This is a genomic window from Hydrogenophaga sp. Root209 (assembly GCF_001428625.1).
In the GTDB taxonomy this organism is placed as follows: domain Bacteria; phylum Pseudomonadota; class Gammaproteobacteria; order Burkholderiales; family Burkholderiaceae_C; genus Hydrogenophaga.
Genome location: NZ_LMIE01000001.1, coordinates 110,737 through 165,227 on the forward strand (window position 1 = coordinate 110,737; position 54,491 = coordinate 165,227).

Annotated in this window: 57 protein-coding genes (2 of these 57 only partly in view); 22 read left to right on the plus strand and 35 right to left on the minus strand. The window is 66.5% G+C overall.

All coding sequences use genetic code 11. The features are described from left to right. The 4 genes in view from ASE11_RS00570 to ASE11_RS00585 are tightly spaced (at most 26 nt apart) and all read right to left on the minus strand, a layout consistent with a single transcriptional unit that may run on beyond the window. Positions 1-247, minus strand: the start of a protein-coding gene (locus ASE11_RS00570; protein ID WP_056265537.1) for an ABC transporter ATP-binding protein. 494 nt of this gene lie to the left of the window's left edge; 247 of the gene's 741 nt are visible here — the first part of the coding sequence; it begins with the start codon at positions 245-247; the stop codon falls past the left edge of the window. Beyond that, a complete protein-coding gene (locus ASE11_RS00575; protein ID WP_056265541.1) occupies positions 244-1,242 on the minus strand; it encodes a branched-chain amino acid ABC transporter permease in 999 nt (332 codons plus the stop codon). Before ASE11_RS00575 ends, ASE11_RS00570 begins: the two co-directional genes overlap by 4 nt. Before the next feature lie 5 nt (positions 1,243-1,247). Beyond that, positions 1,248-2,105: a branched-chain amino acid ABC transporter permease gene (locus ASE11_RS00580; RefSeq protein ID WP_082585417.1), complete on the minus strand. Its 858-nt coding sequence runs from the start codon at positions 2,103-2,105 to the stop codon at positions 1,248-1,250. A gap of 26 nt (positions 2,106-2,131) precedes the next feature. Further along, on the minus strand, positions 2,132-3,310 hold the full coding sequence (locus ASE11_RS00585; RefSeq protein WP_156406181.1) for an ABC transporter substrate-binding protein: 1,179 nt from the start codon (positions 3,308-3,310) through the stop codon (positions 2,132-2,134). A 144-nt stretch (positions 3,311-3,454) separates the two neighbouring features. Here ASE11_RS00585 and ASE11_RS00590 point away from each other — a divergent pair, with 144 nt between their 5' ends. Further along, entirely contained in the window at positions 3,455-3,748 is a 294-nt protein-coding gene (locus ASE11_RS00590) for a hypothetical protein (protein WP_056264266.1), read from the plus strand. On the opposite strand, the gene ASE11_RS00595 is transcribed toward ASE11_RS00590, so the two are convergent. Then, a complete protein-coding gene (locus ASE11_RS00595) occupies positions 3,733-4,506 on the minus strand; it encodes a M48 family metalloprotease (RefSeq protein WP_056264271.1) in 774 nt (257 codons plus the stop codon). The genes ASE11_RS00590 and ASE11_RS00595 overlap by 16 nt on opposite strands. A 250-nt stretch (positions 4,507-4,756) precedes the next feature. Between ASE11_RS00595 and ASE11_RS00600 the strand changes: the two genes are divergently transcribed. Next, positions 4,757-6,343 (plus strand): gamma-glutamyltransferase family protein, encoded by a 1,587-nt coding sequence (locus ASE11_RS00600; RefSeq protein WP_056264275.1) that lies wholly within the window; start codon positions 4,757-4,759, stop codon positions 6,341-6,343. Positions 6,344-6,422: 79 nt separating this feature from the next. On the opposite strand, the gene ASE11_RS00605 is transcribed toward ASE11_RS00600, so the two are convergent. Beyond that, positions 6,423-7,073 carry a PEP-CTERM sorting domain-containing protein gene (locus tag ASE11_RS00605; protein WP_056264278.1) on the minus strand — a complete coding sequence of 217 codons (651 nt, stop codon included), beginning with the start codon at positions 7,071-7,073 and terminating at the stop codon, positions 6,423-6,425. Between the two features lie 242 nt (positions 7,074-7,315). Between ASE11_RS00605 and ASE11_RS00610 the strand changes: the two genes are divergently transcribed. After that, a complete protein-coding gene (locus ASE11_RS00610; RefSeq protein ID WP_056264281.1) occupies positions 7,316-7,555 on the plus strand; it encodes a cysteine-rich CWC family protein in 240 nt (79 codons plus the stop codon). On the opposite strand, the gene ASE11_RS00615 is transcribed toward ASE11_RS00610, so the two are convergent. Next, positions 7,552-8,658 carry an AI-2E family transporter gene (locus tag ASE11_RS00615; protein WP_056264285.1) on the minus strand — a complete coding sequence of 369 codons (1,107 nt, stop codon included), beginning with the start codon at positions 8,656-8,658 and terminating at the stop codon, positions 7,552-7,554. The genes ASE11_RS00610 and ASE11_RS00615 overlap by 4 nt on opposite strands. Positions 8,659-8,804: 146 nt before the next feature. Between ASE11_RS00615 and ASE11_RS00620 the strand changes: the two genes are divergently transcribed. The 5 genes from ASE11_RS00620 to ASE11_RS00640 all read left to right on the plus strand — a co-directional run bounded on the left by ASE11_RS00620 (position 8,805) and on the right by ASE11_RS00640 (position 13,855). Further along, on the plus strand, positions 8,805-10,310 hold the full coding sequence (locus ASE11_RS00620; protein WP_056264288.1) for an MFS transporter: 1,506 nt from the start codon (positions 8,805-8,807) through the stop codon (positions 10,308-10,310). A gap of 5 nt (positions 10,311-10,315) precedes the next feature. Next, the gene (locus ASE11_RS00625; RefSeq protein ID WP_056264292.1) at positions 10,316-11,080 is read left to right on the plus strand and encodes a class II glutamine amidotransferase; all 765 of its coding nucleotides are present in this window, start codon (positions 10,316-10,318) and stop codon (positions 11,078-11,080) included. A 104-nt stretch (positions 11,081-11,184) separates the two neighbouring features. Beyond that, positions 11,185-12,210 (plus strand): ABC transporter substrate-binding protein, encoded by a 1,026-nt coding sequence (locus ASE11_RS00630; protein WP_056264295.1) that lies wholly within the window; start codon positions 11,185-11,187, stop codon positions 12,208-12,210. 1 nt (position 12,211) lies between these two features. Beyond that, positions 12,212-13,024 carry an ABC transporter ATP-binding protein gene (locus tag ASE11_RS00635; protein ID WP_056264298.1) on the plus strand — a complete coding sequence of 271 codons (813 nt, stop codon included), beginning with the start codon at positions 12,212-12,214 and terminating at the stop codon, positions 13,022-13,024. Between the two features lie 90 nt (positions 13,025-13,114). Then, positions 13,115-13,855, plus strand: a complete 741-nt coding sequence (locus ASE11_RS00640; RefSeq protein WP_414842421.1) for an ABC transporter permease — start codon at positions 13,115-13,117, stop codon at positions 13,853-13,855. 27 nt (positions 13,856-13,882) lie between these two features. On the opposite strand, the gene ASE11_RS00645 is transcribed toward ASE11_RS00640, so the two are convergent. Next, a complete protein-coding gene (locus ASE11_RS00645) occupies positions 13,883-14,971 on the minus strand; it encodes an alpha/beta fold hydrolase (RefSeq protein WP_056264304.1) in 1,089 nt (362 codons plus the stop codon). A 157-nt stretch (positions 14,972-15,128) separates the two neighbouring features. On the opposite strand from ASE11_RS00645, the gene ASE11_RS00650 reads away from it, so the two are divergent. Beyond that, positions 15,129-16,118: a hypothetical protein gene (locus ASE11_RS00650; RefSeq protein WP_056264308.1), complete on the plus strand. Its 990-nt coding sequence runs from the start codon at positions 15,129-15,131 to the stop codon at positions 16,116-16,118. 7 nt (positions 16,119-16,125) lie between these two features. Here ASE11_RS00650 and ASE11_RS00655 read toward each other — a convergent pair whose 3' ends face one another. Then, the gene (locus ASE11_RS00655) at positions 16,126-16,617 is read right to left on the minus strand and encodes a VOC family protein (RefSeq protein ID WP_056264312.1); all 492 of its coding nucleotides are present in this window, start codon (positions 16,615-16,617) and stop codon (positions 16,126-16,128) included. A 145-nt stretch (positions 16,618-16,762) separates the two neighbouring features. Between ASE11_RS00655 and ASE11_RS00660 the strand changes: the two genes are divergently transcribed. Next, the gene (locus ASE11_RS00660; RefSeq protein ID WP_056264316.1) at positions 16,763-17,083 is read left to right on the plus strand and encodes an SMR family transporter; all 321 of its coding nucleotides are present in this window, start codon (positions 16,763-16,765) and stop codon (positions 17,081-17,083) included. A gap of 7 nt (positions 17,084-17,090) precedes the next feature. On the opposite strand, the gene ASE11_RS00665 is transcribed toward ASE11_RS00660, so the two are convergent. From ASE11_RS00665 to ASE11_RS00695, 7 genes are all read right to left on the minus strand, one after another. After that, positions 17,091-17,360, minus strand: a complete 270-nt coding sequence (locus tag ASE11_RS00665; protein WP_056264320.1) for a VF530 family DNA-binding protein — start codon at positions 17,358-17,360, stop codon at positions 17,091-17,093. Next, positions 17,357-18,301 (minus strand): glutathione synthase, encoded by a 945-nt coding sequence (gene gshB, locus ASE11_RS00670; protein ID WP_056264323.1) that lies wholly within the window; start codon positions 18,299-18,301, stop codon positions 17,357-17,359. Before gshB ends, ASE11_RS00665 begins: the two co-directional genes overlap by 4 nt. Next, on the minus strand, positions 18,298-19,485 hold the full coding sequence (locus ASE11_RS00675; protein ID WP_056264326.1) for a benzoate/H(+) symporter BenE family transporter: 1,188 nt from the start codon (positions 19,483-19,485) through the stop codon (positions 18,298-18,300). Before ASE11_RS00675 ends, gshB begins: the two co-directional genes overlap by 4 nt. A 152-nt stretch (positions 19,486-19,637) precedes the next feature. After that, positions 19,638-21,506 carry a potassium transporter Kup gene (locus ASE11_RS00680; protein ID WP_056264327.1) on the minus strand — a complete coding sequence of 623 codons (1,869 nt, stop codon included), beginning with the start codon at positions 21,504-21,506 and terminating at the stop codon, positions 19,638-19,640. A 131-nt stretch (positions 21,507-21,637) separates the two neighbouring features. Further along, the gene (gene gshA / locus ASE11_RS00685) at positions 21,638-22,930 is read right to left on the minus strand and encodes a glutamate--cysteine ligase (protein ID WP_056264329.1); all 1,293 of its coding nucleotides are present in this window, start codon (positions 22,928-22,930) and stop codon (positions 21,638-21,640) included. Positions 22,931-23,063: 133 nt separating this feature from the next. Then, positions 23,064-23,339, minus strand: coding sequence for a DUF2277 domain-containing protein (locus ASE11_RS00690; protein WP_056264331.1), 276 nt, complete (start codon positions 23,337-23,339; stop codon positions 23,064-23,066). Positions 23,340-23,363: 24 nt separating this feature from the next. Then, positions 23,364-24,644 (minus strand): glutamate-5-semialdehyde dehydrogenase, encoded by a 1,281-nt coding sequence (locus ASE11_RS00695; protein ID WP_056264335.1) that lies wholly within the window; start codon positions 24,642-24,644, stop codon positions 23,364-23,366. Positions 24,645-24,768: 124 nt separating this feature from the next. On the opposite strand from ASE11_RS00695, the gene ASE11_RS00700 reads away from it, so the two are divergent. Then, complete coding sequence (locus tag ASE11_RS00700; protein WP_056265552.1) at positions 24,769-25,095, plus strand: hypothetical protein; 327 nt, start codon at positions 24,769-24,771, stop codon at positions 25,093-25,095. A 3-nt stretch (positions 25,096-25,098) separates the two neighbouring features. Here ASE11_RS00700 and ASE11_RS00705 read toward each other — a convergent pair whose 3' ends face one another. The 3 genes from ASE11_RS00705 to ASE11_RS00715 all read right to left on the minus strand — a co-directional run bounded on the left by ASE11_RS00705 (position 25,099) and on the right by ASE11_RS00715 (position 27,502). Then, positions 25,099-25,995: an NAD(P)/FAD-dependent oxidoreductase gene (locus ASE11_RS00705; protein WP_056264338.1), complete on the minus strand. Its 897-nt coding sequence runs from the start codon at positions 25,993-25,995 to the stop codon at positions 25,099-25,101. Further along, entirely contained in the window at positions 25,982-26,467 is a 486-nt protein-coding gene (locus ASE11_RS00710) for an Rrf2 family transcriptional regulator (RefSeq protein WP_056264341.1), read from the minus strand. Before ASE11_RS00710 ends, ASE11_RS00705 begins: the two co-directional genes overlap by 14 nt. A gap of 144 nt (positions 26,468-26,611) precedes the next feature. Further along, complete coding sequence (locus tag ASE11_RS00715; protein WP_056264345.1) at positions 26,612-27,502, minus strand: class I SAM-dependent methyltransferase; 891 nt, start codon at positions 27,500-27,502, stop codon at positions 26,612-26,614. A gap of 129 nt (positions 27,503-27,631) precedes the next feature. Here ASE11_RS00715 and ASE11_RS00720 point away from each other — a divergent pair, with 129 nt between their 5' ends. From ASE11_RS00720 to ASE11_RS00755, 8 genes are all read left to right on the plus strand, one after another. Further along, complete coding sequence (locus ASE11_RS00720; protein ID WP_082585418.1) at positions 27,632-28,318, plus strand: winged helix-turn-helix transcriptional regulator; 687 nt, start codon at positions 27,632-27,634, stop codon at positions 28,316-28,318. Between the two features lie 570 nt (positions 28,319-28,888). Continuing rightward, positions 28,889-29,401: a hypothetical protein gene (locus tag ASE11_RS00725; RefSeq protein WP_056264348.1), complete on the plus strand. Its 513-nt coding sequence runs from the start codon at positions 28,889-28,891 to the stop codon at positions 29,399-29,401. A 1-nt stretch (position 29,402) separates the two neighbouring features. Beyond that, on the plus strand, positions 29,403-30,755 hold the full coding sequence (locus ASE11_RS00730; RefSeq protein WP_056264353.1) for a c-type cytochrome: 1,353 nt from the start codon (positions 29,403-29,405) through the stop codon (positions 30,753-30,755). Positions 30,756-30,775: 20 nt separating this feature from the next. Continuing rightward, positions 30,776-32,575, plus strand: coding sequence for a cbb3-type cytochrome c oxidase subunit I (locus ASE11_RS00735; protein WP_056264357.1), 1,800 nt, complete (start codon positions 30,776-30,778; stop codon positions 32,573-32,575). A 4-nt stretch (positions 32,576-32,579) separates the two neighbouring features. After that, a complete protein-coding gene (locus ASE11_RS00740; RefSeq protein ID WP_056264361.1) occupies positions 32,580-33,275 on the plus strand; it encodes a heme-copper oxidase subunit III in 696 nt (231 codons plus the stop codon). 13 nt (positions 33,276-33,288) lie between these two features. Continuing rightward, a complete protein-coding gene (locus ASE11_RS00745) occupies positions 33,289-33,993 on the plus strand; it encodes a heme-copper oxidase subunit III family protein (RefSeq protein WP_056264365.1) in 705 nt (234 codons plus the stop codon). Between the two features lie 16 nt (positions 33,994-34,009). Continuing rightward, the gene (locus ASE11_RS00750) at positions 34,010-34,399 is read left to right on the plus strand and encodes a cytochrome C oxidase subunit IV family protein (protein WP_056264369.1); all 390 of its coding nucleotides are present in this window, start codon (positions 34,010-34,012) and stop codon (positions 34,397-34,399) included. Positions 34,400-34,421: 22 nt separating this feature from the next. Next, positions 34,422-34,940 (plus strand): hypothetical protein, encoded by a 519-nt coding sequence (locus ASE11_RS00755; RefSeq protein WP_056265558.1) that lies wholly within the window; start codon positions 34,422-34,424, stop codon positions 34,938-34,940. A 326-nt stretch (positions 34,941-35,266) separates the two neighbouring features. Here ASE11_RS00755 and ASE11_RS00760 read toward each other — a convergent pair whose 3' ends face one another. From ASE11_RS00760 to ASE11_RS00785, 6 genes are all read right to left on the minus strand, one after another. Next, on the minus strand, positions 35,267-36,721 hold the full coding sequence (locus tag ASE11_RS00760; RefSeq protein ID WP_056264373.1) for an aldehyde dehydrogenase: 1,455 nt from the start codon (positions 36,719-36,721) through the stop codon (positions 35,267-35,269). A 136-nt stretch (positions 36,722-36,857) separates the two neighbouring features. Continuing rightward, positions 36,858-37,676 (minus strand): ABC transporter ATP-binding protein, encoded by an 819-nt coding sequence (locus ASE11_RS00765; protein ID WP_056264376.1) that lies wholly within the window; start codon positions 37,674-37,676, stop codon positions 36,858-36,860. Further along, positions 37,673-38,467 carry an ABC transporter ATP-binding protein gene (locus ASE11_RS00770; RefSeq protein ID WP_056264381.1) on the minus strand — a complete coding sequence of 265 codons (795 nt, stop codon included), beginning with the start codon at positions 38,465-38,467 and terminating at the stop codon, positions 37,673-37,675. Before ASE11_RS00770 ends, ASE11_RS00765 begins: the two co-directional genes overlap by 4 nt. Further along, positions 38,457-39,485: a branched-chain amino acid ABC transporter permease gene (locus tag ASE11_RS00775; protein ID WP_056264384.1), complete on the minus strand. Its 1,029-nt coding sequence runs from the start codon at positions 39,483-39,485 to the stop codon at positions 38,457-38,459. Before ASE11_RS00775 ends, ASE11_RS00770 begins: the two co-directional genes overlap by 11 nt. Then, a complete protein-coding gene (locus ASE11_RS00780; RefSeq protein ID WP_056264387.1) occupies positions 39,482-40,384 on the minus strand; it encodes a branched-chain amino acid ABC transporter permease in 903 nt (300 codons plus the stop codon). The genes ASE11_RS00775 and ASE11_RS00780 overlap by 4 nt, the downstream gene beginning before the upstream one ends. 139 nt (positions 40,385-40,523) lie before the next feature. After that, on the minus strand, positions 40,524-41,723 hold the full coding sequence (locus ASE11_RS00785; protein ID WP_056264391.1) for an amino acid ABC transporter substrate-binding protein: 1,200 nt from the start codon (positions 41,721-41,723) through the stop codon (positions 40,524-40,526). A gap of 194 nt (positions 41,724-41,917) precedes the next feature. Between ASE11_RS00785 and ASE11_RS00790 the strand changes: the two genes are divergently transcribed. Beyond that, on the plus strand, positions 41,918-42,877 hold the full coding sequence (locus ASE11_RS00790) for a helix-turn-helix domain-containing protein (protein WP_056264395.1): 960 nt from the start codon (positions 41,918-41,920) through the stop codon (positions 42,875-42,877). A gap of 4 nt (positions 42,878-42,881) precedes the next feature. Here ASE11_RS00790 and holA read toward each other — a convergent pair whose 3' ends face one another. The 7 genes from holA to ASE11_RS00825 form a co-directional block, all read right to left on the minus strand. Continuing rightward, entirely contained in the window at positions 42,882-43,934 is a 1,053-nt protein-coding gene (gene holA / locus ASE11_RS00795; RefSeq protein WP_056264400.1) for a DNA polymerase III subunit delta, read from the minus strand. Between the two features lie 7 nt (positions 43,935-43,941). Then, positions 43,942-44,484 (minus strand): LPS assembly lipoprotein LptE, encoded by a 543-nt coding sequence (gene lptE, locus ASE11_RS00800; RefSeq protein WP_056264404.1) that lies wholly within the window; start codon positions 44,482-44,484, stop codon positions 43,942-43,944. Positions 44,485-44,494: 10 nt separating this feature from the next. Further along, a complete protein-coding gene (gene leuS, locus ASE11_RS00805; protein ID WP_056264407.1) occupies positions 44,495-47,176 on the minus strand; it encodes a leucine--tRNA ligase in 2,682 nt (893 codons plus the stop codon). A 112-nt stretch (positions 47,177-47,288) separates the two neighbouring features. Continuing rightward, positions 47,289-47,720: an ExbD/TolR family protein gene (locus tag ASE11_RS00810; protein ID WP_056264411.1), complete on the minus strand. Its 432-nt coding sequence runs from the start codon at positions 47,718-47,720 to the stop codon at positions 47,289-47,291. Beyond that, positions 47,717-48,391 carry a MotA/TolQ/ExbB proton channel family protein gene (locus tag ASE11_RS00815; protein ID WP_235501155.1) on the minus strand — a complete coding sequence of 225 codons (675 nt, stop codon included), beginning with the start codon at positions 48,389-48,391 and terminating at the stop codon, positions 47,717-47,719. Before ASE11_RS00815 ends, ASE11_RS00810 begins: the two co-directional genes overlap by 4 nt. Further along, positions 48,388-49,206, minus strand: a complete 819-nt coding sequence (gene dapB / locus ASE11_RS00820; protein WP_056264417.1) for a 4-hydroxy-tetrahydrodipicolinate reductase — start codon at positions 49,204-49,206, stop codon at positions 48,388-48,390. The genes ASE11_RS00815 and dapB overlap by 4 nt, the downstream gene beginning before the upstream one ends. After that, positions 49,203-49,811: an outer membrane protein assembly factor BamE gene (locus ASE11_RS00825; protein ID WP_082585419.1), complete on the minus strand. Its 609-nt coding sequence runs from the start codon at positions 49,809-49,811 to the stop codon at positions 49,203-49,205. Before ASE11_RS00825 ends, dapB begins: the two co-directional genes overlap by 4 nt. 161 nt (positions 49,812-49,972) lie before the next feature. Here ASE11_RS00825 and fur point away from each other — a divergent pair, with 161 nt between their 5' ends. Further along, a complete protein-coding gene (gene fur, locus ASE11_RS00830) occupies positions 49,973-50,419 on the plus strand; it encodes a ferric iron uptake transcriptional regulator (RefSeq protein WP_056264421.1) in 447 nt (148 codons plus the stop codon). Positions 50,420-50,541: 122 nt separating this feature from the next. Here the strand turns inward: fur and hprK are convergent, their stop codons facing one another. The 3 genes from hprK to hpf all read right to left on the minus strand — a co-directional run bounded on the left by hprK (position 50,542) and on the right by hpf (position 52,557). Beyond that, on the minus strand, positions 50,542-51,492 hold the full coding sequence (gene hprK, locus ASE11_RS00835; RefSeq protein WP_056264424.1) for an HPr(Ser) kinase/phosphatase: 951 nt from the start codon (positions 51,490-51,492) through the stop codon (positions 50,542-50,544). Positions 51,493-51,613: 121 nt separating this feature from the next. Further along, positions 51,614-52,084, minus strand: coding sequence for a PTS sugar transporter subunit IIA (locus ASE11_RS00840; RefSeq protein WP_056264427.1), 471 nt, complete (start codon positions 52,082-52,084; stop codon positions 51,614-51,616). Positions 52,085-52,227: 143 nt separating this feature from the next. Further along, positions 52,228-52,557: a ribosome hibernation-promoting factor, HPF/YfiA family gene (hpf, locus tag ASE11_RS00845; RefSeq protein WP_056264433.1), complete on the minus strand. Its 330-nt coding sequence runs from the start codon at positions 52,555-52,557 to the stop codon at positions 52,228-52,230. A gap of 227 nt (positions 52,558-52,784) precedes the next feature. On the opposite strand from hpf, the gene ASE11_RS00850 reads away from it, so the two are divergent. Next, positions 52,785-54,491, plus strand: the 5' portion of a protein-coding gene (locus ASE11_RS00850; protein WP_162258007.1) for a hybrid sensor histidine kinase/response regulator. It continues 78 nt past the right edge of the window; 1,707 of the gene's 1,785 nt are visible here — the first part of the coding sequence; its start codon is at positions 52,785-52,787; its stop codon lies beyond the right edge, outside the window.

Consider the following 54,491-nt stretch of genomic DNA (forward strand, 5'->3'; position numbering starts at 1 on the left):
GCGCGAGCCCCGCACGCACGCGCTGGGCCTGGCCCAGGCGGGACACGTTCTCGCCACGCAGCCAGATCTCGCCGCTGTCGGCAGGGAGCACACCACTGATCTGGTTCACCAGCGTGGTCTTGCCGGCGCCGTTGGGACCGATGAGCGCCAGGCGGTCGCCCGGTGCGAGCTGGAACGAGACGTCGCGCGTCACATGGATGACACCAAAACGCTTGTCGAGGTGGCGCAGTTCAAGAAGACTGTTCACGACCTGCTCCCCCACCGCGCACGCAACGAGGCCATCGCCTTGGCAGGCGGCACCAGCACCACCAGCATCAACATGCCGCCCACCACAAACAGCCAGTGGTAGGGGTTGATGGAGGCCGCGGTGTGGTGAAGCATCAGGAAAACCGCCGCACCGACCAAGGCCCCACTCAGACGCCCGGCGCCACCCAGGATCAGCATGACCAGGGCCTCGGCAGACAGGGAGAACGACAGGCTGTCCAGCCCCACCACGGAAGTGACCTGCGCAGACAGCGCACCCGCCGCCCCGGCCAACGCGCCGGCGATGGCATACATGGCCCACAGACGGCGGTACACCGGCGTGCCCAAGGCGGCCATCCGGGCCCGGTTCTCATGGATGCCCCGCACGGCCAGTCCGAAGGGCGAGTCCACCAGGCGGCGAGCGACATAGAAGAAGACCACCAACACCGCCAGCGCGTAGAACGCGGCCAGCCGGCCTTCGAGATCGAACTGGAAGTGGCCCAGCAGCGGGCCCATCACGTAACCCGAGAGGCCGTCATCGCCGCCGGTGAGGTCGCGCGCCTTGTGCGCCAGCGACAGCACCATCTGGGCCACCGCCACGGTGAGCATGAGAAAGGTGAAGCCCTGGTAACGGAGCAGGAACGCACCGGTGGCGCCAGCCAGCACGGCACCCGCCAGGATGCCGACCGCCAGGCCCACCAGGGGGTCGGGCATGACACGCAGGGCGAAGGCCCCCGCGGCGTAGGCGCCGACGCCAAACATGGCGGCGTGGCCCAGGGTGGCCAGCCCCGCAATGCCCACCACCAGATCCAGCGACAGCACGAAGAGACCCATGATGAAGATGCGCGAGAGCAGGCCCAGCTGGTCGGGCAGCAGCAGACAGGCGGCCAGGCCCAAGGCCAGCGTCAGCAACGGCGCGCGCCAGGCCGGCGCGCAGCGCGGCGAGCCGTCGTCGCTTTCGCGCTGAGGCGTGAGCGAACGTGTCTTGAACAAGCTCATGGCGTTCATCGTTTCAACAATCCGTTGGGGCGCCATGCCAGGAAAAGGGCCATGGCGGCGAAGAAAAAGAGGCTGCCCCAGTCCGAGGCCAGGTACTTGCTCGCGGTTTCGATCAGGCCAAGCACGATGGCCGCGCACAGCGAGCCCGCGATGCTGCCCATGCCACCGACTGCCACGACCACCAGCACCAGCACCAGGTACTTCAAGGCGTAGTACGGCTCCAGTGGCATGACTTCCGCCCCGAGCACGCCACCCAGGCCAGCCAAGGCCGCGCCCGCGGCGAAGGTCAGGCACTGCACCAGGCGGATGGGAATGCCCAGCGACGAGGCGGTGCCCGCATGGTCCACCGCCGCCCGCAGCCAGATGCCGAAGCGCGTGCGCGTCACCGTCAAGGCCGCCAGCACAGCCACGGCGATGCCGACACCGATCACGAGCAGCCGCTGCGCCGGCAAGGTGCGGAAGCCCAAGTCCACGGAGCCCGACAGCGAGGGCGGCAACTGGATCATCTGCACCTGGGGGCCGACCAGTGCATTGGTCGACGCAATCAGTACAAAGGTCAAACCGATCGTGAAGAGCACCTGGTCGAGCTCCTTGCGCTGGTACAGGTGGCGCAGGATGACCGCCTCCAGAATGGCGCCCAGCAGCCCGGTCGCCAGCACCGCCAGCGGCACGGCGATCCAGAAGCTCCACTGGAGCTCCCGGGTCAGCAAGGCCGCGCAGTAGCCCCCCACCATGGCGAACGCGCCATGGCTCAGGTTCACGAAGCGCATGAGCCCCAGCGTGACCGACAGGCCGACGGCAATGACGAACAGCACCATGCCGTAGGCCAGCCCGTCGATCAGGATGTTGGAGAGCGTGATCACGTTGGTGCGTCCGTTGGCATCTGCGCTTACGGGGTCAGACCGAAGTCGACCTGCGGTCCGAAGCTCTGCACTTCCTTGTTGACCAGCACGTCACCCACTTTCTCCACCTTGCGCAGGTAGACGTTCTGGGTGATGTGGCGCGACTTGGCGTCGATGCGCACCGGGCCGCGCGGGCTTTCCCACTGCAGCTCGCGCGCCGCCGCCAGTGCCTTCGCGCCGTTCTTCTGGCCACCCGTGGCCTCGATCATCTTGTGGATCACGTACATGCCGTCCCAGGCACCCACGGACGCGTAGTTGGCCACCGCGGCCGGGTTCTGCTTCTTCAGCGCGGCGACGAAGGCCTTGTTCGTTGGCGAGTCGTGCGCGCCGGAGTAGTGGAATGCGGTGGTGAGGCCCACCGCCGCGTCACCGAATTTCTGCAGATCGAACTCGTCCGTTTCGGCGGTACCCAGGAACTGGATGCCGGCCTTGGCCAGACCGTTCTCGTTGTAGGCCTTGACGAAGCCCAGGTTCGGCGGACCACCGGGCAGGAAGGTGTAGACCGCCTGGGCGCCACTGGCTCGGATGCGCTGCGCGAACGGGCCGAAGTCCGTGGTGGCGATCGGCATGCGGATGGTTTCAACCACCGCACCGCCCTGCTTGGTGAACTCGCTCTTGAACGCCGCTTCCGCGTCCAGGCCCGGGCCGTAGTCGGTCACCGCCGTCACCACCCTCTGGATGCCCTGCTTGGCGGCCCACTGGGCCAGCGGCACCGTCACCTGCCACAGCGTGTAGCTGCTGCGGATGAAGTAATCCGACTTCTCGGTGATGGAGGACGTGGCCGCGTTGAAGATGACGGTGGGCGTCTGCGACTGCTGGATCAGCGGCGCGACCGCCAGCGCATTGGGCGTGAAGACAAAGCCACCCAGGTAGTCCACCTTGTCCTTGACGATCAGCTCCTGCGCCAGGACCCGCGTCTGCGCCGGGTTTGGGCCACCCGTGTCGCGGTAGATGAATTCCACGGACTTGCCCGCGAGCTTGCCGCCCTGGCTCGCCACATAGGCTTCCACACCCGACTTGAACAAGGTGCCGTAGTGTGCAAACGGACCGGAGAACGGGCCAATGATGCCCACCTTGATGGCCTGGTCCTGCGCGTGAACCGGCGCGGTGGACAGGACGGCGGCCGCCAGGGCCGTGCCGCAGAGAACGCGTCGTGAGATGGACATGTTTGTCTCCTGGTTGTTGCGCCACTCGAGGGGAAATGGCATCGGTATTGATGGGTGGAATTATGGTTGTATTGCCAACCAGTTGCAATACCAACCAAATGCGGGTTAACCCTGAACAGCGTGCGAACCGAATAAGCTCCCGCCATGCCCCTGAACTACTTGATCTTCGACACCAGCGACGACGGCGAAGGCACCGGCACCTGGGACGCCATGGCCAGCGTGCGGGCGTCGCAGCTACCCGAAGTGATGGAAGAAGTGCAGAGCGTGCTGGCCTGGGTCGAGCGACACAGCCCTGGACCACGCGGCCCGCTGGACGAAGGCGGCGCGTGGGACGCCGACCAACTCGTGCAAACCGAGGGCGACTGGACCACCGTGACGCTGACGATCACCGGGCCGTGGGCCTGGGGAGAGGCCCTGGTAGCTCACTTCACAGGTTGATGGGGCCGAGCTTGGTTGGCCGCATCCACCGCCGCCTGGGCCTGCGCCAGCCGCGTGCGCAGTTCCGGGTGCGTGGTGCCCATCAGCAGGTTCAGGGCCGACGGCGTGGTGCCGTGGATCTTGGCCAGCACGCTCACCATGGCCTGCGGGTTGCGCCCCACGCGGCGCAGGAGTTCGATGGCGCGCACGTCGGCGGCGTGTTCCTGCGCGTGCAATTGCTGCTGAGCCTGGCGGGCCAGGCTTGAGCGGGGATTGAACATTTCGAGTGCCATGCGGTCGCGGGCGTCTTCGAATCGCATCGCGGATTGCCCCAGGCGTTGCAGGTTGGCGCAGGCCTCCACCAGCGAGTCCCGGCCCTCGATGTGCGCGAGTTCGTGGGCCATCACCGCGGCCAGTTCATCATCAGACAGGTCTTCTTTTGCGCTCCACATGGCGCTGGTGAGGATGACCATGCCGTGGTCGGCGGCGTAGGCGTTGAGCTCCGCATCTTCGTAGGCCAGCAAGTGCACGGCCGGGCCCTGGCGCAGCTTGGGTGATGCGGCCACCAGGCTGGCGAGCATGGTGTGCAGCCGCCGGGGCGCGGCCACCACCTCGTGGCGCTCCATCAGTTCGGTGATCTGGATTTCGTCAAGCACGCGCAGCTCGTGTGCGCGGGTTGGATCTTGCACACAAGTGCCCTGGGCCGCCGATGCGGCGCCGACCAGCAGACCCGCCAAGGCGAGACCAACGGGCTGGAAAAAACGAACCATACTGTTCATACCGTTTCCTCAACCCGGTTGTACGCCTGTGAACGGGCGATGAACAGCGCAGGGGCACGGCGGGGGCATGCAGGCGACAGGCGGCATGGCGTGCCGGTGGCTTGGCCACCACCGGCAGGGTGCGAAACTTGCGCACTCGATCAACATGAAGCGACTGCGCAAGGTGTCCGCGACGTTTCTCGCACTCACGGCCGCGCGAATGCTTCATGACCTGCTGACCTGACCTCATGACCCACCTGGAGACTCCCGGATGATCCACACCCTCACCGCTCTGGGCGGCATGTTTGTCGCGCCGCACCACCTGGCCGCGCAGGCCGGGCGCGACGTGCTGCGCGATGGCGGCAACGCGGTCGAGGCCATGGTGGCCGCGGCCGCGGCCATTGCGGTGGTGTACCCGCACATGAACGCCATCGGCGGCGACGGCTTCTGGCTCATCCACGAACCCGGCAAGGAACCCGTGGCCATCTCTGCCTGCGGCCCGGCCGCCGCTCTGGCCGACCTGGATTTTTACGCCGGCCACGACGCCATCCCCTCGCGCGGCCCCAAGGCCGCCCTCACCGTGGCCGGCACCATCGGCGGCTGGGCCAAGGCACTCGACGTGGCGACCGCCTGGGGCCCCGCCCTGCCCTTGTCGCGCCTGCTGGCCGACGGCATTCGCCACGCGCACAACGGCATTGCCGTCACCGAAAGCCAGGCCGCGCTCACGCGCGAGAAGTTCGACGGTCTGAAAGATGCGCCCGGTTTTGCGCAGACCCACCTGGTCCATGGCCAGCCACCCGCCGTGGGCCACATCCTCAAGCAGGCCACGCTGGGCCGCACGCTGGAGCAACTGGCCGATCGCGGCCTGGACGACTTCTACCGTGGTGAACTCGCCGCACGCATCGGCGCCGAGCTCGAACGCGTGGGCAGCCCGTTGCGCGCCAGCGACCTCGCGGCCTACCAGGCGCAGATTGTCGAGCCGCTGTCGGTGCGGCTCAACGACAGCACGGTCTACAACCTGCCGCCGCCCACACAAGGCCTGTCGGCCTTGATGATCCTGGGCCTGTTCGAGCGCCTGGGCGTGACCGAGGGCGAAGGCTTCGCGCACGTGCACGGCCTGGTGGAAGCCACCAAACGCGCCTTCCGCGTGCGCGAGCGCGTGGTGACCGATCCGCAACGCCTGCCGGCCGATCCCAGGAGCTTTCTCAAGCCCGCGGCACTGGCCGAGCTGGCCGCCGAGATCGACCGCGGCAAGGCCCTGCCCTGGCCCGACGTGGCCGCGCCGGGCGACACGATCTGGATGGGCTGCATCGACGCGCAGGGCCGTGCGGTGAGCTTCATCCAGAGCGTGTACTGGGAGTTCGGCTCGGGCGTGGTGCTGCGGGACACCGGCATCGTCTGGCAGAACCGGGGCACGAGTTTTTCGCTCGACCCGAAGGCGCTCAACGTGCTCAAGCCCGGCATGCGCCCCTTCCACACCCTCAACCCGTCGCTGGCCATTTTTGACGACGGCCGCGTGATGCCCTACGGCACCATGGGCGGCGAGGGCCAGCCGCAAACGCAGGCGGCGGTGTTCACGCGCTATGCGCGCTTCGGCCAGGGCCTGCAGCAGGCCGTGACCGCGCCACGCTGGCTGCTCGGGCGCACCTGGGGCGATGAGACCACCTCGCTGAAGCTGGAGAGCCGCTTCGACCCGGCGCTGGTCGACGCGCTCAAGGCCGCGGGGCACACGGTGGAGGTGTTTGACGAACCCTTCAGCGACACCATGGGCCATGCGGGCGCGCTGGTGCGCCACCCCAATGGTGTGATCGAAGGCGCGGCCGATCCGCGCAGCGATGGGGTGGTGGCGGGGGTCTGAGGCCGCGCTTTTCCCGAACGCCCAAAGAAAAACCCCGCTGGAGTGCAGCGGGGTTTTTCTTTGGGGGAACCCCGGTCGCTCAGGCAGCGCGGCGACGGCGCAGGCCGAGCGCGGCCAGGCCCAGACCCATCAGGGCCAGCGTGCCGGGTTCGGGCACTTCGGCTGCAGCCGCCACCGAACTCAGGGAGACGTTGTCGAGGATGGCGCCGATGTTGTCGTTGCCGGCGTTCTGGATGAACATTTTGGCCAGCACGTCCGCGTCGGGCGTGAACGAGAACACGAACGTGTTGAATGCGTCGCCCGTTAGCCCCACCGTCTGGCCCGCGAAGCCTTCGAAGCCGAAGGTCACGCGATCGGTGTTGTTGTTGCGCTGGTTGCCCGAGAGATCCAGCGAGAACAGGTAGGTGGTTCCCGCCGTCAGCGCAAACGCATCCTTCGTGGTCATCACGCCGGCATGTCCGGTGCTGCCGTCCAGATCCACGCAACCACCGGCATTGCCGACGCAGTCGATGCCGTAACCGCCCGTGCGGATGTAGTCCACGGTGTGCGGGTTCTTTGCGCTGCCGCCCGTGACGTTCCAGTTGCCGAAGGCATTGAAATTCAGAAGGCTGGAACCCGCGTCGGTGTTGAAGTTGTCACTGAACATCACGGCGGCATGGGCAGCGGGGGCGGCGGCCATCAGGGCGGCCACGGTCAGGGGAGCGGCGAAACGGGTCAGAAAGCGGATCATGGAATGCCTGGGTTCGTTGATGAGTGTGATTTATGTCACGCCCCTGGAGGGCTTGCCAGAACTCACTTCTTTGCTCCAATAAACGGAGCAAAAGTCGAGCCAGGCCAGCAAGGTGTTGATCTCTAAGGGAGTACCCCCAGGAGTTGTAACGAAGTGTCAGTTTTCCCGACACCTTTCGCCACGCCCGCCGTCTCCTTCGGTTCACGGCGACCTCCATCGCCGACGCGTCATACACTGCGCCGATGTCCCCCCCGGTCGATTCCGTCTTCCCTGACCCCAGCCGCTGCCCTCTGTGCGGCGGCGACAACCGCTGCGCGATGGAGATCGAGCGCGACACCGGCGAGGCACAGCCGCCATGCTGGTGCGTGGACGCCAACTTCAGCCCCGAGTTGTTTGCGCGCATTCCCACCGAAGCACGTGGGCAGGCCTGCATCTGCGCGGCCTGTGTGACCGAGGCGCTGCGCGTGCGCGAAACAGATTAGGAATCCCTCGGCGGATCCGCTTCGGGCGGCAACACCCCTGGCAATGCGGACGCCTGGTTCAGGCTGTGCAACCACTCGCGCCAGATCGCCACCAGCAATGCCATCAGCACCGGCCCGACAAACAGGCCGACGATGCCCATGGTCGTCACGCCGCCCACCAGGCCAAAGAACGTGGGCAGAAACGGCAGCTTCACCGGCCCACCGACCAGCCGTGGGCGCAGGGTCTTGTCGACGATGAAGAGTTCGATCGCCCCCCAGGTGAACAGCCCCGCGCCGGCCCACAGGTGCCCCGAGCCCACCAGGTAGAGCGAGACCAGGCTGAACGAGAGCGGCGCGCCGCCAGGAATGAGCGCCATGAAGCCGGTGACCACCCCCAGCAGCACCGGCGAGGGCACACCCGCGATCCAGTACGCCACGCCCAGCACCACGCCCTCGCCCACGGCGATGAGGCCCAGGCCGGTCACGGTGGCGCTGACGGTGGCCGGCACCACGCGCGAGAAGCGCTGCCATTGCAACGGCAGGATGCGCTCACCGATGCCGTCGAGCTGGTCGGCGATGTGGGCGCCGTCCTTGTAGACGAAGAACAGCGTGATCAGCATGAACAGCACCGTCAGCGCGAGGTTGACGATGTCGCCCGTGGCGCTGAGCACCGTGCGGTAGATGTTGCCGATGTGCTGGCCACTGAGGATCTGGATCCAGTCGCCCAGCGCTTGCGGTTCGCCCAGGTGTTCGCGCCAGTAGATGGCCAGCGTCTTGCCCACCCAGGGCAGCGCTTCGATCCAGGGTGGCGGCGGCGCTCCATTGCGGTTGACGTCGAGCAGCCAGGTCACGAAGCCGCTGGCTTCCTTGAGCGCGTAGTGCAGCGCCAGGGTGAGCGGCACGATGAGCACCACGATCACGATCACCAGCGCCAGACTGGCCGCCAGCGTGGTGTTGCCGCCGCAAGCCCGCACACCTCGGCGGTAAAGCGGCCAGCTGGCGAACCCAATGATGAGCGCAGCCAGCACCGGCACCAGAAAGCCCCGGAAGAAGTAGACGCCAGCGGCCACGATCAGCAGCAGCAGGCCGCGAACGATCAGGGAGGCGTGCGGAACAGGGGGCATGGGCAAGGGGCAGACACCGGCAGGAAGGCCTCGGGCAATATACCTGACCCCCTCGCGCGAACGCGGGCCCCCGAGGCCACCGCAGCCCCGCCGAATCCGGCGACACAAAACGGCTAAGCTTGATCGCCGCCCCCGCACCTCCGCTCATGAACCCACCCTCCAGCGACAACACCCTGCCCGCGATGCGCGCGCGCTACGGCGAGCGCTACCGCTGGCTGTTGCTGCTCTCGGTGATGGTGGGCACCATGGCCTCGATCATGTCGTCGACCATCATCAACGTGGCCATCCCCGACATGAGCCAGCACTTCACGCTCGGCCAGGAGCGCGCCCAGTGGGCATCCTCGGGCTTCATGGCGGCCATGACGGTCTCCATGCTCACCACGCCCTGGCTGCTCGCGCGCTACGGCTACCGCAGCACCTACGCCGGTTGCATGTGGCTGCTGCTGGCCGGTGGCGTGGCTGGCGGGTTCGCCAACTCGTTTCCACTCGTGCTGGCCGCACGCGTGGCCGAGGGCCTGGCCGCCGGCGTGGTGCAACCGATCCCGGCCATCATCATCCTGCGCGCCTTCGAGCCGCACGAGCAGGGCCGCGCCAGCGGCATCTTCGGCATGGGCGTGGTGCTGGCCCCCGCGATCGGCCCCAGCATCGGTGGCGTGCTGGTGGACGGTTTTGGCTGGCGTTCGATCTTTTTCATGGTGGTGCCGTTCTGCATCGCCTCGCTGTGGCTGGCGCGGCGCTTCGTGCCCACCACCTCGCCGGGCGGACTCGCGGCCAACCCGCAAGGCGCAGGCCTGGACTGGCGCGGCCTGCTGCTGGCCGCCGTCGGCACGCTGTGCCTGCTCAATGGCCTGGTGGAGTTGCAGGGCGGCACGGTGCTGAGCGCAGCGGTTTTGCTGGGCGGCGCAGCGTTGCTGCTGGTGGCCTTCGTCGTGCTGCAGCGGCGCACGCTGAAACGCCGCCAGCGCCACCCCGATCAGGGCGTGGACCCGCTCATGAACCTTTCGCTCTTCAAGGACCGGCGCTTCGCCATGGGCAGCATCGTGGCCTTCATCTACGGCATCGCGTTGTTCGGCTCCACCTACCTGCTGCCGGTCTACATGCAGATGGGCCTGGGCCTGTCGGCCTCGTACGTGGGCACCATCCTGCTGCCGGCGGGCCTGGTGCTGGCGGTGACCATCGCCATGGTGGGCCGGCTGGCCGACCGGCAGCCCACGCACCGGCTGGTGAGCATCGGCCTGGTGCTGCTGGCCGCGTCGTTCGCGCTCATGGTCACCATCGACCTCGGCCGCCCGGCGCAGATCATCCCGCTGCTCATCACCTGGGCGATCCTGGGGCGCATCGGCCTGGGCTTCATCCTGCCCTCGCTCAACATCGGCGCCATGCGCTCGCTGGACCGCGGCCACATCCCGCAGGGCTCCAGCGTCATCAATTTCCTGCGCATGCTCGGCGGCGCGGCCGGCGTGAGCCTGTGCGGCATCGTGCTCGAATGGCGCGTGGCCGCGCATGGCGCGATGCTCGACACCGGCACCACCAGCCCGGCGCGCATGGCCGCGTTTGGCGAAACTTTCCTGATGCTCGCCGCAATTTGCGCGCTGGCGGTGATCGCAGCGCTGAAACTTCGCACGCCGCCAGACACGAAGAGTTCAAAATAGCCATCATGTGTCAGCTTCTGGGCCTCAACTGCGCCACCCCCACCGACGCGTCGTTCAGCTTCACCGGCTTCTGCCAGCGCGGCGGCAAGACCGACCACCACGCCGATGGCTGGGGCATTGCGTTCTTCGAAGGCAAGGGCCTGCGCCTGTTCGTTGACCACGCCAGTGCCTCCCAGTCGCCCATGGCCACCTTCCTGCAGGGCTACCCGCTCAAGAGCCGCAACATCATTGCCCACGTGCGCAAGGCCACCATCGGCGAGGTGTCGCTGGAAAACGCCCACCCCTTCGTGCGCGAGCTCTGGGGCCGCCAATGGGTGTTCGCGCACAACGGCGACCTCAAGGACTATTTCCCCCACCTGCACAGCCACTTCCGCCCGGTCGGCACCACCGACAGCGAGCGCGCCTTCTGCTGGCTGATGCAGGAGCTGGCCAAGTCGCATGCCGGACTGCCCAGTGTGGAAGAACTCACCCTCACGCTGCGCGAGCTCCTGCCGCAAGTACGCCGCTTCGGCTCCTTCAATTTCCTGCTCTCCAACGGCGAGGCGCTGTGGGCACACTGCAGCACCAGGCTGCACTGGCTGGTGCGTCAGCATCCGTTTGCGCAGGCCACGCTGATGGACCAGGACTGGACCGTGAACTTCGCCGACCTCAACCACCCCGGCGACCGCGCTGCCGTGGTGGTGACCACGCCGCTGACCAGCAACGAGCAGTGGGCCGCCTTCGAGCCCGACGAGCTCAAGGTGTTTGTGGACGGTTTGCCGTTGCCGTGATTTCCCGGGTGGCGCGAGGGTACCCCCCCGGCTACTATGATCGTTGCTCCCCTGCGTCGCGTGCGCCGGTCGGCTCATATCAACAACCCCCTGGAGACAAAGACATGCAAAGACGACACCTCGTGGTCGGCGGCCTCGCCGTCGCGGCCCTGCCCCCATTCGCGTTCGCGCAAGGCATCGAGAAGCCCAAGGTCACCATCGCCGTGGGCGGCAAGAACCTGCTGTACTACCTGCCGCTGACCATCGCCGAGCAACTGGGCTACTTCAAGGCCGAGGGTCTGGACGTGACGATTGCCGACTTCGCCGGCGGCTCGCGCGCGCTGGCCGCGGTGGTGGGCGGCAGCGCCGACGTGGTCTCGGGCGCGTTCGAGCACACGGTCAACATGCAGTTCAAGGGCCAGCCCATGCGCGCCTTCGTGCTGCAGGGCCTGGCGCCGCAGATCGTGCTGGGCGTCAACCCCAAGACCATGGCCGGCTACAAAACGATCGCCGACCTCAAAGGCAAGAAGATCGGCGTGACCGCGCCGGGCAGCTCGACCAATGTGATGGTCAACTTCGTGCTGGCCAAAGCCGGCCTGAAGCCGAGCGACGTGAGCATCGTCGGCGTGGGCGCGGGCAGTGGCGCTGTGGCCGCCATGCGCTCGGGCCAGATCGACGCCATGAGCAACCTCGACCCCGTGGTCACGCTGCTGCAGCGATCGGGCGACATGAAGATCATTTCCGACACGCGCATCGTCGCCGAGTCCGAAAAGGTGTTCGGCGGCCCCATGCCCGCGGGCTGCCTGTACGCGCCCCAGCCCTTCCTGGACAAGAACCCCAACACCGCGCAAGCCTTGACCAACGCGATGGTGCGGGCGAACAAGTGGATCCAGGCCGCGGGTGCGGGCGACATCATCAAGGTCGTGCCCGAGGGCTTCCTGCTCGGCGATCGCGCGGTCTACATCGACGCCTTCATGGCCGCCAAGGGCGCGCTGTCGCCCGATGGCAGCTTCCCGGCCAAGGGCGCCGACACGGCCTTCCGCGCGCTGGCCAGCGTGGACGAGAAGCTGGCGGCCGCCAAGCTCGATCTGAGCGCGGTCTACACCAACGCCTTCGTCCAGAAAGCGAACGCCAAGTACCCGAAAGGCTGAAGTGACGAGTCCAGCGATCGATCTGCAGGGCGTGTCCTGCACTTTCATCAGCAAGGACGACCCCGGCCAGCGCTACACCGCCGTGCGCGATGTGACGTTGACCGTGGGCGCTGGTGAATTCGTGAGCGTGGTGGGCCCCACAGGCTGTGGCAAGAGCACGCTGCTCAACGTCGCGGCCGGCCTGCTCTCGCCGAGCACTGGCACGGTCAACGTGTTCGGGGCGCCGCTGGCCGGCATCAACACCCGCGCGGGCTACATGTTCCAGACCGAGAGCCTGATGCCCTGGCGCACCGCGCTGGGCAACGTGATGGCCGGTCTGTCGTTCCGTGGTGTGTCTGATGCCGACGCGCGCACGCAGGCCGAGGACTGGCTGCGCCGCGTTGGCCTGGGCGGCTTCGGCGACCGCTACCCGCACCAGATGAGCGGCGGCATGCGCAAGCGCGCGAGCCTCGCGCAGACGCTGGTGCTCGACCCCGACATCATCCTGATGGACGAACCGTTTTCCGCGCTCGACATCCAGACGCGCCAGTTGATGGAAAACGAGGTGCTGGATTTGTGGGCGGCCAAAAAGAAAGCGGTGCTGTTCATCACGCACGACCTCGATGAGGCGATTGCGATGAGCGACCGTGTGGTGGTGCTCAGCGCCGGCCCGGCCAGCCACCCCATCGGTGAATTCAGCATCGACATCCCGCGCCCGCGCGACGTGGCCGAGATCAAGACCACCGCCCGCTTCATCGAACTGCACGCCGCCATCTGGGCGGTGATGCGCGAAGAGGTGCTCAAGGGCTACCAGCAACAATTGAAGGTGGCCTGAGCCATGTGGAACCTCATCAAACCGCAGCCGAAGACCCTGCGCCTGTGGCAGATCGGTCTGCTGGTGGCGCTCATCGTGTTCTGGTACGCCATGACCACGCCAGGCCTGCTGCCGAACTTCATGTTCGAGAACGACCGCCAGGCCGCGTTCTTCTTCGGCGAACCATTGCGCGTGACCGAGCGCATCTGGGCCTGGTTCGTCACCGATGCCGACATCTACAAGCACCTGGGCGTGACCCTCACCGAGACCGTGCTGGCCTTTGCCATCGGGGCGCTCGGCGGTCTGGGCGGTGGCCTGTGGCTGGCGCTCTCGCCCATGGCCTCGGCCATCCTGGAGCCCTACATCAAGGCCATGAACTCGATGCCACGCATCATCCTCGCGCCCATCTTCGCGGTGTGGTTCGGCCTGGGCATCGCGAGCAAGGTGGCACTGGGCGTGACGCTGGTGTTCTTCATCGTGTTCTTCAACGTCTACCAGGGCGTGAAGGAAGTGAGCCCGGTGATCCTGGCCAACGCGCGCATGCTGGGCGCGAGCCAGAAGCAGCTGCTGCGCCACGTGTACCTGCCCAGCGCCACCAGCTGGGTGTTCAGTTCGCTGCACACCAGCGTGGGCCTGGCCTTCGTGGGCGCGGTGGTGGGCGAATACCTCGGCTCCAGCCAGGGCGTGGGCTACCTGATCCTGCAGGCCGAAGGCAGCTTTGACATCAACACTGTGATGGCCGGGATCGTGGTGCTCACGGCGTTCGCACTGGTGCTCGACGCGGTGGTGGGCAAGATCGAGAAGCGGCTGATGAAGTGGCAGCCCAAGGTGGGAGAGACGGAGAAGCTCTGAGCGGCCGCGCTCGCAGCCGCATGCGACTCAGGTCGCCCGGTCGCGCACGTAAACGATGGCCTCGGCCCGCGTGCGCACGCCCAGCTTGTCGAAGATGCTCGACACCTGGTTGCGCACTGTCTTTTCGCTCTTGCTCAACTGCTGCGCGATGGCCGGGTTGTCCAGGCCGAGCGCCACGAGACGCAGCACTTCGCGCTCGGCCGGTGTCAGCGCGGCATCGCCGCTGCGCGGGGTGGCATCGTCCCGCGCGGTGCCCAGGAATCCGCGCAGTTCGGTCAGAAACACCGGCCACGCCGGCTCGGTGTCCAGCAGCACGTGGTTGTCGCTGTCCAGCGGCACAAAACGCGCCCCCGGGATCAGTGCCGCCAGCCGAAGCCCTTCGTCGAAGGGCACCCGCGCATCACCACGCGCATGCAGCACCAGCGTGGGCACGCGCAACTGGCGCGCGAGCTCGGTCACGTCGACGCGGTGAAACGCCTCGAGCGTGCGCGCGGCGTTCTCGGGGCTCGCGGTCAGGCGCTCCAGTTCGTTCCACCACTGGTGCTGCGCTGGCGTGCCGCCGGGGATGAACTGGTTGGTGAACACCTGGCGGAAGGCGTCGTTGTCGCGACCCCAGCCCAGGCGGATGAGGTTGACCAGCGTCTCGGCCTCCAGCCGCTCGGCGTCGCTCGTGGCGCGCCGCAGCGCACCGCGCGCGTAGGCACCGGGCAGCACCAGGTGAGACACCTTGTCGGGGTGGCGCACGGCGTAGGCAATGGCCACCGCACCGCCCTGCGACATGCCAATCAGCGGAAAGCGGCGCAAGCCCAGGCTGTCGACCACGGCCTCGAGGTCGCCAACCCAGGCGTCGAGCGAGAAGTCGGCCACCGAGCTGTCGGACAGGCCGCAGCCACGCTGGTCGTAGCGGATGTACTGGTGGTCGCGCGCGAACTCGGCCAGCCAGGGCCGCCAGACGGGGCTGTGCAGATCGTGTTCAACATGGCTCAGCCAGTGCGCGGCGCGCAACAGCGGCGGGCCCGACCCGATCGACGCGATCGCGATGCGGGTGCCGTCGGCCGCGCTGCAGAAGCGCAGGCTCTGACGCAGGTTCCAGGGGGGGCTCGGAACGGCGGGCATGCGCCATTGTCTCGCGCCTGGGTCCTTCGTCCCATGCCTGAGCGCCTGCGATTTCCCCCCGACGGGGGGCTTGGGACATCCGCCCCATGCGCCGGCACGCGCGGCGGGGAATCCTTCGTTCACGTCGATTCGACGGATTCCACCGAGAGGAAACACCATGGAAACCCACCCCACCCCCCTGGACATCCCGCGCTACGCCAAGACCATCGAGGTCTCCAAACGCATCCGCTGGGACATCGACCGCGACGTGATCCGCGGCCGCCATTTCGACCTGGCCCACACCTTCCTGCCTGACGGGCTGTCGCTGGCCGACGAGCTGCCTTTCCTGAGCCCGACCGAGCACTGCTTCCTGAGCCAGGTGCAGGGCCGCACCTACGCCAACATGTTCGGCTTGGTCGAGCGCTTCATCAGCGCGAAGATGCTGGAGGTAAGCCGCGACCACTGGCTCGGCGACCAGACCGCGCTGGAAGCCATCGTGCGCTTCACCGACGAAGAGCTGAAGCACCAGGAACTGTTCCGCCGCATCGAACTGCTGGTGGGCGCCGACATGCCGGCGGGCTACCGCTTCGACGTGTCGCCCAACGACGTGGCCGCGTTCGTGCTGGGCAAGAGCACCTGGGCCGTGCTGGCGCTCACCTGCCACATCGAACTGTTCTCGCAGGCACATTACCGCGCCAGCATCGATGCCGCCGAAGGCCTGTCGCCGTTGTTCAAGGACGTGTTTCTGTTCCACTGGCGGGAAGAGTCTCAGCACGCGATCATCGACGAGCTGGAGTGGGCGCGGGAAGACGCCAAGCTGGCGTCCGATGCACAGCGCGATGCGGCGGTGGACGACCTGATCGCGCTGGTCGGCGGCGTCGACGGCATCCTGCAGGCCCAGGCCAAGGCCGATGCGGCGTACTTCCTGAACGTCAGCGGCATGGCAGCGGAAGGCGAGCGCGCCGAGCAGGTGAACGCCACGCTGCTGAAAGCCTACCGCTGGCAGTACATCGTGTCCGGCACGCTGGAGCCGCGCTTCCAGACCATGCTGGGCAGCCTCGTCAGCCAGGCGCAGATGGCACGCATCCAGGCCGCGCTGGCACCGCTCTGCTACGCTGTGCCGGTGCGCACGGAGGCCATCCGCGCCATGAGCGCGACGGTGCACTGACCGCGCTTCACGGCGGGCTCTTGCCCTGCCGTGCCGCCTCGATCGCCGCGATGTCGATCTTCTGCATGGTCATCATCGCGTCGAAGGCGCGTTTGGCCGCCGCGCGATCGGGGTCGGTGATGGCCGCGATGAGGGCACGCGGGGTGATCTGCCATGACACGCCCCAACGGTCCTTGCACCAGCCGCACGCGCTTTCCTGGCCGCCGTTGCCCACGACCGCGTTCCACAAGCGGTCGGTCTCGGCCTGGTCGTCGGTCGCGATCTGAAAAGAGAAAGCTTCGTTGTGCTTGAACATCGGGCCGCCATTCAGCCCGAGGCAGGGAATGCCGGCCACGGTGAATTCGACCGTCAGCACATCCCCCTGCTTGCCGTCCGGATAGTCGCCCGGCGCATGCAGAACGGCGCCCACCGCACTGTCCGGGAACGTCTGGGCATAAAAGTTGGCGGCGTCCAGGGCAGCGCCGTCGTACCACAGGCAGATGGTGTTCTTGCTCGTCATGATGTGACTCCTGAAGAGTTGAGCACGCAGCGTACGCCACTGCTCCAACAGAGTCCATCAGGGGGACAAACCGCCCCTTCCTGTGGCAGAGTCCTCGTTCCCCGAAAAATGCCGTACCCAAGGAGACCACCGATTGAACGCCTGGATGATGCTCGGACTGGCCATCGTGGCCGAAGTGATCGGCACCACCGCTTTGAAAGCGAGCGAGAGTTTCACGCGGCTCGTGCCTTCGTTGATCGTGGTGGTGGGTTATGGCGTGGCGTTTTACTGCCTCGCGGGGGTGCTCAAGAGCGTGCCGGTGGGCATCGCCTACGCGGTCTGGTCGGGCCTGGGCATCGTGCTGATCACCGCGGTGGCCTGGTTGCTCTACGGTCAACGCATCGACGCGGCCGGTCTGATCGGCATGGGCCTGATCATCGCCGGGGTGGTGGTGCTCAACGTGTTCTCCAAGGCCACGGCGCACTGAGCGCGGCTCAACCCCGGCCGGCCCGGCGCTCCTCGCGCAGCATGAACAGGTAGAGGCCTTCCACCTTTTCGCGCGCCCACGGTGTCTTGCGCAGGAAACGCAGGCTCGAACCCACGCTGGGATCGACGTTGAAGCAGCGCACGGGGATGCGCTGGCCGAGCTCTTCCCAGCCGTAGTGGTCCGCGAGCGCGGTGACGATGGCTTCCAGCGTCAACCCGTGCAGCGGGTTCCTGGGTTGAGCCGGCGCGTCGGCCGCTGCGTTGTCTTCTTCGCTCATGCCATGGCTGCTTCAAGCGCATCCACAAACATCGCCGGCACATCAAAGCCCGTCTGCTGCTGGATTTCCTGGAAGCAGGTCGGGCTGGTGACGTTGATCTCGGTCACCTTGTCGCCGATCATGTCCAGCCCCACCAGCAGCAGGCCGCGCGCGGCCAGCACAGGCGCGATGGCCTCGGCGATCGCGCGGTCGGTGTCGCTCAGGGGCTGGGCCACGCCCTTGCCACCCACCGCCAGGTTGCCGCGCAACTCGCTGCCCTGAGGAATGCGCGCCAGCACGAAGGGCGCGACCTTGCCGGCAATGAGCAGCAGGCGTTTGTCACCGTCCACGATGGCCGGCAGGTAGGCCTGCACCATCACGCTCACGGCGCCGCCCTGGTTGAGCGTCTCGGTGATGGAGCCCAGGTTCATGCCGTCGGGGCCGACGCGGAAGATGCCCATGCCGCCCATGCCGTCGAGCGGCTTCAGGATGATGTCCTTGTGCTCGGCGTGGAAATGGCGGATGGCCTCGGGCGAGCGCGTCACCAGCGTGGGCGGTGCGTACGCGGCGAACTCCATGAGCGCGAGTTTTTCCGGGTGGTCGCGCAGCGCGCGCGGGCTGTTGAACACCTTCGCGCCTTCGCGCTCGGCCTGCTCCAGCAGGTGCGTGGCGTAGAAAAATTCGCTGTCGAACGGTGGATCCTTGCGCATGAGCACGGCGTCAAACGTGTGCAGGGCTTCGCGGCCCTGGTGCAGCACGCGGTACCAGTCGTCGGCCGCGCCGGTCAGCTCGATGCGGCGCACCAACGCGGTCACGGGCTGACCGGTCTGCCACTGCAGGTGCTGCGGCTCGCAGGCCGCCAGCGTGTGGCCGCGCTTCTGCAGCTCGCGCATCATGGCGAAGGTGGTGTCTTTGTAGGTCTTGAAGGTGACCAGCGGGTCGGCGACAAAAAGGATGTTCATGGCTTGCTTTTCTGACGAAGGCCGTACTGTTGCACAAACAGCGCAAGGGCGCCGGCCGCCACACCCCAAAAGGCCGAGCCGATACCGGCTATCACCACGCCGCTGAGCGTGACGAGAAACGTGATGAGCGCGGCTTCGCGGTGCGTGTCGTCCTTCAAGGCCGCGTGCAGCCCACCGCCGATGCTGCCCAGCAACGCGATGCCGGCGATGGCCAGCACCAGTTCGCGCGGGAAAGCGATCAACAGGCCCGTGACGGCCGCGCCGAACAGGCCGATCAGCACGTAAATGGCGCCACAAGTCACGGCGGCGGTGTAGCGCTTCTTCGGATCGGGATGCGCTTCGGGGCCCATGCAGATGGCGGCGGTGATGGCGCTGAGGTTGAGCGCGAACGCGCCAAAGGGCGCGAGCAGCAGCGTGGCCACGCCGGTGAGCGTGATGATTCTGGAGATCGGCATGTTGTAGCCCGCTGCCCGGATCGCGGCCACGCCGGGCAGGTTCTGTGAGGCCATGGTGACCACGAACAGCGGCAGCGCCAGGCTGGTGAAGGCGGCCAGTGTGAACACCGGCATGGTGAACACCGGTCGGGCCAGCTCCAGCGTGAGCGAGCCGGCGTTGAACTGGCCGCGCAGCACCACATACGCCACCGACACCGCCAGCGTGATCACCACCGCGTAGCGCGGCGCCAGGCGACGGCCGAGCAGGTAGGCCAGCAGCATGAGCACCACCAGCACCAGTGCGGTTTGCGCGGCGGCAAAGGCCTGCAGTCCGAAGCGCGCCAGCACGCCGGCGAGCAAGGCAGCTGCAATCGCCATGGGGATCCTGTTCATCACGCGCTCAAACCAGCCGGTGGCGCCCGCCACAGTGATGAGGGCCCCGCACACCAGGAAAGCGCCGATGGCCTCGGCCATGGAGAAGCCCCCCGCGATGCCGGCCGTGGCCAGCACGGCGGCACCGGGCGTGCTCCAGGCCACCATGACCGGCTGCCTGAGGACGAGCGAGGGAATGGCCGAGGTGAGGCCCATGCCCAGGCCCAGCGCCCACATCCACGAGGTGATCTGCGCCGGCGTGGCACCGAAGGCCTGTGCGGCCTGGAAGACGATGGCCACCGAACTGGTGAAACCCACCAGCACCGCGACGAAGCCGGCGGTGGCGGCTGAGAGGTTGAGGTCTTTGAAGAATGGCATCGGGCGATTTTGCCCAGTGCGCCCCAGCTTCCGTTCGCCCTGAGCCTGTCGAAGGGCTTGCAAAGGTGCTGGCGAGGGCTTGTGCTCCGATCATCCTGAGCCTGTCGAAGGACAGGCTCAGCCCGAACGGAGGGGGGGCGTGCAGGACAGCTTCAGATCTCTATTTTCGAACCCAACTCGATCACCGCGTTGTTCGGCAGGTGCAGGAACTGCGCGGCCGCGCTGGCGTTGTGGTGCATCTGGGCAAACAGCTTTTCGCGCCAGGGCGCCATGCCGCCGCCCAGCGTGGGCGTGACGACGTCGCGCGACAGGAAGTAACTGGTCGTCATGGGCTCCATGGCACAGCCGTGACCCCGCATGAGCTGCAGCGCCTTGGGCACGTCGGGCTCGTCCTTGAAGCCGTAGTTCAGCGTCACGGCCCAGCAGTCATGCCCCAATGGTTCCATCTGCAAGCGTTGTCCTGGCGCGATCCAGGGCACCTCGTGGCTGCGCACGGTCACAAACAGGTTCTGCTCGTGCAGCACCTTGTTGTGCTTGAGGTTGTGCAGCATGGCGTTGGGTACGTTGCCCGGCTCGGCGGTGAGAAACACCGCGGTACCCGACACGCGCACCGGCGGGCTCACGAACACCGCCTCCAGAAAGCTCGGCAGGTCCAGCGCCTCGGCCTGCTGGGCCTCCCCCATGAGGCTGCGCCCGCGCTTCCAGGTCATCATGAGCATGAACACCAGGCCGCCGATGAGCAGCGGGAACCAGCCGCCGGCGAACAACTTGAGCAGGTTGGAGGTGAAGAACGCCAAATCCACCATGAAGAAGAAGCCGGTGGCGGCCACGCACAGCCACAGCGGGTACTTCCAGCCGTAGCGGATCACGTAGAAGGTGAGCACGGTGGTGATCAGCATGTCCAGCGTGACCGCGATGCCGTAGGCCGCCGCCAGGTTGGTCGACGACTTGAACATCACCACCGCCAGCACGATGGCGGCAAACAGGCCCCAGTTGACGAAGGGCATGTAGATCTGGCCGGTGTCGTGCTCGCTGGTGTGCTGCACATGCAGGCGTGGCAGGTAACCCAGCTGCATGGCCTGTTTGGTCACGCTGAAGGCGCCGGTGATGAGCGCCTGCGAGGCGATGACGGTCGCCATGGTGGCCAGCAGCACCAGCGGCAGCAGCGCCCAGTCGGGCGCCATGTTGAAGAACGGGTTCTTCACCGCCTCGGGCCGTGCCAGCAGCAGCGCGCCCTGGCCGAAGTAGTTCAGCGTGAGGCAAGGCATGACCACCAGAAACCAGGCCAGGCGGATCGGTTTCTTGCCGAAGTGGCCGAGGTCGGCGTAAAGCGCCTCAGCCCCCGTCACGCACAGCACCACGGCGCCCAGGATGATGAAGGTGGTGCCCGGCTGCTGCCACATGAAGCGCAGTGCGTGGTGCGGGCTGAGCGCGGCCAGGATCTCGGGGTGGTCCACGATCTGCACCACGCCCAGGCCCGCGATGGTGACGAACCACACCACGGTGATAGGACCGAAGAACCTGCCGATGCCGCCGGTGCCGCGCTTTTGCACCGCGAACAGCGCGAACAGCACCACCAGCGTGATCGGCACCACGTACTGGCGGAAGGCGGGGGAGATGACTTCGAGACCCTCGACCGCAGATAACACCGAAATGGCCGGGGTGATGACACCGTCGCCGTAAAACAGCGCGGTGCCGAAGATGCCGATGGCCAGCAGCGTCTGGCGCAGTTCGGGCCGGTCTTTCACCGCGGTGGAGGCCAGCGCCAGCATGGCGATCAGGCCGCCTTCGCCGTGGTTGTCGGCGCGCAGCACCAGCACCACGTACTTGAGCGAGACGATGACGGTGAGCGTCCAGAACAGGATGGACAACACACCGTAGACGTTGGCGTGGGTGAACGGGACGTGGCCGGATCCGAAGACCTCCTTGACGGCGTACAGCACGCTGGTGCCGATATCGCCATAGACCACACCGATGGCGCCCAGGGTGAGCGCTGTGAGAGACGATTTGGTTGCTGACACAAAACAACCCCGGCCTTGCGGCGCGGGGCAGGTTGTCTGGGGATCGCGATTTTGCGCCCCCCTTGGGGCCCGTGTCTGTCGGCCCCGGGCTCTAAAGTGCCTTCGCGGCGCTTATGTTGCGCCGCAGCAACTCACTCGTAGACCTCGGCGTCCGGGTCGGTGGCTTCAAGCTCGTAGCTGGCGGCCAGCATGGCCAGTCGGCCGATCACGCCGTACATGTAGAAGCGGTTGGGCACGCTGGCGCCGGGTTTCACACCGGGCTGCGGCAGCTGAGCGCTTTGCTCGAAGGCCAGCGGCACGTAGCTGGAGCCGGGCGCGTTGAGGTTTTCGTCCACGCCACGGTCGGCGTGCACGCGGTAGAAACCGCCCACCACGTAGCGGTCCATCATGTAGACCACCGGCTCGGCCACCGCGCTGTTGATGCGCTCGTTGGTCAACACGCCTTCCTGGATGATGACCTCATGCACCGCCTGCCCGCCCTGGGCCACGGCCATGCGTTCCCGGGTCTTGGGCGAAAGGTTGTCCAGCTCCTTGGCGTCGCGCACGGTGAGGATGCCCATGCCGCCGGTGCCGTTATCGGCCTTGATGACGACAAATGGCTTCTCGTTGATGCCGTATTCCTTGTACTTGCGGCGAATCTTGCCCAGCAGCGCGTCGGTGTTGCTGCGCAGGCACTCCCGGCCGGCGTCGGTGTTGAAGTCGACCTGGCCGCACTGGTTGAACATCGGGTTGATGAGCCAGTGGTCCATGCCCAGCAGCTTGCCGAATCGCTTGGACACCTCCTCGTACGCCTTGAAGTGGTTGCTCTTGCGCCGCGTGGGCCAGCCGCCGTGCAGCGGGGGCAGCAGGTACTGCTCGTGCAGGTCTTCCACGATGCCGGGCACACCGGCGCTGAGGTCGTTGTTGAGCAGGATGGTGCAGGGGTCGAAATTCTTCAGGCCCAGGCGCCGCTTGCTGCGGATCAGCGGCTCCAGCACCACCTTTTCGCCGCCCGGCAGCTCGATGGTGGTGGGCACCTTGATGTCGTTGGACATGGAGCCCAGCCGCACGTTGAGGCCGGCCATGTAGAAAATGCGCTGCAGCTGAGCCAGGTTGCTCAGGTAGAAGGTGTCGCGCGTGTTCTCGGGGATCAGCAGCAGGTTCTTGGCCTCGGGGCAGATCTTCTCGATCGCGGCCATGGCCGCCTGCACCGCCAGCGGAATCATCTCGGGCGTGAGGTGGTTCCAGCCACCGGGGAAGAGGTTGGTGTCCACCGGCGCGAGCTTGAAGCCGGCGTTGCGAATGTCCACCGAGGTGTAGAACGGCGGCGTGTGCTCCATCCACTCCAGCCGGAACCAGCGCTCGATCACCGGTGTGGACTCGAGAATGCGCTGCTCAAGCTCGTTGATGGGGCCGGTCAGGGCGGTGACGAGGTGGGGAACCATAGGGAAAAGGCCTGCGGTGGCAACGGGTGGGGGTAGTCAGTGTAATGGGGCCGTATGACACCCATTTCAAGGCAAAGACACCTGCTTGCCCGGCTTCTTTCGCGCGACCTTCTGGCCGGAACCGCCAGTGGTCTTACCGGGCAGGCCCGAAGCGGGCGGCCGTGCGGGCGCGGGCCTTGGCCGCCTCCACGTCGCGGTCACGCGGGGCGGCGGTGGTGCGCAGCGAGTGGATCAATTCCCTCGCCGTGCCAGCCACCTGCTCCACCGCCCTTTCGAAGGCGGCCTCGTTGGCCTGTGAGGGCACGTTGAATCCGCTGAGCTTGCGCACGAACTGCAGCGCGGCGTCGCGAATCTCCAGCTCCGTGGCGGGCGGCTCGAAGTTGAACAGGGTCTTGATGTTGCGGCACATGGACATCTTCCTCCCGGTCTGGCATCAGCCCCGAACTTCACCCTCGCCCAGCACCACGTACTTCAGCGAAGTCAGCCCCTCCACACCCACCGGCCCGCGCGCGTGAAACTTGTCGGTGGAGATGCCGATTTCGGCACCCAGGCCGAACTCGAAACCATCGGCGAAGCGGGTGCTCGCATTCACCATGACGCTGGCCGAATCCACCTCGCGCAAAAACCGCTGGGCGTGCATGTGGTCGGTGGTGAGGATGGCGTCGGTGTGGTGGCTGCTGTAGTGGTTGATGTGGGCAATGGCCTCGTCCACACCCTCGACCAGCTTGATGCTGATGACCGGCGCCAGGTATTCCTCGGACCAATCCTGCTCGGTCGCTTCCTTCAACTGGGCGCCTTTCACGGCGGCCAGGATCGTTTTGGCGTCCGGGCAGCAGCGCATCTCCACACCCTTGGCCGCGAAGATCGCGCCGATCCTGGGCAGGAAGTCGGCCGCCACGGCGCGCGCCACCAGCAGGCTTTCGGTGGCGTTGCAGGGGCTGTACTTCTGCGTCTTGGCGTTGTCGGCCACGGTCACCGCCATGGCCACGTCGCAGGGGTCGTCCACGTAGGTGTGGCAGTTGCCGTCCAGGTGCTTGATCACCGGCACCTTGGCCTCGGCGCTGATGCGCTCGATCAGGCCCTTGCCGCCGCGCGGGATGATCACGTCCACGTACTGCGGCATGGTGATGAGATGGCCCACGGCGGCGCGGTCGGTGGTGGTCACGAGCTGCACCGCATCGGCCGGCAGGCCGGCATCGACCATCGCGCGCTGCACCAGCGCGGCCAGGGCGCGGTTGGATTCGATGGCTTCGGAGCCGCCGCGCAGGATGGCCGCGTTGCCGCTCTTGATGGACAGCGACGCGGCCTCGATGGTCACGTTGGGCCGGCTCTCGTAAATCATGCCGAACACGCCGATCGGCACCCGCATCTGGCCCACCCGGATGCCGCTGGGCATCTGCTTCATGCCGGTGATGTCGCCAATGATCTCGGGCATGGCGGCGAGCTGCTCGCAGCCCTGGGCACAGGTCTCGATCACTTTGGGCGTGAGCTTGAGGCGGTCCACCAGCGGCTCGGCCAGGCCGGCGGCCCGGGCGCGCTCCAGGTCCTTGGCGTTGTCCACCTGCAGCGCGTCCACGTTGGCGCGCAGCAGGGCGGCCAGGCCGAGCAAGGCGCGCTGCTTGGTGGCCGCGCTGGCCTTGGCCATGAGCGCCGAGGCCGCCTTGGCCTGCTGGCCCAGGGTGTGCATGAGTTCGGTGGTGTTGGTCGCGTTCATGCACAGGATTTTCGCAGAGGGGCGGCGCTTGTGTCGGCCAAGGGCTCAAGTTGCCGCTGTGCCGGTCGATATGCCTGTTGAGATCCGCGCCCATCCGCCCTCCAGCACCACGCCCACCATGTCCATGTCCGTCTCCTCAGGCACCTCGGCCGTCGCCATCGGCCTGAGCGGCATGCGCGCCGCGCAGCTCAAGCTGGACTCCCACGCCCACAACGTGGCCAACGTGCAGACACCGGACTTCCGGCGCCAGGTCACGGTACAGACGGCGCGGCCCGACTCGGGCGGTGTGGACGCACAGATCGGTCGGGAGACCGAGGTGTCAGCACCCTTTGACCGACTCGCCGAAGACCTGGTGGGCCAGCGCGTGAGCCTCTACAGCTTCGCCGCCAACCTGCGCGCGGTGCAGACGGAAGACCGCATGCTGGGCACGCTGCTGGACACCCGGGCCTGAGGTTCAGAACATGGAGGCCCGATGCGCTCCAAATGCTGCCATCACGCCATCGGCCACCGCCAACGCCACGTTGCCCGCCGCCCGGGCGGCGTCTCCACACGCAAAGACGTTGGGAATGCTGGTGGCCTGCGCCTCACCCGTCTTGATGAACGGACCCATCGGACCCTCGTCCATGGCACACCCCAGTTGCTCGGCCAATGGACTGCTCATCGTCGTCCGCGGCTGCGTGAAGAGTCCGTTCATCGGGAGCTTGCGACCGTCTTTGAGCACCACGTCGGCGAGGCCTTCGATGCGTTCGATCGGCGTGCGCTCAAGCTGGGTGCCTCGACGCGCCAACACCGCGAGTTCGTCCTCGTTCGGTGAATAGGCCCCATTCAGGAAGAGCGTGGTGGCGCCCCAGTCCGGCAGCATGACGGCATGGTGATGGGCCAATGACGAAGTGGCCACGATGCCGATGCGACCCGCATCCATCTCGTATCCGTGACAGTACGGGCAATGGAACACACTGCGCCCCCAGCGCTCTGCCAGACCCGGAATCGGTGGCAGCTCGTCGCGCGCACCGGTGGCGAGGATCAGTCGGGCGGCGCTGATCCTGGTTTCGCCGACGCGAAACGCCAACCGACCGTCAGGCTCAACCCAGGCCTGTTCCGCGACACCGTCCATCCAGCGCACCGTTGCATAGCGCATCAGTTGCTGCCTGGCGTCAGCGGCGATCTCGCCGGGCGCGCGACCATCTTGCGACAGGAATCCGTGTGAAGTCTCGCCCGCCTCATCCACAAAGCGGTTGCGCCGCTGACCCGCATCCACCACCAGAACGTCACGGCGCGCGCGCGCCAGTTGCAGGGCTGCAGAGAGTCCGGCGTAGCTGCCGCCAATGATGGCGAAGTCAACCCGCTTCATGAGCATGCCCTCCGAGATGGTGCGGACCAGATCCTCCGGTTGCCCGGTGGTGCGCCATTCGCTGGTGAAAGTCGTTGGACAGCGTGGCCAACGTCACCGCGCCGAGACGCTTCAACAAAACTGCCTCGGCCGCCAGCACGGCGCCGCTGAGCGATTCTTGAACCGCTTGAGCAACCAGGCATGTTGGCCGGTCCTCGCGAAACCCGAGCGACACGAGCGCCGGTGCGCCCAGCGCCTCGTGAACGTCGCGCAAGGTGATGCGGTCCAGCTCGCAGGACAGCACCCACCCGCCGCCATGACCCTTGGCTGAAGCAACGAAGCCGGCCTGCCGCAGGCCAGACATCAGCCGGCGCAGCACCACCGGGTTGGTCTGCATCGCCGTGGCCAGCATCTCGGAGGTGGCGGGCCCATCGTGTTCTGCCATGTGCAGCAGCACATGCAGGACGTCTGAAAGTTGACTGCTCTTTTTCATGCAACATTATTAGTTGCATAATAAAGGCATTGCCGTCGTCAGGGCTTCTGCTCAGGACATGTTCGTCGATCCAGAAAAAACAAAGGCCCAGGGAGCTCCCGCTCGCGGGCCTTTGCCACATTGGCAAACAGTGTTTTGTTCCGCTCAGCGCGTGCCCGCCCCCACCAGCATCTCGCACGGCCCCACAAAACCTTCCGACGGGGTTTCGAAGCGGAGCAAGGCTTCCTCGATTTCTCTCCACGTGTCGGTGCGCTCGTCGTCGCTCAAGCTGGCCATCATCTGGTGCAGCGCGCCGAAGGATTCCCGTTCGAACCGCACGCACTCGGTGGCCGTCGGCAGACGGACCGGGGAGTTGACCTTGCGCACCTCCACGTCGCGAAAGCCCGCTTGCTCCAGCACTTTCGCCAGCACGCCCTCGCCGCCCAGGGAAAACGGCCCCGGTTGCCCGGGAAGGGGCGGTGGCAACTGCGCGCGGCGCCGGATGATGCCGACCGGCACGGCGAAGAAGGGATTGCGTTCGGCCGTGGAATACACCACGGCGGCGAAACGCCCGCCCGGCTTCAGTGCGTGACGGATGCCGGCGAGGGCGCGCTGCTGGTCGGGGAAGTAGATCAGGCCGACGCGCGACACCGCGGCGTCGAAGGAGGCGCCGGGCAACAGGTCGTGGCGCTCACCATCGAGCTCACGGGTTTCCACGTTAGACAGGCCGGCCTGCTCTGCCGCCTGCCGCGCATGGCGAAGGATCGTCGGCGAGATGTCGGTGGCCAGCACATGGCCGCGCGTGCCCACGCGACGCGCGGCGACCAGGGTTTGTTCGCCCGCGCCGGCCGCCACGTCGAGCACGCGCGAGCCGGGGCCAACGGCCGCCATGTCCAGCATGGCCTCGGTCGCGGGGCCGAGCCAGCGGGCCAGCAAGGGGCCCCATCGGTTCCAGGCTTCAGCGGCGTTCTCCCACTGCGCGCGCGTGGTCTGGCGAAACTTCTCGGCGTCGAAGACGGCCGGGGCAGCGGGGGCGGAAACGAGGGCTTCGGTCATGGCAGTGCTCCTTGGGATTTGACCGGTGCGACGTGCACGGTCGGTCTTCAAGTTAAGCCCCATGCCGGGCGCTCTCAAGTCCAGAATCTGGAGTAGGCGTTCTGCCAGCACACCACTAGACTGGCCCGCATGATCGACTACATGCAGTTCTGTACCGTCGCCCGGGGTGCCGAGGTGTTGGGCGAACTGTGGACGCCCCTGGTGGTGCGCGAGTTGCTCTGCGGCAGCCACCGTTTCAACGACATCCACCGCGGCGTGCCGCGCATGTCGGCCACGCTGTTGACGCAGCGCCTGCGCAAGTTGGAAGAGATTGGCGTCATCGAGCGGCGCCGCGTCGAGAAGACCTGGGAGTACCACCTGACGCCCGCAGGCGAGGAGCTGCGGCCGATCGTCGTGGGCATCGGCCACTGGGGAGCGCGCTGGATCGGCAGCCGGCTGCGGCGCGAGCAACTCGACGCGGGTTTCCTGATGTGGGACATCCGCCGCTTCGCGCGCCTGGACGAATTCCCCGATGGCGAGCGCACCGTCGTGCATTTCCGCTTCAGCGATGCGCCGGTGGCAGAGCGCCAATGGTGGCTGGTGGTGGACCACCACCAGGCCGACCTTTGCCGCGATGACCCGGGTCACGACGTCAGCGTGTTGGTCGACTCGACCGTGCGCGCACTCACCGAAATCTGGACCGGCGACAGCGCCCCGGAGCGGGAGATGCAGTCGGGAGACCTGAAAGTGCAGGGCGCAGGCCGAAACGGCCAGCGGCTCTGGCGCTGGCTGGGGCGCAGCCTGTTCGCGCCGACGCGAATGGCCCAGCAGCGGTGACCGCGGCGAATGCGCACCTTGGCGGTGGCCTCAACGCCTTTGGCGGCCACTTCAACCGCAAGACGGGCGAGTGCCATTGCCACCAGGCGAGGGGTTGTGGGGGTGCGCGTCAGTCTGCGAGTTGTGGGTGAGGGTGATCGCGGTTGAGGCGGCAGCCGGCTCTGCAGCGAACCGAGTCGGTCGATCCTTGGCCTGGTGTTCACGGTAGTGGCCCCCTACCGGTCATTGCCCCGCGCGAGCGAACGCGGTGCGACCGATCCTCGTCTGGTGCGGGGCTAGAGCGGGGAGCCGACCACGCTGTCGGCTCCAAGCGCACCGGCGGCTACGAGAACCCAAGAAACCGCATCGACACGCCGAGCGACAGACCGGGACGACATTGCATCCCGGCATCACGTCGCGCGAGGGCCGATGAGCCGACATTTCACTGCGCTGCACTGCACCATTCCCCGTGAGCCAGCGCGCAAGCGCGCTGGCTTGCGTTGACGGGTTAACGGGTGTACAAGGTTACCCGGCGTTGTTCCGGCGCAGGCCGGACAGCATGGGCACAACTCTCGCACGAGGGGGGGCGCCATGGACACGTTTCTTGGTTTGCGCAGCTGGCACTGGCGTGCGATGGACTGGGTCGCGGCAGCGGTCTCCGGTTTCGCTGCGGGTGCCGTGCTGATGGTCCTGGACCTGGTCTGGTCGGCCATCTTCAGTCCTGACGGCCCCTGGCGGACGTCCCACATGATTGCGCCGATCTTCAGCGGCGTAACCGACAGCCTGCAAACGGGCGATTACCGCTTCAGCGTCGGCGTGGTTTTTATCGCACTGCTCACCCATTACGTGCTTGGCATCGTCTTCGGACTGGTGCAGGCGGTCATTCTGGCGCAGCTGCGGCTCGACACCGAGCCGCTACAGGCGTTGGTGACAGGCGCGTTCATGGGCTTGTTGCTGTACGTGGTCAACTTCGAAGGGCTCACCGCATTCTTCCCCTGGCTGGCTGGCCTGCGTGGCACGGCCACCCTGGCCGCGCACCTCGTCTTCGGCTGTGTGGCCGCCGTCCTCTACTGGCGGCTGAAACGAACTGCGACGGAGTCCTAGCATGGCGGTCGCCCTGGCACTCGTCATCCTGGCGCTGGGCTCGGTCCTCTTCCACTTCCTGAGCCCCTGGTACTTCACGCCGATCGCCTCCAACTGGCGGGCCATCGACACCACGATCACTATCACCTTCTGGGTGACCGGTTTCGTCTTCGTCGCCCTCAGCCTATTCATGGCCTGGGCGGTGATCCGCTATCGCCATCGCCCAGGCTCGCACGCCGAGTACCAGCCCGAGAACAAGAAGCTCGAGTGGTGGCTGCTGGTCCTCACAGCCGTCGGCGTCGCCGCCATGCTCGCGCCCGGCTTGGTGGTGTGGTCGCAGGTCGTCAACGTGCCGCAGGAAGCGCAGGTGGTCGAGGCAGTTGCGCAGCAATGGCACTGGAGCTATCGCCTGCCCGGCAAGGACGGCAAGCTCGGAACCACCCACGCCCGCTACGTGACGGACGCCAATCCCTTCGGCATGAATCCCACTGATGCCGCCGGCCGCGACGACATCCTGCTGACCACCCCGGAACTGCGGGTGCCGCTGGGCAAGCCGCTCAAGCTGCTGCTGCGCTCCAAGGACGTCCTGCACAACTTCGCCATTGCCGAAATGCGGGTGAAGATGGACATGGTGCCCGGCATGGTCACCTATACCTGGTTCACGCCCATCCGTACGGGCTCCTTCGACCTGCTGTGCGAGGAACTGTGCGGCGTCGGCCACTTCGCCATGCGCGGCCGCTTGGTGGTGGACGAGCCCGCCGCTTACGCCGCCTGGCTGGAGAAGCAACCAACCTATGCCCAGTTGCGCGACACGCCAGCCGCCAATGCCACCATCGGCAAGAACTTCTATGCCGTCTGCGTCGCCTGCCACGGCGTCAATGGCGAGGGCAACGTGGCGCTCAACGCGCCCAAGCTCGCGGGTCAGAGCGCGTGGTACCTCGAACGGCAGCTGCACCTGTTCAAGAGCGGCGCCCGCGGGACGCACGAGAAAGACACCTTCGGCAAGATGATGGCGCCCATGGCGGCCACGCTGGCGGATGGCAGCGCCGTCGCCGACGTGGTGGCCTACATCGCCTCGCTGCCCGACACCCGGCCGGCAAGCACCATCAAGGGCAATGCCGACAAGGGACGTGCGCGCTGGGCCACCTGCGCCGCCTGCCACGGCGCCGAAGGCCGGGGCATCGCCGCGACCAACGCGCCGCGGCTGCAAGGCATGAACGACTGGTACATGGCCACGCAGCTGAAGAACTTCCGTGACGGCGTGCGCGGTGCGCACCCGCAGGACATCTACGGCGCCCAGATGGGGCTGGTCTCGGGAATGCTCAGGGACGACGCCGCGGTCGGCGACATCCTCGCCTACATCAACACGCGTTGAAACCACACCGGGGAGGCTGAATGAGCACTCATGTCGCGCACGACGAAACGGAAGTCGCTCCGCCGGCGGAAGTGGCAGAGGCCCACCTCTACCACCCCAAGACCTTCATCGGCAAGTACATCTGGAGCCAGGACGCCAAGGTCATCGCGATCCAGTACGCGCTGACGGCGATGGCCATCGGCCTGGTGGCGCTGGTGTTCTCCTGGCTCATGCGATTGCAGCTGGGCTTTCCGGGCCAAGTCTCGTTCATCGATCCGGCCGTCTACCTGCAGTTGGTGAGCATGCACGGGATGATCATGGTGATCTACCTGCTGACGGCGCTGTTCCTGGGAGGCTTCGGCAACTACCTGATCCCGCTGATGGTGGGCGCGCGCGACATGGTGTTCCCCTACGTCAACATGCTCAGCTACTGGATCTACCTGGCGGCCGTGCTGATCCTGGTGGCCAGCTTTTTCGTGCCGGGCGGGCCCACCGGTGCCGGATGGACGCTCTATCCGCCGCAGGCCATCCTGGACGGCACGCCGGGCGCCAACTGGGGCATCCTGCTGATGCTGATCTCGCTGGGCGTGTTCGTCATCGGATTCACCATGGGTGGCCTCAACTACGTGGTGACCGTGCTGCAGGCGCGCACCCGAGGCATGACCCTGATGCGGATGCCGCTGACGGTGTGGGGCATCTTCATGGCCACGATCATGGCGCTGCTGGCCTTTCCGGCGCTGTTCGTGAGCGCCATCATGATGTTCCTCGACCAGACGCTGGGAACCAGCTTCTTCATGCCGGCGCTGGTCTCCAAGGGACAGCAGTTGGGCCACACCGGTGGCAGCCCGCTGCTGTTCCAGCACCTGTTCTGGTTCTTCGGCCACCCCGAGGTCTACATCGTGGCGCTGCCGGCCTTCGGCATCGTGTCGGACCTCATCAGCGTGCACTCGCGCAAGAGCATCTTCGGCTACCGCATGATGGTGTGGGCGATCCTGATCATCGGCGGCCTGAGCTTCATCGTGTGGGCGCACCACATGTACGTGAGCGGCATGAACCCGTACTTCGGCTTCTTCTTCGCCACCACCACCCTGATCATCGCGGTGCCCACGGCGATCAAGGTCTACAACTGGGTGCTGACCCTGTGGAAGGGCAACATCCGCCTGAACGTGCCGATGCTGTTCGCCATCGCCTTCATCTTCACCTTCGTCAACGGCGGCCTGACGGGGCTGTTCCTCGGCAACGTGGTGGTCGACCTGCCGCTGTCGGACACCATGTTCGTCGTGGCCCACTTCCACATGGTGATGGGCATCGCGCCGGTGCTGGTGGTGTTCGGCGCCATCTATCACTGGTACCCCAAGATCACAGGCCGCATGCTCGACGACACCATGGGCAAGCTGCACTTCTGGGTGACCTTCGTCGGCACCTACGCCATCTTCTATCCCATGCACTACCTGGGCTTCATGGGGATCCCGCGGCGGTACTACGGCTTCGGCGGCACCAACTTCATCCCGGACTCGGCGCACCTGCTCAATGCCTGGATCTCCCTGGCGGCCTTCGTGGTCGGCGCGGCGCAACTAATCTTTCTCTACAACCTGGCGCACAGCTACTTCAAGGGCAAACTCGCGGGCGGCAACCCATGGCAGGCCACCAGCCTGGAATGGATGACGCCCGAGACACCGCCCGCCCATGGCAACTTCGGCAAGGAGCTGCCGACGGTGCACCGCTGGGCCTACGACTACGGCGTTGCAGGCCTGAAGACCGACTACATCCCGCAGAACGTGCCGCCCTCGGAAGTGGCGGCCGAAGCGTGGGCCAGGAACGACCCGCCGGCTGGCGCCTGATGCCATGACCATCGGCCTGATCTTTCTATCGCTGCTGGTGGCCGTCATCGTGGGGTGGCTGATGCGGCAGACCCTGGTGGAGCCCTGGCGCGCCGAGGTGGTGGTGCCCGAGGTGCGCGTGGGCCTGGCGGCCATGCCCACGACCAAGGTGGCGCTGTGGGTCTTCCTCGGCGTGGCCAGTTCCCTGTTCGTGCTGTTCGTCAGCGCCTACGTCATGCGGCTGGACCTGGCCGACTGGAGTCCCATTCCGCGGCCGCGCCTCCTGCTGCTCAACACCGTCTTCCTGATGGGGGCCAGCCTGGCCATGGAATGGACCGTGTACTCCGCGCGCCGTGCCGATGCCGGCAACGTGCGCCGCGGCCTGGCCGCCAGCGGCCTGCTGACCTTCGCCTTTCTGGCCGGTCAGCTCTACGTGTGGAAGCAGTACCACGACGCAGGCCTCCTCCTCTCCAGCAGCGCGGCCACCGCCTTCTTCTACCTGTTCACGGCGGTGCACGGACTACATGTGCTGGGCGGGCTGGTGGCCTGGGCGCGGGCCTCGCTGCGGGTCTGGCGCGGGGCCGACGCCGCGCGCATGCGACTGGCGTGCGAACTGTGCGCCACCTATTGGCACTACCTGCTGGCGGTGTGGGTGCTGTTGTACGCACTGCTGGTGTCGGAAGACCTGGGGTTGGCGATCTGTTCCGCCACGCCCCTCTGACAGGAGCTGAGCCATGGCGAACGAAGCGACGTTGGGGACAGGCGAAGGCTGGCGCGGCGCCGTGCGTGACGTCGCCTCGGACCAGCGCGCCTTCAAGGGCGTGCCCTGGGGCAAGCCGATGATGTGGATCTTCCTGCTTTCGGACACCTTCATCTTCGGCAGCTTCCTGATCGCGTACATGTCGGCGCGCATGGCGACCGTCACGCCCTGGCCCAACACGAGCGAGGTGTTCTCGCTCATGATGTTCGGCAAGAACGTGCCCCTGCTGCTGATCGCCATCATGACCTTCGTGTTGATCTCCAGCAGCGGCACGATGGCGCTCGCGGTCAACTACGGCTATCGGCGCAACCGCCGCACGACCTTCTGGCTGCTGGTGGCCACCGCGGCGCTCGGGGCCACCTTCGTCGGCATGCAGGCCTTCGAGTGGTACAAGCTCATCTCCGAAGGCGTGCGGCCCTGGGGCAACCCTTGGGGCGCGGCGCAGTTCGGCGCCTCCTTCTTCATGATCACGGGCTTCCACGGAACGCACGTGAGCATCGGCGTGATCTTCCTGGTCATCGTCGCCGCCAAGGTGGCGCGCGGCGACCTTGACCACGAGCGGCCCGGCTTCCTCACCCACCGCAAGGGCAACTACGAGATCGTGGAGATCATGGGCCTGTACTGGCACTTCGTGGACCTGGTGTGGGTCTTCATCTTCGCGTTCTTCTACCTCTGGTAGGCCAAGGGAGCCTCACATGGACCACGCAGAACACGGACAGCACGCAGGGCACGGCGGCGGCTCGCAAGACCAGGGCCAGCAGCATCCCCTGGGCATCTACTTCAAGATCTGGGGCTTGCTGTTCGTGCTGAGCGCCGCCTCATACATGGTGGACTACGCCCAGGTGCAGGGTCTGTTGCGCTGGTCGCTCATCATCATCTTCATGCTGCTGAAGGCGGGGCTGATCGTGGCCGTCTTCATGCACATGGTGTGGGAGCGCCTGGCCCTTATCTACGCCATCCTGGTGCCACCGCTGCTGCTGATCACGCTGATCGGCATCGGTGCGCTGGAGGCCGACTACACCTTCCTGTCACGCGGCGAGTTCTTCGCGCCGGTGGAGGAACTGAAGACAAGCGCCAACCATTGAAACCGTCCCAGAGGAGTTGATCATGCGCAAACGCATCTACTGGCTTCTGCCCGACCTGGACAGCGCCCGCACCACGATGAACGACCTGTTGCTGGCGCGTATCGATGTGCGCCACATCCATTTCGTCGCCCGGGAGGACGCCGACATGCGCGGCCTGCACGCGGCCAACGTGCTGCAGACATCCGACGTGGTGCGCTCGGCCGAGATAGGCCTGATCGTCGGCGCGGGCCTCGGCGGGCTGCTGGGGGCGCTGGTGGCCGTGCTCTATCCCATCGCGAGCGACGGGACGCAGTGGGGAATCGTCGCCCCCGGGCTGGCCATCTTCGGCGCGCTGTTCGGCACCTGGACTTCCTCCATGATCGGGATCTCCACGCCCAGCAAGCGCCTGCAGCGCTTCGCCGCCCAGATCGAGCGCGGCCGGTTGCTGCTGATGGTGGACGTGCCCATGTGGCGGGTCGAGGCCATCGAAAAGCGGCTGCAGGAATTGCATCCCGAGGCGTATTTGGAGGGGACGGAGCCGGACATCCCCGCGTTTCCCTGAGCGGGCTGCCACGGCCGGGCGCGCCGCAGTGCCGGCACGGCCAGGAGTAAGCACGTCCTCTCCAGCGGTCGCGGCTGCCTTCATGTGCTCTGGAGCGGGTTCGACCGACAGCGTTGCGGCGGTGCGAGCAGGACCGAGGCGGTCGCTTCAGGGTCGGAAGCTGTCAACCACGCGTCGATGGTGAGCGTCTCAGTCCAGTCTTGAACGGCCCTCCAGCCACCCAACGCAACCTGCGATCCCGACCCGACCACAGCCAAGCAGAACAAAGGCCCTGGAAGCACCGCCTCCAGGCCTTCTCCCTTCTTCCCCTCCTCACCAACCGGAAATCAGAACGGGTAGTGCCGCGGCGTCGTCTGCAAGGTGATCCAACGCAACTCGGTGAACTCGGCAATGCCGGCCTTGCCGCCGAAGCGACCGATGCCGCTGCCCTTCACGCCGCCAAACGGCATCTGTGCTTCATCGTGCACGGTCGGGCCGTTCACGTGGCAAATGCCACTGTCGATCTTGCGGGCCACGTTGAAGGCGCGCGCGATGTCGCCGCCGAACACGGCGGCCGAGAGGCCGTACTCGTTGTCGTTGGCGCAGGCTATCGCTTCTTCCACACCGTTCACGCGCACCACACATTTCACCGGGCCGAAGGTTTCCTCGTGGTAGATGCGCATGGCGGGGGTCACATGGTCGAGCACGGTGGCGGGCATGAGCGTGGTGTCGGCCTTGCCGCCACACGCGAGCTTGGCGCCTTTGGCCAATGCGTCGTCGATCAGCTCGTTGCAGTGGTGCACCGTGTTCATGCCGATCACCGAACCCAGCACCACCGGCTCGGGCTTGCGCGGATCGCCCAGCGGCAACGCCTTGGCCTTGTCGGTGAACTTCTTCACGAAGGCGTCCGCGATCTTCTGGTCCACGATGATGCGCTCGGTGCTCATGCAGATCTGGCCGCTGTTGGCAAACGCGCCGAAGGCCGCGCCGTTGACCGCGTCGTCGAGGTTGGCGTCGTCCAGGATCACCAGCGGTGCCTTGCCGCCCAACTCCAGCACCACGGGCTTGAGGTACTTGGCGCAGGTCATGGCGATGATCCTGCCGATCTTGGTGGAGCCGGTGAAGTTCACGCGGCGCACGGCCGGATGGGCCACCATGGCTTCGACCACGGCGCCCGCATCGGCCGGCGCGTTGGTGATGTAGTTCACCACGCCCGGCGGGAAGCCCGCTTCCTGAAACGCTTCGATGATCAACTGGTGGGTGCGCGGGCAGTTCTCGCTGCCCTTCAGGACCACGGTGTTGCCACAGGCCAGCGGCACACAGATGGCGCGCACGGCCAGGATGACGGGTGCGTTCCACGGCGCGATGCCCAACACCACACCGGCCGGCTGGCGCACGCCCATGGCAAGCGACCCGGGCACGTCAGACGGAATCACTTCGCCGGCCACCTGCGTGGTGAGCGCGGCGGCTTCGCGGATCATGCCGGCGGCCAGCATCACGTTGAAGCCGCCCCACATGCCGGTGGCGCCGGTCTCGGCCGACACGGCTTCGACGAACGCGGGCGTCTTGGCTTCCAGTGCGTCGGCGGCTTTGAGCAGCAGCGCGCGGCGCAGGCTGGGCCCCGTTTCGCTCCAGGTCTTGAAGGCTTCGGCGGCGGCTTCCACCGCCATCACCGCGTCGGCCGGCGACGCGGCGGGCGCGCGCGTGGCCACGCTGCCGTCTAGAGGGTTGCGGCGTTCGAAGGTGGCGCCTTTTTCGGCGGTGACTTTGAGGCCGTTGATGAGCATGGACATGTCGGACATGGGGTTCTCCTTTGAAATCAAAAACGAAACCGTTTGGACTGAGCAAGTTCCCTTTCGGGCTGAGCCTGTCGAAGCCTTCACACCACCGTGTGGGTGAGCCCTTCGACAGGCTCAGGGCGAACGGGGTAGGCAGGTATCAAGGGGTCATTGCCACGGCCTTGCGGCGCTGCACGGCATCGGCCGCGCTGGTGGTGCCGGTGGCGGGGTCCTTGTCGGCGCCAAGGTAGGCCTCGCGAATCACGGTGGAGCGCGCGAGCAGCTTGGCCGGACCGCTGGCCACCAGCGTGCCGCGCTCCATCACGTAGCCCCGGTCGGCCACGGCCAGCGCCTTCTTCACGTTCTGCTCCACCATCAGCACGGTGGTGCCGGCATCGGCAATGCGGCGCACGATGGTGAGCAATTCATCCACCATCTTGGGCGCGAGACCGAGCGAGGGTTCGTCGAGCATGAGCAGGCGCGGCGCGCACATCATGGCGCGCGCGACAGCCACCATCTGCTGCTCGCCACCGCTCATGGTGCCGGCCAGTTGCGTGGCGCGCTCCTTGAGCTTGGGAAAGTCCACGAAGGCCCGGGCCAGGCGCTCGGCGCGCAAGGCCTTGGGCACGAGCCAGCCGCCGAGTTCGAGGTTTTCCGCCACGGTGAGTTGCGGGAACAACTGGCGTCCTTCGGGCACCAGGGCCACACCGGCCTGCACGATCTCGTGCGTCTTCTCGGGCATCTCGGTGCCGTCGAGCAGCACCGAGCCGCCGCGCGGGATCAGCCCGTTGAGCGCCTTGAGCAGCGTGGTCTTGCCGGCACCGTTGGGGCCGAGCACCACGGTGAGACCGGGCTGGATGTCGAGCTTGAGGTCGCGCAGCACGAGGAAGGCGCCGTAGCCGGCCGAGAGGCCGTCGACCTTGAGGCGAGCGCGCGCGCCGCCACCGAGCTCGAAGGGGGTTGGGCGGTACCACATCATGCGGTGGCCTCCTCTGTCTCGTTCATCTCGTCGCCCAGGTAGGCCTCGATCACCTCGGCGTTGCGCACCACCTCGGCGGGTGTGCCGTCGGCAATCTTCCTGCCCTGGTGCAGCACGATCACGCGCTCCACATGGCGCAGCAGTGTGGTCACGGCATGTTCGATCCAGACCACGGTGAGGTCGAGCTCGTCGCGCAGGCGGCGGATCAGTCGCGCCATCTCCTCCACCTCGTTTTCGGTCAGGCCGGCGGCCACTTCGTCGAGCAGCAGCATGCGCGGGCGCGTGGCCAGCGCCATGCCGATTTCGAGCAGGCGCTGCTGTGAAGGCGTGATGGCCGCGGCCGGCAGATCGGCCTGGGCACTCAGGCCGATCAAGCCCAGGATGCTCTCGGGCGTGCGCAGCACCCAGGGCACGGTCGACTCTTCGCCCCACCAGATGTACTTGCGCGGCCGGCGGCCGGCGAACTTGAGGCCGAAGGCAATGTTGTCGCGCACCCGCATGTCGGCAAAGGTGCGCGGGGTCTGGAAGGTGCGCGCCAGCCCGTTGGCGGCAAAGCGGTGCGGCCCTTGGCCACTGAGCTCGCGCCCCTGCATCAGCAGCTTGCCGCTGGTGGCCTGGGTGACACCCGAGATGGCGTTGAAAAAGGTGGTCTTGCCCGCGCCGTTGGGGCCGATGATGCCGACGAGTTCGCCGGGCATGAAACGCGCGCTGACCGCGTCCACCGCGGTGAGGCCGCCGAAGCGCACGGTGATGTCGCGGGCGTCCAGGAGGGGTTCGCGTTCAGAAGACATCACGACGCTCTCTCAGGCTCTTCTCACGTTGCTTGCGGCGCTTCGTTTCGCCACTGACATCGTCGCGCGTCTCGACCCACCACGCCTTGGCGCCATCGCGCCAGCCACGGAAGGTCTCGGCGCGCAGCGAAGCCAGGCCACCGGGCAGGTACAGCACCGAGAGAATGAGCAGCAGGCCCAACGACATCATGTAGATCTGCGGCACCTGCAGGCGCAGCGTTTCGGCCAGCACGCTGAAGACGATGGCGGCGATCAGCGGGCCCCACAGCGTGGCCGCACCGCCGATGAGCGCGATCAGCACGGTCTGGAAACCGATGAAGGGGTTGAACACGGTGTGCGGATCGATGTAGGTCCAGCGCACCGACATGGCCGCGCCCACCGCACCGGCCACCGCGGCGGTGAGCGCGAAGCCCGCCACCTTCACCCAGCGCGTGTTCACGCCCAGTGTCTGGGCGCGCTGCTCATCGGCCCCGATACCCAGCATGGCCAGACCAAAGCGCGTGCGCCGGATGGTGATGGACAGCGCCACGGTGATCACGGCGAGTGCGAGCACGGTGAGGTAGATGGTGTCGCGCTCGGGCACCACCATGAGCACGCGGCCCACGGTGCCGGTCACGCTTTTCTCGAAGTAGCTGATGGCGTGGCGGATGAGCTCGGTCATGCCGAAGGTGAGCACCGCGAAGTAGGTGCCGCGCAGGTGCAGCACGGCCGCGCCCATGACCACGGCCACCCCGGCGGCAATCAGCGCACCCAGCCCGATGGCCTGCGCCCACGACACCTGCTCCAGCAGGATGGCGCTGGTGTAGGCGCCGATGCCGAAGAAGGCAGAGGTGGCCAGCGACAGATAGCGCGTGGTGCCGCAGAACAGCGCCCAGCTCGACGAGAGCGCGATGTACATCAGGCAGGTGAGCGCCATGGACACGGCGAACTCGCTGGCGAAGCCCGGCAGCGCCAGCGCCCAGCCGGTGAGGCCGAAGAGGACCAGCAGGTCGCGGATGAGGAATTGTCTTGAATTCATGATTTGCGGCTCTTGCGAGTGAAGAGCCCTTCGGGTCGCAGGAGCAATACGCTGATGAAGACCACGTAGCTCAACAGGGCCTTGAGCGATGGGTTGGTGAAGTGCATGCCAAGGGCTTCAATGACGCCGAGCAAAAGACCACCGGCGAGCGCACCGCCCATGCTGCCGAAGCCGCCCAGCGTGATGACGATGAGCGCGGTGATGGTGTACGGCTCGCCCATCGAGGGAGAGATGGTGTACGACATCGAAATCAGACAACCCGCCACACCCGAGAGGCCCAGGCCGATGCCGAACATGAGCGGGTGCAGGCGTTGCGTGTTGATGCCCATGAGCTGCGCGCCGGTGGGCGACTGCATGAGCGCGCGCACGCCCTTGCCCAGCAGCGTGGTGCGCATGAGCACGATGAGCGCGCCCGAGAACAGCAGGGCCAGTGCAAACACCAGCAGCTTGTTGCCCGCGAACTGGGCCGTGCCGTCGGGCAGCGGAATCTGCACCGGTTCGGTCAGGAAGTCGTAGCCGCGCAGGTCGCCACCCCACATCCACGAGGCGAAGTTCTGCACCAGGAACATCAAGCCGAAGGCGACCATCAAACCGCGCGCCTCGAAGATGTCGAGGTTGGGCGAGGTGGCGTTGAGGTGGCGAAAACACAGACGGTGGATCACCCAGCCCAGCACAAACAGCATGGCAAACGACACCGGCACCATGAAGAGCGGGTTCAGGCCGAGCGATGTCTGCGCCATCCAGGTGAGGTAGGCCCCCACCATGAGGAACTCGCCGTGCGCGATGTTGAGGATGCGCATCAGCCCGTACTGCAGGTTCAACCCGAGCGCGACGAGCGCATAGATGCCCCCGGTGATGAGACCGGAGGCGAGGAGTTCGAGCCAGGCGGAGAAGGACATGTTCAATGCGGAATGGGACAACCACCGTTCGCCCTGAGCTTGTCGAAGGGCTCACCCAGACGGGTCTGGAGAGGCTTCGACAGGCTCAGCCCGAACGGGTCTGGGCTCAGTGCGAACGGATGAGCTGGTAGGCGAGGTCTTACTTCCAGGCGGGCTTGTTGGGATTCAAGGCTGCGGTTGCGACCGTCTTGGGCCACACCACCTCGAACTCCCCGTTCTGCCACTGACTCACGGTGCCCGGCGTTCCCACGTTCTCGCTGCCGTTGAACTTGATGTCGCCGATGATGGTCTTGTGCGTGGTGCCGGCCACATAGTCGCGGATGGCCTTGCGGTCCAGGCCCTGGGCCTTCACCGCGTTGGTGAGGATCTCCAGGCCGGCCCAGCAGGCGCCACTGGCCCAGCGGTCGGGTTCCTTGCCGGCGAACTTCTTGGTGTGTGCGTCGAAGTAGGCCTTGGCGGCCGGGCTGGTCTTGCTGTTCCACGAGCCCATGCCCAGCACGCCTTCGGCACCGGCAGGCGTCATCACGTTGCGGTAGAGCTGGAAGGCCGTGCCCACCGAGGCGTAGAAGAACTTCGGGTTGAAGCCCACTTCCTTGGCCTGGCGGCTGGCCAGGATGGTGTCGGGCGGGTAGGTGAAGCCGACAAACGCGTCGGGGTTCTTGTCCTTCATCGAGCGCAGCACGGGCGAGAGGTCTTTCACGCCACCGGGGTAGCTCTTGTCTTCCACCAGCGTGATGCCGCTGCCCTGCAGCGCCACCTTGAAGGCGGCGAAGTTCTCCAGGCCGAACAGGTCGTCCACGTAGATCAGCGCCACGGTCTTCACGCCGTTGGCTTTCAGCATGTCGACCAGCGCATTCGTCATGGGCGCGGGCTGCTGCAGCAGCAGGAAGAAGTACGGCAGGCGCATCTCGACCAGGCGGCGCGAGAGCGCGGTGGGCGCGAGGAATGGGTACTGGAAGCGGTTGGCCAGCGGAGCCACGGCGAAATTGGCGTTGGAGCCCCAGGGTGGCAACACCAGGTCGACCTTGTCGCTGCCCATGAGTTTTTCGTAGGTACGCACCACGGTCTCGGTGTCGCTGCGGTCGTCACTGCTGATGAGTTCGATCTGGCGTTTCACGCCCTTCACATCGAGGCCGCCCGCGGCGTTCTGCTGCTCGGCCCAGAGCAGGTAGTTGGGCTCCTGGCTCACCTGCGCGCCACCCGTCCAGGGGCCGGTGCGCGACATCGAATACCCGATGCGCACCGGCGCGGACTGCGCCAGGAGCTGGGGAGCGAAGGACATGGCGCCCACCGCGGCGGCGGCGCTCTTGATGACCAGACGGCGATTGGCTTGAACCATGTTGTGTCTCCTGCGGGTATGGGTTGGCTGAGAGCCGAATGGTAGGCACGACCGCAATCGCGCGCTGTGCTGTGGGTGCACTACCTGCTTGCCGGAACGTGCATGACGCCCCGGGTAAACCCTCAACCTTGGGCACAGCGAGGGCTCGCAGGGCGGCCGATAATTTGTGTCCCAGACCACCCCCGGAGACCCCCATGGCCGTTGCCTCCGTGATGAGCACCGACAGCGTTGCGCCGATCGAGCGCGCCGCCATCTGGCGCGACTGGGTGTGGACCCATTTCGGCGGCCTCGAATCCGACCTCTATGGCGACACCGGGTTCGACGGCCACATGAGCGCATCGGCCGCGGGCGACGTGGTGCTCACCAAGCTCGAAGCGAACCGCCACCGCGTGCTCAAGAGCCCACAACTGGCGCGCGCCAACGACCGTGCCTACCTCAAGATCGTGGCGCCCTGGCGAGGCAGCGCGGCAGTGCAGCAGCAGGGGCGCGAAGCCTGGGTACGCCCCGGCGACTGGGCCATCTACGACACCACCGGCAGCTACGAAATCGCCAATCCCGAGCGGGTGGAACACCTGATCGTGATGCTGCCCAAAGATCAGCTGACCGAGCGTGGCCTCAAGCTCGAACCGCTGATGGCGCGGCATGTGGGTGGCGTGAGCGGCATCGCGCGCGTGGCGCTGGAGACCATGCGCACCACCTACCAGGAACTGCCGCAGATGAGCGAAGCGGCGGCCCGCGGCGCGGGCGAGCTCATTGTGGAGTTGGTGCGTTTGTCACTGCAGGAGCTCGCCGGACGCGAGAGCAGCGTCACCCAGCTCGAGGCCTTTCGCGACCGCATCCGGGTTCACATCGGCCAGCACCTGCGCGATCCCTCGCTCACGCTGGACCACATCGCCCAGGCGCTGAACTGCAGCAAGCGCCATTTGCACAACGCCTTCAGCGCCGACGAAGACACGCCCGCCCACTACATCCAGCGCCAGCGCATCCAGGCCTGCATGCGTGAACTGCGCCAGTCCGGCGGCACGCAGCGCACCATCACCGACATCGCTTTTTCCTGGGGCTTCAACAACACGGCGCATTTCAGCCGCGTGTTTCGTGAGCACACGGGTGTGTCGCCGAGCGACTTTCGTGAAGCGGCCCAGCAGCGAGCCTGAACTGTCAGCGCAGGCTGCAGCCTTGCGTCACCTTCATCGCCATCTGCTGCAACGCCTGCCACGGGTCAGCCGGCCAGCCCGGTGACTTGAGGCCTTTGACGATGCCGTCCACCGTGTGCGCGTCGTCCAGCCATTTCGTGAGCGTGGCCACGGAGAGCAGCGGCAGGGCGCGCTCCATGAGCTTCTCTTTGACACCCCACACGCGGTTCTCGCGCAGCGCCATGGGCAGCGGGCGGCCGGCATCGAGCGCGGTGCGCACGCGGTGCAGCGTGCGGATGTCTTCAGACAGCGCCCAGTGCACCAGCACCGGCGCTTCGCCCTCGGCCTGCAGGCCATCGAGCATGCGCTGCACGCGCACGCTCTGCCCGCCCAGCACTGCTTCGGCCAGCTTGAAGGCGTCGTAACGCGCCACGTTGAGCACGGCCGACTCCACCTGCTCCAGCGACAGCTCACCCGCCGGGTGCAGCAGCGCGAGTTTCTGAATTTCCTGGTGCGCGGCGAGCAGGTTGCCCTCGACCCGGTCGGCGAAGAACTGCAGCGTGCGCTGGCCCTCGTCGCCCGCCACCACCCGCTGGCCTTGCTGCTGCAGGCGCTGCGCGATCCACTGCGGCAGGGCCTTGCGGTCCACGGGCTCCACGCGCACCGTCACGCCAAAGCTGTCGAGCGCGGCGAACCAGGCGCCCTTCTGCGTGGCCATGTCCAGCCGCGGCAGGATCACCACCGTGACCGTGCTGTCGTTGTTCTCGGCCTGCTGGGCGATCTGCTGCAGCACCTGCGAGCCGTCCTTGCCGGGCTTGCCCGAGGGGATGCGGACTTCAATGAGCTGCTTGTCGGAGAACAGGCTCATCGAGCCGCCGCTGGCCAGCACCTCGCCCCAGTCAAAGTGCGCGCCAGCCACGGTGTGCACCGTGCGCTCGCTGCAGCCCTGCGCGCGTGCCACCGCGCGGATCGCGTCGGCCGCCTCCTGGATCAGCAGCGGCTCGTCGCCGTGCAGCGTGTAGAGGCTTTTGAGGCCGCGCTGCAGCTGGGCGGCGAGTTGGTTTGCTGCGACCTGCATGGAGCGATCAGAGCGACTTCACGGCCGCCAGGCGCCGCACCACCTGCTGCACGATGTCGCTGCGCATGTCGCGGTAGAGCATCGCCTCTTCGGCGTCCTTGGCCAGCACCTGGGTTTCGTTGAAGCTGATGTCGCGCTCGAGCAGCATCTCGACGTCGTCGATCAGGATCTTGTCGGTGGGCGTGCGCAAGCGAAACACAAAGCGTGTGCGCAGTTGCAGTTCACGCACCTGGCCGGCCGCCGTCTGGCCCACCACCACGCGCTCGCGCTGGTCCACCAGCACGGTGAGGATGGCCTGGGCGGGCGGGACACCGGCGCCGCTGGCCGGCGTGGCCGAGGTGAGCACGCGAAGGCCGTTGGCCTGCAGGGCATCGCGCAACTCCCGGCTCACCTGGGTGCCCTCCATGCCTTGAATGCGCACCGTGTCGAACGCGAAGGTGGGCGCCTTGCGCAGTGCGAATCCGCAGCCCGACAGACCGAGCACGGTCGCACCCAGGGCCAGCTGCAGCAAGGCGCGGCGGCGCGGGATCGTGAAACGAGGGAGTGTCATGCTGGGGCTTTCAAATCACCACGTTCACCAGGCGGCCGGGCACGACCACCACTTTTTTCGGCGGCGCACCGGCGGCTTGCTTGACGAAGGCCTCGCTGGCCAGGGCCGCCGCTTCGATGGCGGCCTTGTCGGCATTCGCCGGCACCAGCACGCTGCCGCGCAGCTTGCCGTTGATCTGCAGCACGAGTTCGATCTCGTCGCGTTGCAGGGCGGCCTCGTCGGGCTGGGGCCAGGGCGCGTCGAGCAGCTCGCCCGTGTAGCCCAGCTGGGTCCACAGCGTGTGCGCGATGTGCGGCGTGGCGGGATAGATGCAGCGCAACAGGATGCCGAAGCTTTCGGCCAGCGCGGCGTTGTCGCCATCCGAGCCGTCGGGCTTGAAGTCTTCCAGCGCGTTGAGCATCTTCATTGCGCCCGAGACCACGGTGTTGTATTGCATGCGCTGGTAGTCGTAGTCCACCTGCTTGAGCACGGTGTGCATCTCCAGCCGCAGGGCCTTCGCGCCTTTGGACACCGCCTGACCCGACACACCGGCCGCCAGTGCGCCCAGGCCGCTGGTGGCCGAGAGCTTCAGGCCGAAGGCCCACACGCGGCGCAGGAAGCGGTAGCTGCCTTCCACCGCCGCGTCGTTCCACTCCAGCGTGGCCTCGGGCGGCGCGGTGAACATGGTGTACAGGCGCGCGGTGTCGGCACCGTACTTCTCGATCAGGTCTTGCGGGTCCACGCCGTTGTTCTTGGACTTGGACATGGTGCCCACGCCCTCGTAGTCGATGGGTGTGCCCACGGGCAGCATGCCGTCGCCGCTGGTGGCCGGGTTCTTGAGCTTCGCACCCACGACCTTGCCGGTCTCGTCGAGCACGTTCTCCACGTCGTGCGGCCAGAAGTAGTCCTTGCCACCCTTCTCGGTGCGCCGGCTGTAGAGGTGGTTGAGCACCATGCCCTGCGTGAGCAGGTGGGTGAAGGGCTCGTCCACCTTCACCAGGCCGAGGTCGCGCATCACCTTGGTCCAGAAGCGCGCGTAGAGCAGGTGCAGGATGGCGTGTTCGATGCCGCCGATGTACTGGTCCATCGGCATCCAGTAGTCGGCTCCATCGGCGACCATCTTCTCGCTGTTGCCCGGATCGCAATAGCGCATGAAGTACCACGACGAGTCCACGAAGGTGTCCATGGTGTCGGTCTCGCGGCGCGCGGGCTGGCCACACACCGGGCAGACCACGCCGGCGTGAAAAGCTTCGTGTTTGTGCAGCGGGTTGCCCGAGCCGTCGGGGATGCAGTCCTGCGGGAGCACGACCGGCAGGTCTTGCTCGGGCACCGGCACCGCCCCGTGTTCGGCGCAATGGATGATGGGAATGGGCGTGCCCCAGTAGCGCTGGCGGCTCACGCCCCAGTCGCGCAGACGGAAGGTGGTCTTCTTCTCGCCCAGGCCCTTGGCCGCGAGCTGGGTGGCCACGGCATCCACCGCCGCCTTGTAAGGCAGGCCGTCGAACTCGCCCGAGTTGACACACACGGCGCGCTGCTTGTCGCCGTACCAGTCGGCCCAGGCCTCCAGGCTGAAGGTCTCGCCTTCCACCGCCACCACGGGCTGGATCTTCAGGTCGTATTTTTTCGCGAACGCAAAGTCGCGCTCGTCGTGCGCGGGCACACCCATCACCGCGCCGTCGCCGTAGCTCATGAGCACGTAGTTGCCCACCCACACCGCCACGGCTTCGCCGGTCAGCGGATGCGCCACGGAGAGGCCCGTGGCCATGCCCTTCTTCTCCTGCGTGGCGAGCTCGGCTTCGGTGGTGCCGCCGGTCTTGCATTCTTCAATGAAAGCGGCCAGTGCCGGGTTGTTCGCGGCGGCGTGCGTGGCCAGGGCATGCTCCGGCGCCACGGCGCAGAAGGTCACGCCCATGATGGTGTCGGCGCGCGTGGTGAACACGTACATCCTGCCGTCGCCAATGAGCGCTCCCGATGCGTCCTGAATGGTGTGAGGGAACGCGAAGCGCACGCCCTCGCTCTTGCCGATCCAGTTTTCCTGCATCAGCCGCACCTTGTCGGGCCAGCCGTTGAGGGTGGCCTTGGGGTTGCCGATCTGCACGTGGTCGAGCAACTCTTCGGCGTACGAGGTGATGTTGAGGTAGTAGCCCGGGATCTCGCGCTTTTCCACCACCGCGCCGGTGCGCCAGCCCTTGCCGTCGATCACCTGCTCGTTGGCCAGCACGGTCTGGTCCACCGGGTCCCAGTTGACGACCTGCGTCTTGCGGTAGGCGATGCCCTTCTCCAGCATCTTCAGGAACAACCACTGGTTCCACTTGTAGTAGCTGGGGTCGCAGGTGGCCACCTCGCGCGACCAGTCGATGGCCAGGCCCATGGCCTGCATCTGCTGCTTCATGTAGGCGATGTTTTCATACGTCCACTTCGCCGGTGGCACACCGTTCTTCAGCGCCGCGTTTTCCGCCGGCAGGCCGAACGCGTCCCAGCCCATGGGCATGAGCACGTTGAAGCCTTTCATGCGCAGGTGGCGCGTGAGCATGTCGTTGATGGTGTAGTTGCGCACATGGCCCATGTGCAGCTTGCCGCTGGGGTAGGGCAGCATGGAGCAGGCGTAGAACTTCTTCTTGCTCGCGTCTTCCGTCACGCGGTAGGCGTCAGTGGCGTTCCAGTGGGCGTGCGCTTCGCGCTCGACTTGCCTGTGGGCGTATGTTTGTTGCATGAACCAGGGTCCGGACCAGCCGGCGACGGTGAGGGTAGAGGCTGCGCGCGGTGGCGCGGGGGAATGGCGGATTTTAGGCCTTGGGCCGCAGGCCACCCGCCGGCCCGGCCATTCAGCGCGGGGCTGTCGACTCGGCCACGAAGCCAATGCGCGAGAGCCCGGCCGATTGCGCCATGCCGATCAGCGAGACCACGCGGCCGTAGGGCACGCTGGCATCGGCGCGCAACTGGAGTTCGGTGGCGGGGTTGCGCTGTGCGGCCTCAAGCAGGCGCTGGCGCACGGCGGCATCGTCCACGGGCTGCCCGTCCCACTGCATGCGTCCCTGGCCGTCGACCGACAGCGACACGAAAGGCCCGGGCTCGGTGGGGGTGGCGGCCTTCGGCAGTTCGGCCTTGGGCAATTCCAGCGCCAACCGGTCGGCCATGAAGGGTGCGGCGATGATGAAGATCACCAGCAGCACCAGCATCACGTCCACCAGCGGCGTGACGTTGATCTCGCTCATGGGTTTGTGGCCAACCGGTTTCTCCAGCCGACCAAAACTCATTCCAAACCCCTGTGCACCAGCAGTTCACGCAGGTCGCGCGCGAAGCCTTCGAGGTCGGCCTCGATGCGCGAAATCTGTCGGCCCAGCACGTTGTAGGCCAGCACGGCGGGGATCGCCACCACCAGGCCGGCGGCCGTCATGACCAGCGATTCGCCCACCGGGCCGGAGACTTGCTCGATGCGGAAACCGCCGTCCAGCCCAATGCCGGCGAGCGCGTTGTAGATGCCCCAGACCGTGCCCAGCAGGCCCACGAAGGGCGCGGTGGAGCCCACGGTGGCCAACAGCACCTGGCCGAATTGCAGGCGATGCAACACGCGGTGCAGCGCGTCGCGCAGCACGCGGGTGAGCTGTTGTGAGCGGTCGCCGGCGGCGGCCAGGGTGTGCGGCAGGGCGTTGGCCAGGCCAAGTGCTGCCTGCAGCAGCGGCAGCACGAGTTGCTGCGCGTCAAAGGTGACCAGCCGGCGCTGCGCATCGTCCAGATCGGCAGCCTGCCAGAAGGCGGCGGTGCTCAAGCCCAGGTCGCGCGCGGCGCGGCGCAGCAACCAGCCCTTCCACAAGATCACCACCCAGCTCGCCACCGACATGGTCAGCAGCAACAACGCTACTGTGCGGCCCAGCGCATCGGCCTGCGCCAGCGTCTGCAGGAGACCCTGGCCCGCGTTGTCCATCATTTCAAGCCGAGCACGTCGAACATGTCGTACAGGCCATGCGTCTTGCCCGAGAGGAACCGCACCGCGCGCAGGCTGCCTTGCGCGTAGGTCGCGCGGCTGCTCGACTTGTGCGTGATCTCGATGCGCTCGCCGGTGCCGGCGAACAGCACGGTGTGGTCGCCCACGATGTCGCCACCGCGGATGGTGGCAAAGCCGATGGAGGACGGATCGCGCTCGCCCGTCACGCCTTCGCGCGCATAGACCGCGCAATCCTTCAGGTCGCGACCCAACGCGTCGGCAATCACCTCGCCCATCTTCAGCGCGGTGCCGCTGGGCGCGTCCACCTTGTGGCGGTGGTGCGCTTCGATGATTTCGATGTCGTAGCCGGTGGCCAGCGCCTTGGCCGCCATTTCCAGCAGCTTGAGCGTGACGTTCACGCCCACGCTCATGTTGGGCGCCATCACGATGGCGATCGACTTGGCGGCCTCGGCGATCTCGGCCTTCTGTTCGTCACTGAAACCGGTGGTGCCGATGACCGCATTGACGCCGTGCTTCGCGCATTCGCGCAGGTGCGCCAGCGTGCCTTCGGGCCGGGTGAAGTCGATCAGCGCCTGGCTGCCACCCAGGCCCTGGGCGAGGTCGGCGGTGATGAGCACGCCGCTGGCCTGACCGGCAAAGCCGGCAGCGTCCTGGCCCAGCATCGGGCTGGCGGCGATGTCGAGTGCACCGGTGAGCTGGCAGTCGCCGCTGTTGCGCACCGCCTCCACCAGCATCTGCCCCATGCGGCCACTGGCACCGGCCACGCAAACGCGGTGCAGGCTCGCTGCGCCGCTCATCGAGCGGACCCCGAGGTCTCCAGGGGTGGGTAGCTCGCGGCAGGTGCCGCAGCGGGAGCGGCCGGCGTGGTGGGAGCGGTGGGAGCGCTGGTCTTGTTGCGTTCGTCAAATGTCTTGAGCTGGGCCTCGGTGGCCTGCAAAGGCGGCGCCTTGTCGAACTTGCGCCCTGCGTCGAGCGAAGCCACGAATTCCGCCTCGGTGGGCAGCTCGTCGGCCTCGAATCTCTCGAGCACATCGGCCTTGAAGAACGCGGTCAGGCGACGCTGCTGCGGCGCCTGACCCTGGCGACGGAAAGTGAAGACATAGTCCCAGCGATCGGCGTGGAACACGCTGGCGAGCAGCGGCGAGCCCAGGATGTCGCGCACCTGATCGCGTGTCATGCCGGTCTGCAGGGCAGCGGCCTGCTCGCGCGTGACCACGTTGCCCTGCAGGATGTCGATCTTGTACGGGCTGACCAGACTGGTGATGCCCGGCATGCGGTTGGTGATGCTGGAGCAAGCCGACAGGGTCACCAGCGCGGCGAGCACGCAGACCGCCTGAAGCGGTCTGCGCGGGCGCAGACCCGGGGTGGGCAGGGAGGCGCAATCGGGTGTGTGTTGGAGCATGGGATCTGACCGTGAAGGGGGCGCGCGCGCAAGCGTTGCCGGGGCAAAAATGCAGCGTGCGCCAGACGCTGACGATATGATCCTTTCATTGTAGTCTTGGGGCCCGAAGACACTGCAACCACACCCGCCCGCCCGATTCAGCGCCCTGCGCGCTCACCGCCATGACCAACATCGAAGAACTCAAGAGCACGGGCCTGAAGGCCACGCTGCCCAGGCTGAAGATCCTGGAGGTGTTTCAGAACGCCAAACAGCGCCACATGACGGCCGAAGATGTGTTTCGCGTGCTGCTGGAAGAACGCTCCGACATCGGTCTGGCCACGGTGTACCGCGTGCTCATGCAGTTTGAGCAAGCCGGTCTGCTCACGCGCAGCAACTTCGAGTCGGGCAAGGCGGTGTACGAGCTCAACGAAGGCCAGCACCACGACCACCTGGTCTGCCTGGACTGCGGTCGCGTGGAAGAGTTTTTTGACGCGGAAATCGAGAAGCGCCAGCAGATGGTGGCCAAGACGCGTGGCTTCGTGCTGCAGGAGCACGCGCTGTCGCTCTACGCCAATTGCACCAAGACCGACTGCCCTCACAAGGGCCAGGGCCACACGCACCGGATCTGAGAAAGCGCGTTGCGCATTGAGCAAGGTGGTCGCAAGCCCGGAATGCCGCGGGTCCGGCTCTGCCGGCCCGCTGGCATTGCCCCCTTGAGGGGGTGACGCCGCAGGCGGCGCGGGGGTGCACCCTACTCTCCGCGCGACATGGCTGCGCGGTGGCGCGATACAAACTCCTGATAGGTGTCGATGCCGCGCAGCTGCAGGATGGTGTTGCGCACCGCGGCTTCCACCAGCACGGCAATGTTGCGGCCGGCCACCACCTGAATCACGGCCTTGCGCACGGGCACGCCCAGCACGTCCTGATACAGCGGTTCGTGGGGCATGCGCTCGTAGTCGCGTTCCATGGTTTCGCGGCGCACCAGGTGCACGATGAGCGAGAGCCGCATCTTGCGGCGCACCGCCGTCTCGCCAAAGATCGCCTTGATGTCGAGCAGGCCGATGCCGCGCACCTCCAGCAGGTTCTGCAACAGCTCGGGGCAGCGGCCTTCGATGCTGGTCTGGTTGATGCGGTAGAGGTCCACCGCATCATCGGCCACCAAGCCATGGCCCCGCGAGATGAGTTCCAGCCCGAGTTCACTTTTGCCCAGGCCCGACTCGCCCGTGATCATCACGCCCATGCCGAGGATGTCCATGAACACGCCGTGCATGGAGGCGCGGTCGGCGAAATGGCGCGAGAGGTAGGCGCGCAACACATCGATGACGAACGCCGCCGACTCGTGCGTGGAGAACATCGGAATCTGAGCACGCTCGCACATGGCGGTGAGCGCATCGGGCGCGGCCTGGCCATCGGCCACCACCAGCACCGGCGGCTCCAGCGTGACGATGCGCGCCACACGGCGCCTGTTGTCGTCCTCACTCTGGCTGGTGAGGTAGGCGACTTCGCGTTCGCCAAACACCTGGACCCGATAGGGGTGGATGTAGTTGAGATAACCGACCAGGTCAGCACCTGAACGTGCGGCGCGGATGGCCACTTCGTCGAACCGCCGCTCGGAGGCCCCCAGCCCGGCAATCCATTGCCACTTCAGGGCGTCTCGATGGTCCTCGAACAGGACATCGGCGCTGACGACGGTGGGTTTCAAGAGAGATCACTCCGATAAGCAGCGGGGGACTGGACGATCCGCCGCCGGGCCGCCCCAAGGCGGATCAGCCCCCTTGGGGGGCAGCGACCCGCGCAGCGGTGGAGCGTGGGGGCCAACAACCTCAGGCAGCGGCGTGGGCCGATTGCCAGGACGTGATCAGTTTGTGCAGTGCGGCTGCGTCGACGGAGGTCTTCATCTGCTCGCGCAGACCGCTGTCGCTCAACAACTCGGCGATCTCGGAGAGGATCTCCAGGTGTTTCTGCGTGGCCGCCTCGGGCACCAGCAGAAAGATCATCAGTTGCACCGGCAATTCATCGGGGGCGTCAAAGCCGATCGGGCTGGCCAGCTGGAACACCGCCGCCAACGGCTGCTTCAAACCCTTGATTCGCCCATGAGGGATCGCCACACCGTGACCCAGACCGGTCGAACCCAGACGCTCGCGGGCGAACAAGCTGTCGGTGATGAGCGCGCGGTTGAGTCCGTGAAGGGTCTCGAAAAGCAGGCCTGCTTCTTCGAATGCGCGTTTTTTGCTGGTTGCGTCCACGCTGACGAGCACTTGCGCGGCAGGCAATATGACAGATAGTCGGTTCATGTGAGCCCTCTTGGACCGCAAATTATGACCAGTTGAGCGGTGTTGGCTAGACTGCGGGCACAAAAAAGCCGCTTGACTTTCCAAGCGGCCTGCTGCAGTGCAGCATCGGGTTTTCCCTCACGGACCGCAGCCCGTGACATTCATCACATCAAACGCTTGACCGTGTCGTGGTGATGGTCTTGCGCCTTGTCTTTGTAGCGAAGAACTTGCCGATCCAGTTTGTCGGCCAGTTCATCGACGGCAGCGTAAAGATCGGCGTGGGCGCTCTCGGCGAACAGGTCGCGGCCCTTGACGTGGATGTTGCATTCCGCTCGCTGCCTGAGGTCCTTTTCCTTGAGGTTGTCCACCGTCAACAGCACCTTCATGTCGACCACCTGGTCGAAGTGTCGGGATATGCGTTCGAGTTTGCTGGTGACGTAACCGCGCAGGGCGGGTGTGACCTCAAGGTGGTGACCGCTGATCGTCAGGTTCATAAAAGAGCCTCCATATGCTCCGGGTTGAGACAAGCCGCCTGGGGCAAGACCTCCCGACGGCCACGGGGATGTCTTGAGCTCACTATGCACACGAAACCTCTGAGGCGCAAGCCGGCAAGGGCAACAAAGCGTGCGAATGCCGGTGAATGCAGGTGAATGTGACCGTTGTCATTCATGCCAACGCGCTCCGCGTTCATGGTGGTCCGGCATGTCCTATGCTCACGCGCATGCTCAGCGTCTCAACCTCGCAAGACCGGCTGCTGCACGAGCAGGTGCGGTTGCTCGCGCGCAATGTCCCCGCCCTGATCGTGGGTACGTTGATGCTGGCCATCGGCACCGCCGCACTGCTCCTGATGAACGGGCAGCCTTCCCGATGGGTGCTGATCTGGCTGGGAGCCGTGGTGGCTTTGTGTGCCGTGCGGTGGTGGGGCGCACGGCGCTACCAACGGTCACAGCCAGACCAGACACAGGCACGAGGTTGGGCCCGCTGGTTCATTCTGGCGTCGTTCGCCGCCGGATTGCTGTGGGGCTCGTTGACGGCTCTGTTCTTCAGCCCCGACGATCCGTACACGCAGGCGGTGCTGGTCATGATCCTCGCGTCCATCGTCGCCAGCGCTACCCAGTCGCTGGGGCCGTATTTCCCGGCGCACCTGGCTTTTGGCGTGCCCGCCATCGTGCCGCTTGCGTTGCGCAGCATGTTCAGCGGCGATACGCGCACGATGACCGTGGGCCTGCTCGCCCTGGTCTTTCTGTTGATGGCAGAGCTGTTTGCGCGGCGCATCGCCTCGGCCATCGAAGAAGCGCTTCGCCTGCGGTTCGAAAACGACGCATTGGTGGCCGAACTTTCGCAGGCCAGAGACGCAGCCGAGGCCGCCAGCAAGGCCAAGACACGGTTTCTCGCGACCGCCAGCCACGACTTGCGCCAACCGATCCACGCCATGAGCATGTTCGTCCCGGCCCTCAAACGCATGGCACAAGAGGGCAGACTCTCTGCGCCGGCACTGGGCGACATGGCCGACCGCATGCAGTCGGCGCTGGGCACCATGGGCCAGTTGCTCAGCCGCTTGCTGGATGTCTCTCGACTGGATGCCGACGCGGTGCGCGTGACCACCGAGGACTTCCCACTGGAGCCATTGCTGTCCGCGGTGGTGGACGAGGTGGCGGCGCAGGCCGAGGCGAAGGGGCTGCGGCTGCGCATGCACGATGGCGGCCTGTGGGTGCACAGCGATCCGTCGGTGCTGCACACGATGCTGAGCAATCTCGTCAGCAATGCGGTGCGCTACACCGACCGTGGCGGCGTGCTGGTGTCGGCGCGCTCGCGGGGCGACAGTGTCGACATCCAGGTCTGGGACACCGGCATCGGCATCTCGTCGCACGAGTCGTCGCGCATCACCGAGGAGTTCTACCAAGGCAGCAACGCGCATGTGGACGGTAGCCAGACACGGGGATTCGGACTGGGCATGGCGATCGTGCACCGCTCGGCCCAATTGATCGGCGTGCGCCTGAGCTGGCGCTCCGCGCTGGGCAAGGGCTCGATGTTCTCCATCCGCACGCCGCGCGCGCAAGCCGGCCATCAACCAGCCACGCTGCTGCCATTTGAAGCCTCCGCATCGAAAGCTGTCGGGGCATGCATCGTGCTGGTCGTCGAAGAGAACCAGGACATCCTGGCGGCCATGTCCATTCTGCTGCGGAGCTGGGGGCATGTGCCCCTGCAGGCGTCAAACGCGCAGGAGGCGGCCCGCATCGCCTTGGACCGTGGGGGCCTGCTGGACGCCGCCCTCGTCGACTTCCACCTGGCGCGGGACAGCAACGGACTCGCCGTGGCCCATCTCTTGCGCCAACACGCCAGACCAGACCTGGCTGTGGCCATCGTCACTGGCGACACCAGCACCGAGGTGATGAGCGCCGTGCTGGCGGCCGGCCTGACCGTGATG

What these genes read in the sequence shown, in the direction of transcription:
- ASE11_RS00660 (WP_056264316.1), top strand. Translation starts at nt 16,763, where the DNA reads ATGATGCTCGGACTGGCCATCGTGGCCGAAGTGATCGGCACCACCGCT.
- ASE11_RS00645 (WP_056264304.1), bottom strand. Translation starts at nt 14,971, where the DNA reads ATGCCCGCCGTTCCGAGCCCCCCCTGGAACCTGCGTCAGAGCCTGCGC.
- ASE11_RS00755 (WP_056265558.1), top strand. Translation starts at nt 34,422, where the DNA reads ATGCGCAAACGCATCTACTGGCTTCTGCCCGACCTGGACAGCGCCCGC.
- ASE11_RS00605 (WP_056264278.1), bottom strand. Translation starts at nt 7,073, where the DNA reads ATGATCCGCTTTCTGACCCGTTTCGCCGCTCCCCTGACCGTGGCCGCC.
- ASE11_RS00740 (WP_056264361.1), top strand. Translation starts at nt 32,580, where the DNA reads ATGACCATCGGCCTGATCTTTCTATCGCTGCTGGTGGCCGTCATCGTG.
- dapB (WP_056264417.1), bottom strand. Translation starts at nt 49,206, where the DNA reads ATGAGCGGCGCAGCGAGCCTGCACCGCGTTTGCGTGGCCGGTGCCAGT.
- ASE11_RS00720 (WP_082585418.1), top strand. Translation starts at nt 27,632, where the DNA reads ATGATCGACTACATGCAGTTCTGTACCGTCGCCCGGGGTGCCGAGGTG.
- ASE11_RS00780 (WP_056264387.1), bottom strand. Translation starts at nt 40,384, where the DNA reads ATGTCCTTCTCCGCCTGGCTCGAACTCCTCGCCTCCGGTCTCATCACC.
- ASE11_RS00840 (WP_056264427.1), bottom strand. Translation starts at nt 52,084, where the DNA reads ATGAACCGACTATCTGTCATATTGCCTGCCGCGCAAGTGCTCGTCAGC.
- ASE11_RS00585 (WP_156406181.1), bottom strand. Translation starts at nt 3,310, where the DNA reads ATGTCCATCTCACGACGCGTTCTCTGCGGCACGGCCCTGGCGGCCGCC.
- ASE11_RS00615 (WP_056264285.1), bottom strand. Translation starts at nt 8,658, where the DNA reads ATGCCCCCTGTTCCGCACGCCTCCCTGATCGTTCGCGGCCTGCTGCTG.
- ASE11_RS00775 (WP_056264384.1), bottom strand. Translation starts at nt 39,485, where the DNA reads ATGAATTCAAGACAATTCCTCATCCGCGACCTGCTGGTCCTCTTCGGC.
- ASE11_RS00770 (WP_056264381.1), bottom strand. Translation starts at nt 38,467, where the DNA reads ATGTCTTCTGAACGCGAACCCCTCCTGGACGCCCGCGACATCACCGTG.
- ASE11_RS00790 (WP_056264395.1), top strand. Translation starts at nt 41,918, where the DNA reads ATGGCCGTTGCCTCCGTGATGAGCACCGACAGCGTTGCGCCGATCGAG.
- ASE11_RS00810 (WP_056264411.1), bottom strand. Translation starts at nt 47,720, where the DNA reads ATGAGTTTTGGTCGGCTGGAGAAACCGGTTGGCCACAAACCCATGAGC.
- ASE11_RS00750 (WP_056264369.1), top strand. Translation starts at nt 34,010, where the DNA reads ATGGACCACGCAGAACACGGACAGCACGCAGGGCACGGCGGCGGCTCG.
- ASE11_RS00650 (WP_056264308.1), top strand. Translation starts at nt 15,129, where the DNA reads ATGGAAACCCACCCCACCCCCCTGGACATCCCGCGCTACGCCAAGACC.
- holA (WP_056264400.1), bottom strand. Translation starts at nt 43,934, where the DNA reads ATGCAGGTCGCAGCAAACCAACTCGCCGCCCAGCTGCAGCGCGGCCTC.
- gshA (WP_056264329.1), bottom strand. Translation starts at nt 22,930, where the DNA reads ATGGTTCCCCACCTCGTCACCGCCCTGACCGGCCCCATCAACGAGCTT.
- gshB (WP_056264323.1), bottom strand. Translation starts at nt 18,301, where the DNA reads ATGAACATCCTTTTTGTCGCCGACCCGCTGGTCACCTTCAAGACCTAC.
- leuS (WP_056264407.1), bottom strand. Translation starts at nt 47,176, where the DNA reads ATGCAACAAACATACGCCCACAGGCAAGTCGAGCGCGAAGCGCACGCC.
- fur (WP_056264421.1), top strand. Translation starts at nt 49,973, where the DNA reads ATGACCAACATCGAAGAACTCAAGAGCACGGGCCTGAAGGCCACGCTG.
- ASE11_RS00625 (WP_056264292.1), top strand. Translation starts at nt 10,316, where the DNA reads ATGTGTCAGCTTCTGGGCCTCAACTGCGCCACCCCCACCGACGCGTCG.
- ASE11_RS00695 (WP_056264335.1), bottom strand. Translation starts at nt 24,644, where the DNA reads ATGAACGCGACCAACACCACCGAACTCATGCACACCCTGGGCCAGCAG.
- ASE11_RS00595 (WP_056264271.1), bottom strand. Translation starts at nt 4,506, where the DNA reads ATGAACAGTATGGTTCGTTTTTTCCAGCCCGTTGGTCTCGCCTTGGCG.
- ASE11_RS00765 (WP_056264376.1), bottom strand. Translation starts at nt 37,676, where the DNA reads ATGATGTGGTACCGCCCAACCCCCTTCGAGCTCGGTGGCGGCGCGCGC.
- ASE11_RS00620 (WP_056264288.1), top strand. Translation starts at nt 8,805, where the DNA reads ATGAACCCACCCTCCAGCGACAACACCCTGCCCGCGATGCGCGCGCGC.
- ASE11_RS00715 (WP_056264345.1), bottom strand. Translation starts at nt 27,502, where the DNA reads ATGACCGAAGCCCTCGTTTCCGCCCCCGCTGCCCCGGCCGTCTTCGAC.
- ASE11_RS00735 (WP_056264357.1), top strand. Translation starts at nt 30,776, where the DNA reads ATGAGCACTCATGTCGCGCACGACGAAACGGAAGTCGCTCCGCCGGCG.
- ASE11_RS00815 (WP_235501155.1), bottom strand. Translation starts at nt 48,391, where the DNA reads ATGATGGACAACGCGGGCCAGGGTCTCCTGCAGACGCTGGCGCAGGCC.
- ASE11_RS00760 (WP_056264373.1), bottom strand. Translation starts at nt 36,721, where the DNA reads ATGTCCGACATGTCCATGCTCATCAACGGCCTCAAAGTCACCGCCGAA.
- ASE11_RS00745 (WP_056264365.1), top strand. Translation starts at nt 33,289, where the DNA reads ATGGCGAACGAAGCGACGTTGGGGACAGGCGAAGGCTGGCGCGGCGCC.
- ASE11_RS00675 (WP_056264326.1), bottom strand. Translation starts at nt 19,485, where the DNA reads ATGCCATTCTTCAAAGACCTCAACCTCTCAGCCGCCACCGCCGGCTTC.
- ASE11_RS00600 (WP_056264275.1), top strand. Translation starts at nt 4,757, where the DNA reads ATGATCCACACCCTCACCGCTCTGGGCGGCATGTTTGTCGCGCCGCAC.
- ASE11_RS00825 (WP_082585419.1), bottom strand. Translation starts at nt 49,811, where the DNA reads ATGCTCCAACACACACCCGATTGCGCCTCCCTGCCCACCCCGGGTCTG.
- ASE11_RS00640 (WP_414842421.1), top strand. Translation starts at nt 13,115, where the DNA reads ATGACCACGCCAGGCCTGCTGCCGAACTTCATGTTCGAGAACGACCGC.
- ASE11_RS00785 (WP_056264391.1), bottom strand. Translation starts at nt 41,723, where the DNA reads ATGGTTCAAGCCAATCGCCGTCTGGTCATCAAGAGCGCCGCCGCCGCG.
- hpf (WP_056264433.1), bottom strand. Translation starts at nt 52,557, where the DNA reads ATGAACCTGACGATCAGCGGTCACCACCTTGAGGTCACACCCGCCCTG.
- lptE (WP_056264404.1), bottom strand. Translation starts at nt 44,484, where the DNA reads ATGACACTCCCTCGTTTCACGATCCCGCGCCGCCGCGCCTTGCTGCAG.
- ASE11_RS00730 (WP_056264353.1), top strand. Translation starts at nt 29,403, where the DNA reads ATGGCGGTCGCCCTGGCACTCGTCATCCTGGCGCTGGGCTCGGTCCTC.
- ASE11_RS00575 (WP_056265541.1), bottom strand. Translation starts at nt 1,242, where the DNA reads ATGAGCTTGTTCAAGACACGTTCGCTCACGCCTCAGCGCGAAAGCGAC.
- ASE11_RS00725 (WP_056264348.1), top strand. Translation starts at nt 28,889, where the DNA reads ATGGACACGTTTCTTGGTTTGCGCAGCTGGCACTGGCGTGCGATGGAC.
- ASE11_RS00690 (WP_056264331.1), bottom strand. Translation starts at nt 23,339, where the DNA reads ATGTGCCGCAACATCAAGACCCTGTTCAACTTCGAGCCGCCCGCCACG.
- ASE11_RS00665 (WP_056264320.1), bottom strand. Translation starts at nt 17,360, where the DNA reads ATGAGCGAAGAAGACAACGCAGCGGCCGACGCGCCGGCTCAACCCAGG.
- ASE11_RS00710 (WP_056264341.1), bottom strand. Translation starts at nt 26,467, where the DNA reads ATGAAAAAGAGCAGTCAACTTTCAGACGTCCTGCATGTGCTGCTGCAC.
- ASE11_RS00705 (WP_056264338.1), bottom strand. Translation starts at nt 25,995, where the DNA reads ATGAAGCGGGTTGACTTCGCCATCATTGGCGGCAGCTACGCCGGACTC.
- ASE11_RS00610 (WP_056264281.1), top strand. Translation starts at nt 7,316, where the DNA reads ATGTCCCCCCCGGTCGATTCCGTCTTCCCTGACCCCAGCCGCTGCCCT.
- ASE11_RS00630 (WP_056264295.1), top strand. Translation starts at nt 11,185, where the DNA reads ATGCAAAGACGACACCTCGTGGTCGGCGGCCTCGCCGTCGCGGCCCTG.
- ASE11_RS00590 (WP_056264266.1), top strand. Translation starts at nt 3,455, where the DNA reads ATGCCCCTGAACTACTTGATCTTCGACACCAGCGACGACGGCGAAGGC.
- ASE11_RS00700 (WP_056265552.1), top strand. Translation starts at nt 24,769, where the DNA reads ATGTCCGTCTCCTCAGGCACCTCGGCCGTCGCCATCGGCCTGAGCGGC.
- ASE11_RS00655 (WP_056264312.1), bottom strand. Translation starts at nt 16,617, where the DNA reads ATGACGAGCAAGAACACCATCTGCCTGTGGTACGACGGCGCTGCCCTG.